Origin of the sequence: Pseudomonas sp. UBA4617 (genome assembly GCF_002386445.1) — a bacterium.
Classification (GTDB): domain Bacteria; phylum Pseudomonadota; class Gammaproteobacteria; order Pseudomonadales; family Pseudomonadaceae; genus Aquipseudomonas.
In genome coordinates this window covers 78,227-126,607 of the sequence record NZ_DGIR01000041.1, presented here as the reverse complement: position 1 = coordinate 126,607, position 48,381 = coordinate 78,227, and the positions used below count along the sequence as shown (strand labels likewise).

At 63.8% G+C, this 48,381-nt stretch carries 39 protein-coding genes (1 of these 39 running past the window's edge); 21 read left to right on the top strand and 18 right to left on the bottom strand.

The window, feature by feature from the left end; all coding sequences use genetic code 11:
* Positions 1-381 (bottom strand): biotin/lipoyl-containing protein (locus B4L76_RS19395; protein WP_296234750.1); only part of this gene is annotated, 381 nt, incomplete at its 3' end.
* A gap of 13 nt (positions 382-394) precedes the next feature.
* Positions 395-3,040: a pyruvate dehydrogenase (acetyl-transferring), homodimeric type gene (gene aceE, locus B4L76_RS19390; protein ID WP_296234749.1), complete on the bottom strand. Its 2,646-nt coding sequence runs from the start codon at positions 3,038-3,040 to the stop codon at positions 395-397.
* Positions 3,041-3,423: 383 nt separating this feature from the next.
* Between aceE and glnE the strand changes: the two genes are divergently transcribed.
* The 8 genes from glnE (at position 3,424) to B4L76_RS19350 (ending at position 13,541) form a co-directional block, all read left to right on the top strand.
* On the top strand, positions 3,424-6,357 hold the full coding sequence (glnE, locus tag B4L76_RS19385; RefSeq protein ID WP_296234748.1) for a bifunctional [glutamate--ammonia ligase]-adenylyl-L-tyrosine phosphorylase/[glutamate--ammonia-ligase] adenylyltransferase: 2,934 nt from the start codon (positions 3,424-3,426) through the stop codon (positions 6,355-6,357).
* A 223-nt stretch (positions 6,358-6,580) separates the two neighbouring features.
* A complete protein-coding gene (waaF, locus tag B4L76_RS19380) occupies positions 6,581-7,630 on the top strand; it encodes a lipopolysaccharide heptosyltransferase II (protein ID WP_296234747.1) in 1,050 nt (349 codons plus the stop codon).
* The gene (waaC, locus tag B4L76_RS19375) at positions 7,631-8,689 is read left to right on the top strand and encodes a lipopolysaccharide heptosyltransferase I (protein WP_296234746.1); all 1,059 of its coding nucleotides are present in this window, start codon (positions 7,631-7,633) and stop codon (positions 8,687-8,689) included.
* Entirely contained in the window at positions 8,689-9,813 is a 1,125-nt protein-coding gene (locus B4L76_RS19370) for a glycosyltransferase family 4 protein (RefSeq protein ID WP_296234744.1), read from the top strand. Before waaC ends, B4L76_RS19370 begins: the two co-directional genes overlap by 1 nt.
* Positions 9,810-10,616, top strand: coding sequence for a lipopolysaccharide core heptose(I) kinase RfaP (gene rfaP, locus B4L76_RS19365; RefSeq protein ID WP_296234743.1), 807 nt, complete (start codon positions 9,810-9,812; stop codon positions 10,614-10,616). The genes B4L76_RS19370 and rfaP overlap by 4 nt, the downstream gene beginning before the upstream one ends.
* A complete protein-coding gene (locus B4L76_RS19360; RefSeq protein WP_296234741.1) occupies positions 10,616-11,350 on the top strand; it encodes a lipopolysaccharide kinase InaA family protein in 735 nt (244 codons plus the stop codon). The genes rfaP and B4L76_RS19360 overlap by 1 nt, the downstream gene beginning before the upstream one ends.
* On the top strand, positions 11,347-12,099 hold the full coding sequence (locus B4L76_RS19355) for a lipopolysaccharide kinase InaA family protein (protein WP_296234740.1): 753 nt from the start codon (positions 11,347-11,349) through the stop codon (positions 12,097-12,099). The genes B4L76_RS19360 and B4L76_RS19355 overlap by 4 nt, the downstream gene beginning before the upstream one ends.
* Positions 12,099-13,541 (top strand): lipopolysaccharide kinase InaA family protein, encoded by a 1,443-nt coding sequence (locus tag B4L76_RS19350; protein WP_296234738.1) that lies wholly within the window; start codon positions 12,099-12,101, stop codon positions 13,539-13,541. Before B4L76_RS19355 ends, B4L76_RS19350 begins: the two co-directional genes overlap by 1 nt.
* Here B4L76_RS19350 and B4L76_RS19345 read toward each other — a convergent pair.
* The 8 genes from B4L76_RS19345 to B4L76_RS19310 all read right to left on the bottom strand — a co-directional run bounded on the left by B4L76_RS19345 (position 13,502) and on the right by B4L76_RS19310 (position 24,602).
* Complete coding sequence (locus B4L76_RS19345) at positions 13,502-16,303, bottom strand: dermonecrotic toxin domain-containing protein (protein ID WP_296234737.1); 2,802 nt, start codon at positions 16,301-16,303, stop codon at positions 13,502-13,504. The two genes, B4L76_RS19350 and B4L76_RS19345, sit on opposite strands and share 40 nt — an antisense overlap.
* A 70-nt stretch (positions 16,304-16,373) precedes the next feature.
* The gene (locus B4L76_RS19340; RefSeq protein WP_296234734.1) at positions 16,374-16,550 is read right to left on the bottom strand and encodes a hypothetical protein; all 177 of its coding nucleotides are present in this window, start codon (positions 16,548-16,550) and stop codon (positions 16,374-16,376) included.
* Positions 16,547-17,659 (bottom strand): PepSY-associated TM helix domain-containing protein, encoded by a 1,113-nt coding sequence (locus B4L76_RS19335; protein WP_296234732.1) that lies wholly within the window; start codon positions 17,657-17,659, stop codon positions 16,547-16,549. The genes B4L76_RS19340 and B4L76_RS19335 overlap by 4 nt, the downstream gene beginning before the upstream one ends.
* A gap of 57 nt (positions 17,660-17,716) precedes the next feature.
* Positions 17,717-20,149 (bottom strand): TonB-dependent siderophore receptor, encoded by a 2,433-nt coding sequence (locus B4L76_RS19330; RefSeq protein ID WP_296234729.1) that lies wholly within the window; start codon positions 20,147-20,149, stop codon positions 17,717-17,719.
* 211 nt (positions 20,150-20,360) lie between these two features.
* A complete protein-coding gene (locus tag B4L76_RS19325) occupies positions 20,361-21,317 on the bottom strand; it encodes a FecR domain-containing protein (RefSeq protein WP_296234728.1) in 957 nt (318 codons plus the stop codon).
* Positions 21,314-21,856, bottom strand: a complete 543-nt coding sequence (locus B4L76_RS19320; RefSeq protein WP_296234727.1) for an RNA polymerase sigma factor — start codon at positions 21,854-21,856, stop codon at positions 21,314-21,316. The genes B4L76_RS19325 and B4L76_RS19320 overlap by 4 nt, the downstream gene beginning before the upstream one ends.
* A gap of 101 nt (positions 21,857-21,957) precedes the next feature.
* Complete coding sequence (locus B4L76_RS19315) at positions 21,958-22,668, bottom strand: 3'-5' exonuclease (protein ID WP_296234726.1); 711 nt, start codon at positions 22,666-22,668, stop codon at positions 21,958-21,960.
* A complete protein-coding gene (locus tag B4L76_RS19310; protein WP_296234725.1) occupies positions 22,665-24,602 on the bottom strand; it encodes a putative nucleotidyltransferase substrate binding domain-containing protein in 1,938 nt (645 codons plus the stop codon). Before B4L76_RS19310 ends, B4L76_RS19315 begins: the two co-directional genes overlap by 4 nt.
* Positions 24,603-24,811: 209 nt before the next feature.
* Between B4L76_RS19310 and B4L76_RS19305 the strand changes: the two genes are divergently transcribed.
* Positions 24,812-25,255: a response regulator gene (locus B4L76_RS19305; RefSeq protein WP_296234723.1), complete on the top strand. Its 444-nt coding sequence runs from the start codon at positions 24,812-24,814 to the stop codon at positions 25,253-25,255.
* A 42-nt stretch (positions 25,256-25,297) separates the two neighbouring features.
* Here the strand turns inward: B4L76_RS19305 and B4L76_RS19300 are convergent, their stop codons facing one another.
* The gene (locus B4L76_RS19300) at positions 25,298-27,475 is read right to left on the bottom strand and encodes a malate synthase G (RefSeq protein ID WP_296234719.1); all 2,178 of its coding nucleotides are present in this window, start codon (positions 27,473-27,475) and stop codon (positions 25,298-25,300) included.
* Positions 27,476-27,927: 452 nt separating this feature from the next.
* Between B4L76_RS19300 and B4L76_RS19295 the strand changes: the two genes are divergently transcribed.
* On the top strand, positions 27,928-28,446 hold the full coding sequence (locus B4L76_RS19295; RefSeq protein WP_296234717.1) for a glycine cleavage system protein R: 519 nt from the start codon (positions 27,928-27,930) through the stop codon (positions 28,444-28,446).
* A 245-nt stretch (positions 28,447-28,691) separates the two neighbouring features.
* On the opposite strand, the gene rarD is transcribed toward B4L76_RS19295, so the two are convergent.
* The 4 genes from rarD to B4L76_RS19275 form a co-directional block, all read right to left on the bottom strand.
* On the bottom strand, positions 28,692-29,579 hold the full coding sequence (rarD, locus tag B4L76_RS19290) for an EamA family transporter RarD (protein ID WP_296234715.1): 888 nt from the start codon (positions 29,577-29,579) through the stop codon (positions 28,692-28,694).
* Positions 29,580-29,643: 64 nt separating this feature from the next.
* Positions 29,644-30,618: a serine/threonine protein kinase gene (locus B4L76_RS19285; protein WP_296234713.1), complete on the bottom strand. Its 975-nt coding sequence runs from the start codon at positions 30,616-30,618 to the stop codon at positions 29,644-29,646.
* 94 nt (positions 30,619-30,712) lie between these two features.
* Positions 30,713-31,477, bottom strand: coding sequence for a TOBE domain-containing protein (locus B4L76_RS19280; RefSeq protein ID WP_296234711.1), 765 nt, complete (start codon positions 31,475-31,477; stop codon positions 30,713-30,715).
* 68 nt (positions 31,478-31,545) lie between these two features.
* Positions 31,546-32,277: a ComF family protein gene (locus tag B4L76_RS19275; protein ID WP_296234757.1), complete on the bottom strand. Its 732-nt coding sequence runs from the start codon at positions 32,275-32,277 to the stop codon at positions 31,546-31,548.
* An 89-nt stretch (positions 32,278-32,366) separates the two neighbouring features.
* Between B4L76_RS19275 and bioB the strand changes: the two genes are divergently transcribed.
* From bioB to B4L76_RS19230, 9 genes are all read left to right on the top strand, one after another.
* Positions 32,367-33,425 (top strand): biotin synthase BioB, encoded by a 1,059-nt coding sequence (gene bioB / locus B4L76_RS19270; RefSeq protein WP_296234709.1) that lies wholly within the window; start codon positions 32,367-32,369, stop codon positions 33,423-33,425.
* Between the two features lies 1 nt (position 33,426).
* The gene (gene bioF / locus B4L76_RS19265) at positions 33,427-34,599 is read left to right on the top strand and encodes an 8-amino-7-oxononanoate synthase (RefSeq protein WP_296234708.1); all 1,173 of its coding nucleotides are present in this window, start codon (positions 33,427-33,429) and stop codon (positions 34,597-34,599) included.
* Positions 34,592-35,323: an alpha/beta fold hydrolase gene (locus tag B4L76_RS19260; RefSeq protein WP_296234706.1), complete on the top strand. Its 732-nt coding sequence runs from the start codon at positions 34,592-34,594 to the stop codon at positions 35,321-35,323. Before bioF ends, B4L76_RS19260 begins: the two co-directional genes overlap by 8 nt.
* On the top strand, positions 35,316-36,134 hold the full coding sequence (gene bioC / locus B4L76_RS19255) for a malonyl-ACP O-methyltransferase BioC (RefSeq protein WP_296234705.1): 819 nt from the start codon (positions 35,316-35,318) through the stop codon (positions 36,132-36,134). Before B4L76_RS19260 ends, bioC begins: the two co-directional genes overlap by 8 nt.
* A 10-nt stretch (positions 36,135-36,144) precedes the next feature.
* Entirely contained in the window at positions 36,145-36,825 is a 681-nt protein-coding gene (gene bioD / locus B4L76_RS19250; RefSeq protein WP_296234704.1) for a dethiobiotin synthase, read from the top strand.
* Between the two features lie 123 nt (positions 36,826-36,948).
* On the top strand, positions 36,949-37,245 hold the full coding sequence (locus B4L76_RS19245) for a pyrroloquinoline quinone biosynthesis protein PqqE (protein WP_296234703.1): 297 nt from the start codon (positions 36,949-36,951) through the stop codon (positions 37,243-37,245).
* Between the two features lie 287 nt (positions 37,246-37,532).
* Positions 37,533-39,338, top strand: a complete 1,806-nt coding sequence (locus B4L76_RS19240; protein ID WP_296234702.1) for a phenylacyl-CoA dehydrogenase — start codon at positions 37,533-37,535, stop codon at positions 39,336-39,338.
* A 176-nt stretch (positions 39,339-39,514) separates the two neighbouring features.
* Positions 39,515-40,798: a GGDEF domain-containing protein gene (locus tag B4L76_RS19235; RefSeq protein WP_296234700.1), complete on the top strand. Its 1,284-nt coding sequence runs from the start codon at positions 39,515-39,517 to the stop codon at positions 40,796-40,798.
* A gap of 123 nt (positions 40,799-40,921) precedes the next feature.
* Complete coding sequence (locus tag B4L76_RS19230; protein WP_296234699.1) at positions 40,922-42,700, top strand: acyl-CoA dehydrogenase C-terminal domain-containing protein; 1,779 nt, start codon at positions 40,922-40,924, stop codon at positions 42,698-42,700.
* A 278-nt stretch (positions 42,701-42,978) separates the two neighbouring features.
* On the opposite strand, the gene B4L76_RS19225 is transcribed toward B4L76_RS19230, so the two are convergent.
* Positions 42,979-43,902: a LysR family transcriptional regulator gene (locus tag B4L76_RS19225; RefSeq protein ID WP_296234697.1), complete on the bottom strand. Its 924-nt coding sequence runs from the start codon at positions 43,900-43,902 to the stop codon at positions 42,979-42,981.
* A gap of 210 nt (positions 43,903-44,112) precedes the next feature.
* Here B4L76_RS19225 and B4L76_RS19220 point away from each other — a divergent pair, with 210 nt between their 5' ends.
* Together B4L76_RS19220 and B4L76_RS19215 are read left to right on the top strand one after the other, a co-directional pair.
* Positions 44,113-45,393 (top strand): aspartate aminotransferase family protein, encoded by a 1,281-nt coding sequence (locus tag B4L76_RS19220; RefSeq protein ID WP_296234696.1) that lies wholly within the window; start codon positions 44,113-44,115, stop codon positions 45,391-45,393.
* A gap of 152 nt (positions 45,394-45,545) precedes the next feature.
* Positions 45,546-45,704, top strand: a complete 159-nt coding sequence (locus B4L76_RS19215; protein ID WP_009681539.1) for a YqaE/Pmp3 family membrane protein — start codon at positions 45,546-45,548, stop codon at positions 45,702-45,704.
* A 33-nt stretch (positions 45,705-45,737) separates the two neighbouring features.
* On the opposite strand, the gene B4L76_RS19210 is transcribed toward B4L76_RS19215, so the two are convergent.
* Together B4L76_RS19210 and pqqE are read right to left on the bottom strand one after the other, a co-directional pair.
* The gene (locus B4L76_RS19210) at positions 45,738-47,558 is read right to left on the bottom strand and encodes a S9 family peptidase (RefSeq protein WP_296234687.1); all 1,821 of its coding nucleotides are present in this window, start codon (positions 47,556-47,558) and stop codon (positions 45,738-45,740) included.
* On the bottom strand, positions 47,524-48,381 hold the 3' portion of the coding sequence (pqqE, locus tag B4L76_RS19205) for a pyrroloquinoline quinone biosynthesis protein PqqE (RefSeq protein ID WP_296234685.1). 303 nt of this gene lie beyond the right edge of the window; 858 of the gene's 1,161 nt are visible here — the last part of the coding sequence; its start codon lies off the right edge, out of view — the gene reads right to left on this strand; its stop codon occupies positions 47,524-47,526. The genes B4L76_RS19210 and pqqE overlap by 35 nt, the downstream gene beginning before the upstream one ends.

Genomic DNA, 48,381 nt, shown 5'->3' with positions numbered 1-48,381 from the left:
GCCGATGTCCGGCACGTGGATGTCCTGCACGCTGGCGGTAGCCGGGGCTGCGGCTGGAGCAGGCGCTGGGGCGGCTTCAGCGGCCGGAGCCGGCGCAGCAGCTTGCGCCGGAGCGGCGGCAGGCGCCTCGGGGGCCGCAGCAGCGGCACCCTCGGCTTCCAGGACCAGCAGCTCGTCGCCTTCTTTCAGGCGGTCGCCCAGTTTGACCTTCAGCTCCTTGATGACGCCGGCTTTCGGCGCCGGAATCTCCATGGAGGCCTTGTCGGACTCCAGGGTCAGCAGGCTCTGGTCAGCCTCGATACGGTCACCGACCTTGACGAACAGCTCGATGATTTCACCTTCACCGCTGCCGATGTCAGGTACGCGAATGAGTTCGCTCACTTAAAAATACTCCTCAGCAGTCCAGTGGGTTGCGCTTGTCCGGGTCGATGCCGAACTTGACGATGGCGTCAGCCACAACCTTGGGTTCGATCTCGCCACGGTCAGCCAGGGCTTCCAGCGCGGCCAGCACCACGAAGTGGCGGTCGACTTCGAAGAAGTGACGCAGCTTCTTGCGGCTGTCGCTGCGACCGTAACCGTCGGTACCCAGGACCTTGAACTCTTTGCTCGGTACCCACTGGCGGATCTGCTCGGCGAACAGCTTCATGTAGTCGGTAGAGGCGATGACCGGACCTTTGCGGCCGCTCAGGCACTGCTCGACGTAGGTCTGCTGTGGCTTCTGGCCAGGCTTCAGGCGGTTGGCGCGTTCCACTGCCAGGCCGTCGCGACGCAGTTCGTTGAAGCTGGTCACGCTCCACACGTCGGCACCGATGTTGAACTCGTCACGCAGGATCTTCGCCGCTTCGCGAACTTCGCGCAGGATGGTGCCGGAGCCCATCAGCTGTACGTGGTGCGCGGCTTCGCGGGTGTCTTCTTCGAGCAGGTACATGCCCTTGATGATGCCTTCCTCGACACCGGCCGGCATGGCTGGCTGCTGGTAGGACTCGTTCATCACGGTGATGTAGTAGAAGATGTCCTGTTGCTCTTCGGTCATCTTCTTCATGCCGTCCTGGATGATCACCGCCAGCTCGTAGCCGTAGGTCGGATCGTAGGTGCGGCAGTTCGGGATGGTGCCCGCCATCATGTGGCTGTGACCGTCTTCGTGCTGCAGGCCTTCACCGTTGAGGGTGGTACGGCCGGCGGTACCGCCGATCAGGAAGCCACGGGTACGGCTGTCGCCAGCGGCCCAGGCCAGGTCACCGATGCGCTGGAAGCCAAACATCGAGTAGAAGATGTAGAACGGCAGCATCGGCTGGTTGTGGCAGCTGTACGAGGTACCGGCAGCGATGAACGACGACATGGCGCCGGCTTCGTTGATGCCTTCCTCGAGGATCTGGCCCTTCTTGTCTTCGCGGTAGAACATCACCTGGTCTTTATCGACCGGCTCGTAGAGCTGGCCGACCGACGAGTAGATGCCCAGCTGGCGGAACATGCCTTCCATACCGAAGGTACGGGCTTCGTCCGGGATGATCGGGACGATGCGCTGGCCGATTTCCTTGTCCTTGACCAGCTGCGCCAGAATACGCACGAAGGCCATGGTGGTGGAGATTTCGCGGTCGCCCGAGCCGTCCAGGATCGCTTTCAGCGTTTCCAGTGGCGGGGTTGGCACGCTGAAGCTCTTGGCGCGGCGTTGTGGCACGAAACCGCCCAGGGCAGCACGGCGCTCGGCCAGGTACTTGGCTTCGGCAGAACCTTCTTCCGGCTTGAAGAACGGCAGGTTCTCCAGGTCGGCATCCTTGACCGGGATGTCGAAGCGGTCACGGAAGTGGCGCAGGCTGTCGACGTCGACCTTCTTGGTGTTGTGCGCGGTGTTCTTGGCTTCGCCGGCACCGGTACCGTAACCCTTGATGGTCTTGGCCAGGATGACAGTAGGCTGGTCCTTGTGGTTGACCGCCTGGTGGTACGCCGCGTAGACCTTGTACGGGTCGTGGCCGCCACGGTTGAGCTTCCAGATCTCGTCGTCGGACAGGTCTTCGACCATCGCCTTGAGCTCTGGGGTGTTGAAGAAGTGCTCGCGGACGTACGCACCGTCCTTGGCCTTGTAGTTCTGATACTCGCCGTCGATGACTTCGTCCATGCGGCGCTGCAGGGCACCGTTGGTGTCCTTGGCGAACAGTGGGTCCCAGAAGCGGCCCCAGACGACCTTGTTGACGTTCCAGCCACCACCACGGAACACGCCTTCGAGTTCCTGGATGATCTTGCCGTTGCCGCGAACCGGGCCGTCGAGGCGCTGCAGGTTGCAGTTGATGACGAAGATCAGGTTGTCCAGCTTCTCGCGGCCGGCCAGGGCGATCGCGCCCAGGGATTCCGGCTCGTCGCACTCGCCGTCGCCCATGAAGCACCAGACCTTCTGCTTGCCGGCCGGGATGAAGCCGCGCGCTTCCAGGTACTTCATGAAACGTGCCTGGTAGATGGCCTGGATCGGACCCAGACCCATCGATACGGTCGGGAACTGCCAGAAGTCAGGCATCAGCCAGGGGTGCGGGTACGAAGACAGGCCCTTGCCGTCCACTTCCTGACGGAAGTTGTTCATCTGCTCTTCGCTGATGCGGCCTTCCATGAAGGCACGGGCGTAGACGCCTGGCGAAGCATGGCCCTGGAAGAAGATCAGGTCGCCGCCGTGTTCTTCGGTCGGGGCCTGGAAGAAGTAGTTGAAGCCGATGTCGTACAGGGTGGCGCTGGAGGCGAAGCTGGAGATGTGTCCGCCCAGGTCCGAGTCTTTCAGGTTGGTACGCATGACCATGGCCAGGGCGTTCCAACGCACCATCGAGCGAATGCGGCGTTCCATGAACAGGTCGCCAGGCATGCGTGCTTCGTGGGTGACAGGGATGGTGTTGCGGTATGGCGTGGTGATCGCGTATGGCAGCTGGGAGCCACTACGGGTGGCCAGCTCGCCCATACGGGTCATCAGGTAATGAGCGCGGTCTTCGCCTTCTTTGTCGAGGACCGACTCCAGGGCATCCAGCCATTCCTGGGTTTCGATTGGATCGAGGTCTTGCATGGCTTGCTCCAGGGCGGAAAGGCAACCAGAATCGATTGCCTGAGTTTGCGACTGGCCTTATGGGCAGACGTCGTGAATTCTTGGATTACCGGGGTGTCCTCCGGCGCCGTGTAGTTTTACTACATTTGCTTTCGCATTTCATGCTTTTACACGACAGGGGTAGTAGTAAAACTACATTCGTGCGACGTTTCGTCGCATGCTGGCTTGTGAGGAAAAACGTTCATGTTGGTTGGCATTGTGGCGCTAGCGGGTAATTTTTGATGGTTGTTGCCAATTTTAAGGCTGTTTCAGCTATTTCCAACTTTTGTACGACAGTCCAACCGTGGTCCGGTTTCCCTTTGGCCGCTTTTTCCCCTCTATTTCACGCCGATCAAGGATAGACCATGCGCCTGCCTTTGCCGTCCGATCTGCCCGCCACCTTGCAACCGCTGGTCGCTCGCAACCAGCAATTCCTTCGCGATGCCGTGGCGTTTCACCCGGAACTCGACCTGCAGGCCTGGGGCCCGGCGCACCGGCAACAGTTCGACCAGGTAGCCGCTGCCAGCGACTTCGTGCTTGGCCTGGCCCGGCGCGAGCCGGCCATGTTGTTTGGCTTGCTGGCCAGTGGCGAGATGGACCGGCCGTACGCCATGGGTGAGCTGCGTGGGCACATCGCCACAGCCGCCCAGGCGGCGCAGAGCGAGGACGAGCTGGCGCGCAACCTGCGTCGCGAGCGCAACCGCCAGCAGTTGCGCATCATCTGGCGCGACATCACCCGCCAGGCCGCGCTGGGTGAAACCTGCCGCGACCTGTCCGACCTGGCCGATGCCGCCATTGATGCGGCCTATCAATGGCTGTACCCGCGGCATTGCCAGCAGTTTGGCACGCCGATCGGCAACCGCAGCGGCCAACCGCAGCACATGGTGGTGCTGGGCATGGGCAAGCTGGGTGCGGTGGAGCTGAACCTGTCGTCGGACATCGACCTGATCTTCGCCTTCCCCGAAGGCGGCGAAACCGAAGGGGTGAAGCGCTCGCTGGATAACCAGGAGTTCTTCACCCGCCTGGGCCAGCGCCTGATCAAGGCACTGGACCCGGTCACCGTGGACGGCTTCGTGTTCCGCGTCGACATGCGCCTGCGCCCCTACGGCTCGGCTGGCGCACTGGTGCTCAGCTTCAATGCGCTGGAGCAGTATTACCAGGACCAGGGCCGCGACTGGGAACGCTACGCGATGATCAAGGCGCGCGTGGTGGCTGGTGATCAGGCCGCCGGCGCACAGTTGCAGGAGATGCTGCGGCCATTCGTGTATCGCCGCTACCTGGACTTCTCTGCGATCGAAGCGCTGCGCACCATGAAGCAGTTGATCCAGCAGGAAGTGCGGCGCAAGGGCATGGCCGACAACATCAAGCTGGGCGCCGGCGGCATACGCGAGGTGGAATTCATCGCCCAGGCGTTCCAGCTGATCCACGGTGGGCGCGACCTCAGCCTGCAGCAACGGCCATTGCTGAAAGTGCTGGCCACCCTCGAAGGCCAGGGCTACCTGCCGCCCGCCGTGGTGTCCGAGCTGCGCGAGGGCTACGAGTTCCTGCGCTATACCGAACACGCCATCCAGGCCATCGCCGACCGCCAGACGCAAATGTTGCCGGACAGCGAGCTTGACCAGGCGCGGGTGGCCTACATGCTCGGCTTTGTCGACTGGCAGAGCTTCCAGGACCAGCTGGTGTACTGGCGAGGCCGTATCGACTGGCACTTCCGCCAGGTGATCGCCGACCCGGACGACGACGACGGCGAAGGCGAACTGGTGGTAGGTGGTGAATGGTCGCCACTGTGGGAGCAGGCGCAGGATGAAGAGGCTGCGGGCCGCCAACTGGAAGAGGCCGGTTTCAAGCAGCCCGCCGACGCCCTGCGGCGCCTGGCTGCGCTGCGTTCGAGCCCGCAGCTGCGTTCGATGCAGCGTATCGGCCGTGAGCGCCTGGATGCCTTTATTCCCCGGTTGCTGGCCCAGACAGTCGAACATGCCGACCCCGACCTGGTGCTGGAGCGTGTGCTGCCGCTGGTCGAAGCCGTGGCGCGGCGTTCTGCCTACCTGGTGCTGCTGACCGAAAACCCCGGCGCCCTGGGCCGCCTGTTGACTCTCTGCGCCGCCAGCCCCTGGATCGCCGAGCAAATTGCCCGCTACCCGCTGCTGCTCGATGAGCTGCTCAACGAAGGCCGCCTGTACAGCCCGCCGCTGGCGCCGGAACTTGCCAGCGAGCTGCGCGAGCGCCTGACGCGTATCCCCGAGGACGACCTGGAGCAGCAAATGGAAGCGCTGCGCCATTTCAAGCTGGCCCACAGCCTGCGCGTGGCTGCCTCGGAGATCAGCGGCAACCTGCCATTGATGAAGGTCAGCGACTACCTGACCTGGTTGGCCGAAGCCATCCTCGACCAGGTGCTGGCCCTGGCCTGGCGCCAGACCGTGGCCCGTCATGGCCAGCCCAAGCGCAGTGACGGCAGCCTGTGCGACCCGGGCTTCATCATCATTGGTTACGGCAAGGTCGGTGGCCTGGAACTCGGCCACGGCTCGGACCTGGACCTGGTGTTCATTCATGACGGCGACCCGCAGGCGGAAACCGACGGCGCCAAGCCGATCGACGGTGCGCAGTTCTTCACCCGGCTGGGCCAGCGCATCATCCACCTGCTGGCCACCCAGACCAACTCCGGCCAGCTGTATGACGTGGACATGCGCCTGCGCCCGTCCGGGGCCGCCGGGCTGCTGGTCAGCTCGCTGGGCGCGTTCGAGCGCTACCAGCAGAACGAAGCCTGGACCTGGGAGCACCAGGCCCTGGTGCGGGCCCGGGTACTGGTGGGCTGCCCGCAGGTGGGGGCAGCGTTCGAAGGCGTGCGCGCCAAGGTGCTGGGCCAGCCTCGCGATCTGCAGAAACTGCGCAGCGAAGTGAGCGAAATGCGCGCCAAGATGCGCGACAACCTTGGCACCAAGGCCACCGCTGCCGGCACCGCGGCCAATGCGTTCGAGCCCGGTGTGCCGTTCGATATCAAGCAGGATGCCGGCGGTATCGTCGATATCGAATTTATGGTGCAATACGCCGCCTTGGCCTGGTCGCATGACCATCCGGCCTTGCTTCGATGGACCGATAACATCCGCATTCTGGAAGAGCTGGAGCAGGCAGGTCTGATGCCGGCCAGTGACGCGGTGCTGTTGCGTGAAGTGTACAAGGCGTTTCGCTCTGCCTCGCACCGCCAGGCCCTGCAGAAGCAGGCCGGGGTGATCGACGCCGCGCAGTTTGCCGATGAACGCCGTGAGGTGCGGCGGATCTGGGGTGAACTGGGTTTGACTTGAAGGCCTGCGCCGGCCCTGTGGGAGCGGGTTTACCCGCGAAGAAGACGGCGCGGTGCATGGCACCGGCTTCGCCGGTGTTCGCGGGTGAACCGCTCCCACAGGGTCTGTGATCAGCGACGGATATGCCTGAGTGGTACACTGTCGGCCACATAGCCTGAATATAAAGAGGGGAGGCCAGGCTGTACTGCAGCCTGTCGCCTCCCCGAGTGTTTCTGGACCAAGCATGAGAATACTGATCATTGGCCCCAGCTGGGTCGGCGACATGGTGATGGCGCAGACCCTGTTCCAGTGCCTGAAACAGCAGCATCCCGACTGCGTGATCGATGTGCTCGCCCCCGAGTGGAGCCGGCCGATCCTCGAACGCATGCCCGAGGTCCGTCAGGCCTTGAGCTTCCCGCTCGGCCACGGCGCGCTGGAACTGGCCACGCGACGACGCATCGGCAAGTCCCTGGCCGGCCAGTATGACCAGGCCATCCTGCTGCCCAACTCGTTGAAGTCGGCGCTGGTGCCGTTCTTTGCCGGTATCCCGAAACGCACCGGCTGGCGCGGCGAGATGCGCTTCGGCCTGCTGAACGACGTGCGCAAGCTGGACAAGGCCCGCTATCCGCTGATGATCGAGCGTTTCATGGCCCTGGCCTACGCGCCCGGTGCCGAGTTGCCGCAACCGTATCCGCGCCCCAGCCTGCAGATCGAAGCACAGAGCCGCGATGCCGCCCTGGCCAAGTTCGGCCTGGAGCTGGACCGCCCGGTGCTGGCGCTGTGCCCCGGCGCCGAGTTCGGCGAGGCCAAGCGCTGGCCGGCCGAGCACTATGCCAGCGTGGCCGATGCAATGATCCGTCAAGGCTGGCAGGTATGGCTGTTCGGCTCGAAGAACGATCACCCGGTCGGTGAGCAGATCCGCGACCGGCTGATCCCGGGCCTGCGTGAAGAGTCGTCCAACCTGGCCGGGGAAACGTCGCTGGCCGAGGCCATCGACCTGATGTCCTGCGCCGACGCCGTGGTGTCCAACGACTCTGGCCTGATGCACGTGGCCGCAGCCCTGAACCGGCCGCTGGTGGCAGTGTACGGCTCGACATCGCCGGGCTTCACCCCGCCGCTGGCCGAGCACGTGGAGGTGGTGCGCACCGGCATCGAGTGCAGCCCGTGCTTCGACCGTACCTGCCGCTTCGGCCATTACAACTGCCTGCGCCTGCTGGAGCCGGGCAACGTCGTTACCGCCCTGCACCGCCTGAGCGGGCCGGAGCTGATCGATACCGTGGCCGAGGTCGACTAAGTGCGGGTACTGATCATCAAGACCTCGTCGCTGGGTGATGTGATCCACACCCTGCCGGCGCTTACCGATGCCGCCCACGCCATTCCCGGTATCCGCTTCGACTGGGTGGTGGAAGAAGGCTTCGCCGAAATCCCCAGCTGGCACCCGGCGGTCGACCAGGTCATCCCGGTGGCCATCCGTCGCTGGCGCAAGAACCTGTGGCAAACCATCAAGAGCGGCGAGTGGAAAGCGTTCAAGCAACGAATGCGCGAGCGCCAGTACGATCTGGTGATCGACGCCCAGGGCCTGGTCAAGTCGGCCTGGCTGACCCGCTACGTAAAAGCGCCGGTGGCTGGGCTGGATCGCTACTCGGCCCGCGAAGGCTGGGCCAGCCGCTTCTATGATCGGCGCCTGTCGGTTGCCGTCGGCCAGCATGCAGTAGAACGGGTACGCCAGCTGTTCGCCATGGCCCTGGCCTACGACCTGCCGGAAGGCATCGGCAACTACGGCCTTGACCTTGACCGCCTGCAGCTGCCGCCCGCCGCTCCTTACGTGGTGTTCCTGCATGGCACCACCTGGGCGACCAAGCACTGGCCCGAAGCCTACTGGCGCGATTTGGCCGAGCGCATGGGCCGGCGCAGGCTGGAAGTGCGCCTGCCGTGGGGCAACCCGGCCGAGAAGGCGCGGGCCGAGCGCATTGCCCAGGGCTTGAACAATTGCCAGGTGCTCCCCAGATTGAACCTGGCCGGTGTTGCCCGCGTACTCGCGGCGGCCAAGGCCTGCGTGGCCGTCGATACCGGCCTGGGCCACCTGGCGGCGGCCCTCGATGTGCCCACCATTTCGCTGTTTGGCCCGACCAACCCGGGGCTGACCGGCGCCTACGGACGGACCCAGATTCACCAGGCCAGTGACTGGCCATGCGCTCCCTGCCTGCAGAAGAAGTGCACTTACAAACCGAGCGCCGACGACCTGCGCCGGTACGATCTGAAACGCGAGTGGCCGCTGTGCTTCACTCGCCTGAATCCCGAGCATGTGGCGAGCCGCTTGAGCGCGCTGCTGCTGGCTGAGGATGTCCGTTGATGCAACTGGCTTTCGTGCTGTACAAATATTTCCCCTTCGGCGGGCTGCAGCGCGATTTCATGCGCATTGCCCTGGAGTGCCAGAAGCGGGGCCACCAGATCCGTGTCTACACCCTGATCTGGGAGGGTGACATTCCGCCAGGCTTCGAAGTGCTGGTGGCGCCGGTGAAGGCGATCTTCAACCACCGTCGCAACGAGAAGCTCAGCGCCTGGATGGCTGCCGACCTGGCCAAGCGCCCGGTCGATCGCCTGGTCGGCTTCAACAAGATGCCGGGGCTGGACGTGTACTACGCCGCCGACGGCTGCTTCGAGGACAAGGCGCAGACCCTGCGTGGCGGCCTGTACCGCCGCTGGGGTCGCTACCGGCATTTCGCCGAGTACGAACGTGCGGTGTTCGCCAAGGACGCGCATACCGAAGTGCTGATGATTTCCGAAGTGCAGCAACCGCTGTTCATCAAGCACTACGGCACCCCGGTGGAACGTTTCCATCTGCTGCCGCCAGGCATTTCCCAGGACCGCCGCGCGCCGGCCAACGCTGCCGAGATCCGCGCCGAGTTCCGCAAGGAGTTCAACCTCGGCGATGACGACCTGTTGCTGGTGCAGATCGGCTCTGGCTTCAAGACCAAGGGCGTGGACCGCAGCCTCAAGGCCTTGGCCGCACTGCCATCGGCCCTGCGCAAGCGGACCAGGCTGATGGTGATCGGCCAGGACGACCCGAAGGTGTTCCAGTTGCAAAGCGCTACCCTGGGCCTGGGCGAGCAGGTGCAGTTTCTCAAGGGGCGCAGCGACATCCCGCGTTTCCTGCTGGGCGCCGACCTGCTGATCCACCCGGCGTACAACGAGAACACCGGCACGGTACTGCTCGAAGCGCTGGTGGCCGGCCTGCCGGTGCTGGTTTCCAAGGTGTGCGGCTACGCCCACTACATCGCCGAGGCAGACTCTGGCCTGGTGCTGGACGAGCCGTTCGAACAAGAGCAGCTCAATACCTGTCTGCAGCGCATGCTCGAAGACCAGCAGGCTCGTGCCAGCTGGTCGCGCAACGGCCTGGTGTTTGCTGAAACCGCCGATCTGTACAGCATGCCGCAGCACGCTGCCGACGTGATCCTGGGGCAGGAGTCCGCATGAAGCTGATACTGGCCGAACCGTTCAAGCACCTGTGGGCCGGGCGGGATGCCTTCGATGCCGTGGAAGCGCTGCAAGGCGAGGTCTACCGCGAGCTGGAAGGGCGCCGTACGCTGCGCACCGAGGTCGCCGGAGAGGGTTTCTTCGTCAAGATTCACCGCGGCATCGGCTGGGGCGAGATCTTCAAGAACCTGTTTACTGCCAAGCTGCCGGTACTGGGTGCTGGCCAGGAATGGCAGGCCATCCAGCGCTTGCACGAGGTTGGCGTGCCGACCATGACGGCGGTTGCCTATGGCGAGCGTGGTAGCAACCCGGCCGCGCAACATTCGTTCATCATCACCGAAGAACTGGCGCCGACCATCAGCCTGGAAGACTTCAGCATCGACTGGGTCCGGCAACCCCCCGAGCCGCGCCTGAAGCGCGCGCTGATCGCCGAGGTGGCCAGGATGACCGGCGGCATGCACCGTGCCGGGGTCAACCACCGCGACTGCTACATCTGCCACTTCCTGCTGCATACCGACCGTCCGGTGACGGCGGATGACTTCAGACTGTCGGTTATCGACCTGCACCGCGCGCAGACCAGGGCGAAAATCAGCCGCCGCTGGCGCGACAAGGACCTGGCCGCGCTGTACTTCTCGGCGCTGGACATCGGCCTCACCCAGCGCGACAAGCTGCGCTTCCTGCGTGGGTATTTCCAGCGCCCGCTGCGGCAGGTGCTCAAGGACGAGGCAGCGCTGCTCGCGTGGCTGGAGCGCAAGGCGCAGAAACTCTATGACCGCAAGCAACGCTATGGGGATGCACTCTGATGTCGGGTTGGACACTGGCGCCGGGCTATGAACACCTGGCGGCGGACTTCGGCAGCCTCGAGGCGGTATTTGCTCTGCAAGGCGAACGCCTGACCCGTGATCCGCTTAGCGAAGTGGTGCGCATCACGCGTGACGGGGTCAATTACTACGTCAAGCGCTACACCGGGGCCGGCAAGCACATGCGCCGTTACCTGGGGCGGCCGCGGATCAAGGCTGAATGGCAAAACCTGAAGCTGTTCGCCAAGTGGGGCATTCCCACCGCCGAGGTGGTGGCCTGGGGCCTGGAGCGCAATGGCCTGGCCTTCGCGCGGGGGGCGATGATTACCCGTGAGCTGCCACGTACCGAAGACCTGTCGGCGCTGGCCGAGCGCAACGATGCACGCCTGGGCGACCGCGCCTGGGTCGGGCATGTCAGCACCCAGCTCGCGCGCCATACCCGGGTCATGCACAAGCACCATTTCGCTCATAACGACCTGAAATGGCGCAACCTGCTGGTCGATGACCAAGGCACGCTATTCTTCATTGACTGCCCCACCGGCGACTTCTGGCGCGGTTTCATGTGGCGGCACCGGATGATCAAGGACCTGGCATGCCTGGACAAAGTGGCCAAGTACCACCTGTCGGCGACCCAACGCCTGCGGTTCTACCTGCAATACCGTGGCCGCGACCGGTTGAATGTGCGCGACAAGAAGCGCATTCGCCAGGTGGTGGGCTTTTTCGAGGGAAGGGAATGACCGATTACCTGGCCAGCGCGGACCACGCGCTGCTCAAGCGCCACGGCCTGGACGACTTCGAGGCATTGTGGGCGCTACAACTGGATGCCGTGGATGAACCGAACACCGGTCGTGGCGGCTGGAGCAGCGTGTTTCGCCTGGAACTCGAAGGCAAGGGCTATTACCTCAAGCGCCAGTGCGACTACCTGACCCGGACCTTGCACCGGCCATTCGGCGAGCCAACCTTCGCCCGTGAATTCCGCAATATCAGCCGCTACCAGAAGCTGCACATTCCTGCCTTGCAGGCGGTGTTCTATGGCGAGCGCAAGCAAGGCGGCCAACACCGGGCCATCCTGATGACGCGCGCCCTGGACGAATGGGTCGACCTCGACAGCCTGCTGGCCCGCTGGGCACAACTGGAGCATGCCGAACGCAATGGCGTCCTGCAGGCCTGCGGCCAGCTGGCGCGCACCTTGCACAGTGCCGGGCAGGTGCATGGCTGCTTCTACCCCAAGCACATCTTCCTGCGCCAGCGCCGGGATGGCTGGGACGCACAACTGATCGACCTGGAAAAGACCCGTCCCCTGCTGTTCGGCATGCGTGACCGCCTCAAGGACCTGGAGCCGCTATTGCGCCGTGCCCGGTCCTGGAACGAGCACGATGTACGTACGTTGCTGGCCACTTACCTGGCGCAGCCAGCCGGTGGCACGCTGGTCGATACCTGGCTGCAACGCCTGACGCAACGCCGTCGTGAAAAAGAGGCCCGCTGATGCGTTTGTCTGAACTGAAAGAGGCCGGGCGCAACCCATCGCTGCCCCTGAGCATCACCCTGGCCGACGCGGCCGGCAGCGCTGAGCTGCAATTGCTCAGCCTGTTGCGCGTGCTGCCAGGCCAGCGCTACGTGGGCGCCGGGGTTTGGCGCGGCACGCCGGTGTTGGCCAAGCTCATGGTCGGTGGCAGCGCCGCCCGGCATTTCCAGCGAGAACTGCAGGGCGTGAAGCTGCTGGCCGAGCAGGGCCTGACCACGCCGAAACTGCTGGCCGATGGGCTCAAGGAAGGCGAGGGCGGTTGGCTGCTGTTCGAGTTTCTCGACGCTGCCGAGAGCCTGGCCGATGCCTGGGCGGCAGTGGAAGACTTGCCGGTACTGGCCGATGAGCAGCACCTGGTGCTGGGCGAGGCGCTCACCGCTGTGGCACACATGCATGCCAAGGGCCTGTGGCAGGAGGACCTGCACCTGGACAACCTGTTACGCCACGGCGGCAAGCTGTACCTGATCGACGGCGCCGGCATCAAGGCCGAAACGCCAGGCCAGCAGCTGTCGCGCCCGCGGGTCCTGGAAAACCTCGGCGTGTTCTTCGCCCAGTTGCCCAAGCGCCTGGAGCCGTTCATCGAGGAGCTGCTGGTGCATTACTTGCTGGCCAACGCCGAACATGCGCTGCCGCTGGAAGCCTTGCAGAAGCAAGTGGACAAGGTGCGCAACTGGCGCCAGAAGGACTACCTGGCAAAGGCCGGTCGCGAATGCAGCCTGTTCAGCGTCCAGCGCAGCCTGTCAGGCCTGCGCGCGATCCGGCGCGCCGAAGTCGAAGCCATGCTGCCGGTGCTGGCGCAGGCTGACCAGTGGATCGACCGGGGCCACCTGTACAAGACTGGAGGTGCGGCAAGTGTCGCGCGCATCGAGGTAGGCGACCGTACGCTGGTGCTCAAACGCTACAACATCAAGAACACCGCACACTGGATCAAGCGGTTCTGGCGCCCGAGCCGGGCCTGGCATTCGTGGATCGAAGGACATCGCCTTGAGTTTCTCGATATAGCCACCCCACGTCCGCTGGCGGTGCTGGAGCAACGCGTGATGGGCTTGCGCAGCCGTGCCTATCTGGTCACCGAGTATGTCGATGGCCCGGACCTGACCGAGTGCTTCGCGCCCTATGTGGAGGATGGCAATGCCCCCGAAGAGCAGGTGGATGCGCTGGTGCATGTGATGCAGCAACTGATTCGCGAGCGTATCAGCCACGGCGACTTCAAGGGCCACAACCTGTTCTGGGACAAAGGCCGCTGGTCGCTGATCGACCTCGATGCGATGTGCCAACATGCCACTCAGCTCAGCTTCGCCCCGGCTTACGCCCGTGACCGGGCGCGGCTCCTGCGCAACTGGCCGAGCGGAAGTGGCCTGTATCAGCGGCTCGACCGGCTGCTGCCAAGGCTTGCCGAGTAGGCATCCGGCAACGGCAGCCACTCACTGCTGCGCCCTGCCTGGCGCACGCGGATTCGCCACTGGCCGTGCAGCCAGCGCAAGGTCGCCCAGGGCACGACCTTGGCCTGGGCGGCCTCGGGTATCTGTAAATGGTAGCGGTCGGGCAACAGGTGCCGACGTAATGGCAGTTGCCCGCTGCGGGTCTGCAGGTACAGCTGATCGTGTGCCTGGAACAGACCTTCAGGTTCGCCTGCCAACGTGCCGTGCAGGTGCACCTTCAGGCGGCAATCATCAAACAGACGTTCCAGGTTCGGTAGGCCGTCGTACCACAGCAATGGCGAGTCGATCACCCAGTCACCGTTGGCCAGGCGCTTGATGGGCTGCGTGAGGTAGGCGTCGGGCACGTCCGGGTCGATCGCCCGCCAGCGGCTGCCATCGAAGGAAACCTTGTAGTAGCGACCGTGGCGGTCCTGAATGAAGTACTCGGACAATCCTTCAAAGGCTGATGCCTTCTCATACACTTGCTCGCCATGCACGCCGTCGATTCGATAACGCAGGGAGCTGGTTTCCGGGTTGATGCTGAAACGCAGTGGTAGCGGCAATGGTGGTTGCTTGGGCATGCCGCGCATCAGGCGGCGCATCAGCCCGGTACTGGCCAGGCTGGTGCCGGCATCGTTGATATGGCTTAGGGCATTGTAGGCATGAGTCAGTACTCCGTTGAGGTCCTCGCGGCGATACGCTTCGACGCCGTTCCAGATTTCCAGGGCCATGCGCCCAAGTGAAAGCGGGATCATGAGTTTCACCGGTAGAACGATGCTGATCAGGTCCAGCAGGGTCCAGCTTAACGACAGCGCTTGCTCGGCATCGACCTCGGCTGTACTGCGGCTGTCACTGTCAGCCGCTGCCAGCAGGCTGCGAACTTCAGCCATGTAGCAACTGTAGAACAGGTCGTCGTTGATGGCGGGGGTTTGCAACTGCTTGCCCAGCCCACCGTTGCGCAGAAGATCCTCGACCCAGGAGGGTGGCAGAAGCATGAGACGTTGTGCGATATAGGTGCGCAGTGGTGGTTTGTCGCGAAGCAGCTTCAGCAACGCACGTGGCCCTGAAAATGACCGCCAGGCACGCCTGTCGGGTGCGTCGGGCGTATAGAGCACGAACGAGCTGACGCTGGGCGAGTTACTGGCAAGCAGCAGCACTCCCTGCACCGTATGTTGATGGACCAGGAGCTGGCGGACCACCACGGTGTGCCCATCCACGGGTGGGCGCAGGGCATTGTGCGGCTGTGCCAGTACTTGCTCTATCCAACGGTAGTCCCGTTCCGACCAGGCCTGCGACAAGTGCCCTGCATAGCGCGCCTTGGCTGCTTCGGCGCGCATGCGGGCCCGATTGACCTTGGCGTGGGCGTGCAGTCGCCACCTTCCCGCAGATGAGTCGATCAGTTGGGTACGCAGGTAGCTCGCATAGCCATCCCCCACATTCAGACTTCTGACCAGCGCCTTGATGTATGCAGGGCTCAGTGCTGCTGGAAGGCTTGTACCGTCACGGGCCGTCACCCGCGCGGTCAGCCAGAAGTCATAGTCGAACCATGCCAGGTTGCGTACGGCCAGTTCATCCAGCGGATAACTCATGCGTACGGCTTCCACCAGCTCGCCATTGACCCTCTGGAAACCTCGCCAGGTGACGTAGATCGAGGGATTCAGCGGGTTGATCCAAGGCCCGGTCTGACGCGTGTGAACGACGTTGACGATGATATTTGAAGGTGCAATCGTCAGCCCCAGATCGTTGCGTAGCCTGGATCGCACGCGTTCCCTGGCCCAGGCTTGCAACGTATTGGCCTGTTTGAACTGCCTGAGGGTAAGAATGCCGGGGGCCGCAACGCTTTGGCCGGCGGCAACAAGCTCCTGCATGCTTTGCATGATGTGAGTGAGCGCCTGCGGACTTGCCGAGCGTAGCCAGTCGGGAAGGTTTTTCTCAAGGAGCATGGCGTAGCGGGTATCGAGCAGGGCCTTGCTACCGGATTCCTCCGCAAGCGTCATGGCTTTGCGCAAATCGTCGACGGCCACAGTTGCATTTGGCGGCAGCCTCGACCAGACGAGGTTGAGCCGCAGGCGCTGCGCATCGAGCAGGCTATCGACCTGATCCAGCAGGGGGTCATCGGCGTACCACTTGTAACTCAGGCGGTCGGCTTGCCCGGCGGTTTCGATGCGTCCTTCGTCTACCAGCAACTGCAGCAGCGGGGAGCGCTGCAGCGGGTCGTCGAGGCGTTCGCACAGTTCGTGGTGCAAGTCACCCAGTGATGAATAGGTTTCAATGCCTTGGGACAGTCCGCAGAGTATTACCGGGCCTGTCGCCTGGCCGGGCTCAAGGTCGTTACCTTCTTCCTGACCGGTAACGATCACGAACATGCCGGGGAGGCTCGCTCGCCATGCCGGGCTGCTGCGCGAGAGGGTGGGGCGGTAGGCCTGGGCGCGCTGTGCCCGTGGCTGGGCGCTGCGCTGCCAGGCGCAGGGCAGGTCGAGAAAAGTGGTGATGACGGTAGCCAGGTCTGTGCTCAGCGTCTGGTCGGCCAGGCGCAGGGCAATTTCGGCATGCATCATTGCACGACGAATGTCGGCAAGCCGAACGCGTCGCGAACGGCCCTGGCGATCGACAGCGGCCCAGAACTCGGCAATTTCGCCATGCAGCTGCTGGCGTGATGGCTGTGGCAGGCCAGGGGCCGGCATCTTTGCAAGCAGCTCCAGCACTTGCAGGTTCAGGAAGTCGATACGTTGCAGGGGTAGCATGCTGAGCTCCTGGCGAATGGGAGCAGGCATTTTGCGGGCCGATGCGGTGGCCGGGCGGTAGCTGGCTACCTCACCGCCACAGCAGGCTGCGCAGGCCTAGCCATGCCGGGATGCCAAGGCCGAACCAGGCAAGCATGTCCCAGGCGCCGTCACCGAGCAGGGCCGCGAACAAACCCAGTGCACCGAGCAGGGCAATGGCTGCCGGCCAGGCAAAGACCTTGGCAGAAGATTGCGAACGATGGCTCATGCCTTTACCGCCCTGGCACGCCGTTGCTTGCCCCACCATAGATAGACGCCACTGCCGAGCACCACGATCGTCAGCACGTCGAGCACGGCCCAGAGGATCTGCATGGGCCTGCCGCCGTAATCACCAAAGTGCAGCGGCTGCGACAACCCCATTGCATCCATGTACCAGGGACGAGCGCCAACGGCGGTCACTTGCAGGGTGCGCGCATCGATCAGCACCGGTGTCAGCAGGTGCGAGGTCAGGTGCGTGGTGCCCTTCATGAACACCGCATAGTGATGCTCGCTGGAGAAACGGGTACCGGGGAAGGCAATAAAGTCGGGACGCATGCCAAGGGTGGATTGCCTGGCGATGCTTGGCAGCTGGCTGATCGAGGCGCGCTCGGTGAGGGGTGGGGCGTCACGATAAGGGGCAACCATGGCCGCCAGGCTGTCGTTGCGCCAGGCCGCAATGACCAGGTCGGACAGCGCGCTGATGACTCCGGTGACCCCTACCGTCAGTGCCCAGGCCAAGGTCACGATGCCGATCAGGTTATGCAGGTCGAGCCAACGCAAGTGGCGGGACCTGTCATGGCGTACCGTACCGAACTGGAGGCGACGCATGAATGGCGCGTAGAGCACGATGCCGGAAATGATCGCGACCATGAACAGTACGCCCATCGAGGCCAGCAGCAGCTTGCCGGGCAACCCGGCGAACATGTCGACGTGCAGGCGCAGCATCACCATCATGAAGCCGCCATTGGCGGCGGGCATGGGCACCGGCTCGCCGGTGCGGGCGTCGAGCATGAAGGTATGCGAGGCGTTGGGTTCGGTGCCGGCGGTGGCAGCCGTGATGGCTATCACGCCGTTGGGTTCGTCTTCGTCGTAGCCGAAGTACTGCACCACCTCGCCTGGGCGATGCTGTTCGGCGCTGGCCAGCAGTTGCTGAAGGTCCAGATGCGGGGTGTCGGCCGGCATTTCGCGCAGTTCGGGCGCGTCGCCGAGCAACTGTTCGAGTTCGTGGTGGAAGATCAGTGGCAGGCCGGTGAGCGCCAGCAACAGCAGGAACAGTGTGCAGATCAGGCTGCTCCAGGTGTGGATCACCGACCAGCGGCGGATGGTTGGGCTTTTCATCACGGTACCGATTGCTTGCCTGTTGGTGCCTGGGGCCGCAAGGCGGCCCCAGTGCACTCAGAACTTATAAGTGGCACTGGCCACGACGCTACGCTCGTCACCGTAGTAGCAGTAGTACGAGTCACAGGTGGAGAGGTAGTCTTTGTCCAGCAGGTTGGTGGCATTGACCGCCACTGAAGCGCCCTTCAGGCTGTTGTTCAGGCGGCCCAGGTCGTAATGCACGGAAGCATCGAAAACCGTGTAGGCGTTGGCCTTGCCCAGGTAGGTATTGGCCTGGTCGCCATAGGAATTGCCGGTATACCGCGCACCCAGGCCAATGCCGAAGCCATCGAGTACGCCCGCATGCCAGGTGTAGTCGCCCCACACCGACGCCTGCTGGTTGGGCATCAGTTGCAGGCGGTTGCCTTTGAAATCGCCGTCCTGCACTTCCGACTTGGCCAGGGTGTAGGCGGCAATCAGCTTCAGGTTCTCGGTCACATCGGAAACTGCTTCGAGTTCCAGGCCACGCACTTTCACTTCGCCGGTCTGGCTGGTGATGGTCACGCCACCGACGCTGTCGGTCACCGAGACGTTTTTCTGGGTCAGGTCATACACGGCCGCCGACAGCAGGGTGTTGGAGCCCGGAGGCTGGTATTTCACGCCCAGTTCCCACTGCTTGCCTTCGGTGGGCTTGAACGAGTCGGTTGCCGACACACTGGCATTGCTGGACGGCTGGAACGACTCGGCATACGACAGGTAGGGTACGAAGCCTGAATCGAACACGTAGCTGATGGCTGCGTTGCCGCTGAACTTCTTGTCGCGCTGGGTATTGGTGGCATCGCTCTGGTTGAAGAATCTGGTGCCGGTATGCACCCAGTCTTCACGCCCACCGAGGGTCAGGCGCCAATTGTCGAGGGCCATCTGGTCCTGGACATACACGCCGGTCTGGCGGGTTTTCTGGTTGTAGTCGTAGAACGCGGTGGAGCGGTCCGGACGGGTGATCGGCAGCCCGTAAACCGGTTTGTTGACGTTGCTGTCCGGCACGTTGAAGCCGAATATCGACAGGTAGTTGGTATTGATGCGCTGGTGGTCCAGGCCGATCAGCAAGGTGTGGGTAATGTCACCGGTGGCAAAGTCGGCCTGGAAGTTGTTATCCACCGCGAACTGGCTGATGTCCTCGTCGGTGTTGGTGGACATGCGGCTGACCGTGCCGTCGTCTTTCACCGGAGGATTGTCCTTGTTGTAACTACCGGGCGTGATCGTCTGGAAGGCCAGATCCGACTTGGTGTAGCGCAGATTCTGACGGAACTGCCACACGTCGTTGATGCGGTGCTCGAAGGCGTAGCCCAGCGCGTAGTAGGTGCGGTCGTAGAATTCGTAGTCAGGGTCACCGAGGTTCTTGTGGTGGGAGATCTTGCCGAACGGCATGTCGATCTTGGTGCCCTGGATTGGCCGGAACTGGCTGGTGGCGCCGGTATCGTCGCGGGTGAACTGGGTGAGCAAGGTGAGCGAGGTGTCTTCGTCGATGTTCCAGGTCAGGCTCGGGGCGATGTTGTAGCGCTTGTCGTCGATATGGTCGATCTGCGTACCACCGTCGCGGATGACCCCGCTGACGCCATACAGAAAGCGGCCTTCGTCGTCGATCTTGCCGGTGCTGGCGAAGTTGATCTGGCGATGGTTGTCGCTGCCGTATTGCAGCTCGACTTCATGCGCGCTTTCCGCTTGCGGGCGGCGGCTGACCATGTCCAGTAGGCCACCGGGCGGAGTCTGGCCATAGATCGACGAAGCCGGCCCGCGCAGCAGGGCGAGGCGGTCGAGGTTCCAGGTCTCGGCTTTTGGGTTGGCGTATACCCCACGTGGCAACGGCAGGCCATCGAGAAACTGGGTCGGCTCGAAGCCCCGCACGCGCATCCAGTCATACCGCGTGTCACTGCCAAAGCTGGCCGACACGATACCCGGCATGTAGCGCACGGCATCGTCGAGGCTGTGTACGCCGCGGTCTTTCATTTGCTCGCGGGTGGCGACGGAGACCGAACGCGGCACCTCGACCAGGGCGGTATCGGTCTTGGTACCGACGGCTGTGCGCTTGGCCACGTAGCCTTCGACCGGACCCCACGCGCTTTCGCTGATGCTGGCCCCCTCCACGGTGGTTGCCGGCAAGGCCAGGCTGCCTTGCGGGACTGGCACCAGACTGTAGCTGCCAACGCTGCTCTGTTGCAGCTGTAGCCCGGTGCCGAGCAAGGCGGCCTGGAGCGCGCCCAGGCCGTCGTACTGGCCGCTTACCGGGGCCGAACTGCGGCCGCTGACCAGAGCCGGGTCGATGGCCAGGGCGATGCCGGTCTGGCTGGCGATCTGGTTGAGGGTGGAAGCCAGCGGGGCGCTGGGCAGGTCGTAGGCGCGCGCGGCGGTTGGCTCGGCGGCGTACAGGGCAGGGCTGACCACTGGCGCGGCTACCGCGATGGCCAGGGCGATCAGGCTTGGGCGCAGGATACGTTCAACAGCACGGGACATGCAGCGGCTCCTCGACGGGTAAGTGCTTACTGCTTCCTTGCCGAGCGAGATTGGAAAAGTGACAGGGCGAATCTGAAAAATATCGAGAATTATTTCAACTTGGCGCTTGCCGACCCTGTGGGGGCGGGTTTACCTGCGAACTATCCAACCCGGTGCATGGACCGGCTTCGTCGTCGTTCGCGGATGAACCGCTCCAACACGGGCCTGCTCGCTACTTGGGCACCACGGTCACCCACCACTGGGTAAGCCGTTGGATCTTCACCGGCAATACCGGCACCAACGACGCCAAGGCCAGGTCGGTGTCGGTCAGCGGGAAGCTGCCGGTCACCCGCAGGTCGGCGACTTTGGCATCCACGCCGAGGTAACCGCTGCGGTACTGCCCCAATGCGGCCAGCAGGTCAGCCAGACGCACGTTGTCCACCACCAGCATGCCGCGAGTCCAGGCGTCGGCACCGGCGTCTACCGCGCTGACCCGGCCAAGGCCGTTGGCGTTCATCAGCACTTGCTGGCCTTCGCGCAGCACCTGTTCATCACCGCTGTTCAGCGGCATGGCGGCGACCGAGGCTTGCAGCACTTCCAGGCGTGTACCCTTGGCTTCACGGCGCACCAGGAAGCGCGTGCCCAATGGACGCAGGCGCCCATCGTCGGTGCTGACCAGCAACGGGCGCGGGTCCTGATGGCCGGTCTGTACCGAGATTTCCCCCTGGTGCAGGACGATGCTCCGCTGTTCCCCTGCGTAGTCGATATCCACGGCGGTATGGCTGTTCAGGCTCAGCAAGGTGCCGTCTTCCAGGCGCAGGGTACGCAGCTCTCCGGTGGCGGTGCGTTGGTCGGCCAGCCAGTAGCTCGGCGCGAGCGACGGTGCGCCGACCCAAGCCAGCAGCGAGCCGAGCAGGAACATGCCGGCCAGCCCACTGCCAACCTTGCCGATACGCCGGCGCAGGCCGACGCGCGACTGCACCAGGGCCTGGCGTGCCGGGCCGGCTGCCGCGCCGACGCGCTGGTCCATCGCGCCCAGTTGGCGCCAGGCGCGGGCATGCTCCTCGCTGGCAGCATGCCAGCGCATGAATTCGCTGCGGTCATCGGGCGTGCCACTGCCACTGTCGAGGCTGAGTTTCCAGGCAATCGCGGCTTCCAGCACGCGGGATGAAACCGGGGCATTGCTCACGTTGGCTCCCCGTACAGGGCCGTGTAGCACTGGCGCAGGCCCTGGGCGATGTACTGGCGCACCCGTGACACCGAAACGCCCAGGCGCTCGGCAATTTCGCCATGGCCCATGCCGTCCAGACGGTTGTACAGGAACGCCGCGCGCGCCTTGCTCGACAGCTTGCCCAGCAGGCGGTCGATGGCCTTGAGGTCCTCGAGAACCAGGTGCTGCACTTCCGGAGAAGGTTGCTCGGCTTCCGGCATCAGGGCCAGCTCGGCCAGGTAGGCCTGTTCCAGCGCGGCGCGGCGGAAGTGGTCGAACAACAGGCCCTTGGCCACTGCAGCGAGGAATGCCCGGGGTTCGCGGGGGGTGTCCAGTTGCGCGCGGCCGAGCAGGCGTACGAAGGTGTCCTGGCTGAGGTCTTCGGCACGTTGGCGGCAGGCCATGCTGCGTTGCAGCCAGGCGAGCAGCCAGCTGCGATGGTCGCGGTACAGCGCACCGACCAGATCGACATTTGGACTCTGTGCAGAAGACAAGCAGCGCCCCCGGAACGAATGCATTAACTAACGATAATTATTCGCGATTGTTACAGAGGCAGGGGCAGGGCGCAATGGGCGCTTATCGGATGGCCATCATGGAAAGGCCAGAACTGCAAAAGCGATTACAGGCCGTGACTCTGGACTTTGCGCCGCCGCCACCCGCGCAGTCGCTGCTCCAGTTGCAACGGGCTGTCCAGCTGCTGGCGCCGGGCCTGGCTGAACAGGATCAGCGCCAACTCGGCGGTCACCAGGGCGTCGGCACTGGCATGGTGGCGTTCTTCCACCTGCAGGCCGAACCGCGCCACCCAGTCATCGAGACCAGCCTCGCGCAGTACCGTGTCGGGGTTGAGCATCGGGGCCAGTTCGGCAATGTCGAGGAACGGCGACAGCAGGCGATAGCCCAGGCTTTCCTTCAACGCGCGGGCCAGCATGCGCTGGTCGAAGGGGGCATGGAACGCCAGCACAGGGCTGTTACCAATGAACTCGAGCAAGTCGAGCAAGGCTTCGGCCGGGTCGCAACCGGCCGCCAGGGCACTTGGGCCCAGGCCGTGGAGCAGCACGCTGGCGTTGGTCTTGTGCGTTGGCCGGTGCAGGGTGCGTTCGAACTGCTGGGCAAAGTCGATGGCGCCGTCTTCGATGGCCACGGCGCCGATCGATAGCACCTGGTCACGGTTGAGGTTCAGGCCGCTGGTCTCCAGGTCCAGCACTACCCAACGCTGTTCGCGCAGGGTACACACACCCAGGGGAGCGGGCTTGGCCAGCCGGGCCAGGCGCTGGCGCGTGGCAACGTCCAGCTCGGGCGCGCTGGGGCGCAACCAGGTGAACAGGCTCATAACTGGTACCGCAGGGCGAGGCTGCTTTGCAGGCGTTGAGCCTGGCGCAGGGATTCGCGCAGGATGCGCCGGTCAAGGTGGTTGAGGCTGTCCGGATCGAGCCGGTTGGAGTACGGCAGGTTGTCGCGCGTCTGGCGCTGGTGCTGCTGCATGCGGGTTTGCTGGATGAAGTGGTAGGCCTCCTCATACGCCGCGCCGTCCTGCGCCTCGATTACGCCCTTGGCCACCAGCTGGCGCAGGCGTTCCAGGGTATTGCAGGCGCCGATGCCATTGGCCAGGGCCAGCAGCCGGGCGCCATCGACGAAGGGCGTCAGGCCCTGGACCTTGAGGTCGAGGGTGGCAGCCTTGTCGTTGCCCTGGCGGGTCAGCACGAACTCGCGCAGGCGGCCAACCGGCGGGCGCTGGCGCAGGGCGTTGTCAGCCATCAAGCGCTGGAACAGACGGTTGTCGGCCACTTGTTCGAGCACGCCCTGGCGCAGTTGCTCGCAACCCTGGTCATCGCCCCACACCACACGCAGGTCGAAGTAGATGCTCGAGCCCAGCAGGTTTTCCGGGCTGGCTTCGCGGACAAAGCCGGCAAAGCGCCGCGCCCATTCACTGCGCGACAGGCACAATTCCGGGTTGCCGGCCATGACGTTGCCCTTGCACAAGGTAAAGCCGCATTGGGCCAGGCACTGATTGATGTATTGCGCCAGTGGCAGCAGGCGGCTGCGGATGGCGTTGGCATCGGCGCTGTCGGCTGCCTCGAAGAGGATGCCGTTGTCCTGGTCGGTGTGCAGGGTTTGCTCGCGGCGCCCTTCACTGCCAAAGCACAGCCAGCTGAACGGCACGCCGGGGTCGCCGCGCTCGGCCAGTGCCAGCTCGATCACGCGGCACACGGTGTGGTCATTGAGCAGGGTGATGATCTGTGTTATCTGCGTGGACGATGCGCCATGGGCCAGCATGCGCTCGACCAGCTGGCTGATTTCGCCGCGCAGCGAGACCAGGGTCTCCAGCCTTGGGGCATGGCGGATGGTGCGCGCCAGGTGCACCAGGTCGACCCGTTGCAGGGAGAACAGATCGCGTTCTGAAACCACCCCGCACAGGCGGCGGTTTTCCACCAGGCATACGTGGGCAATGTGCCGCTCGGTCATGGCCATGGCCGCGTCGAAGGCGCTGGCCTGGGGGCTGAGGTAGAACGGCCGGGCGGTCATGTGTCGCTCGATCGGCGCGCCCAGCTCGGCATCGGCTGCGGCCACCACCTGGCGCAGGTCGCGCAGGGTGAAAATCCCGGTGGGGTAGCGGTGGGCATCCACCACCACGATGCTGCCTACCTGCTGCTCGTGCATCATCCGCACGGCCTCGCGCAGCGGGGTATCGGCGCTGCACACCACCGGGTGGCGCATGGCCAGCTCACCCAAGGGGGTGTTGAGGGAATACTGGGTGCCGAGGGTTTCCACGGCGCGCTGACGAACCTGCTGGTTCACCTGGTCGAGCAGGCTGCTTACGCCGCGCAGGGCAAAATCGCGAAACACCTCGGACATCGAGAACACACGGATGAACGCTGCCTTGTTCAACTGCAGGCAGAAGGTGTCTTCACCGGCCAGGTGCTCGGTACGGGTCGCCCGCTCGCCGAGCAGGGCAGCCAGCGGGAAGCATTCGCCGCTGGTGATCTCGAACGTGGTCTCGACACCGGGTTTGACCAGGTGCTGGCGCTCGCCGACCACGCGGCCCTGCTTGACGATGTAGAAGTGCTCCACCGGCCCGTCGGCAGGTTTGACAATGCTTTCGCCGCAGGCATAGAAGCGCAGCTGGCACTGCTCGACCAGGTAGGCCAGGTGGCTGTGCTCCATCTGGTTGAACGGCGGAAAGCGCTGCAGGAACTGCAGGGTACCCTGGATGTTCTGCAGCACTGCTGTCCTGCCCGCCTGGCTATAGGCGTCCTTTTTGCTCATGAAACTGACCGTATCGCTATGCCGATCTATATATATCTATATAGGTACCGACCATGTTGTTCTCTGCCTCCATGGTCGGCTTGCAGCGGGGTGGTGCCCATTGGACGTAAGTCTATGAGCGGCCCGTCAAAGACCCGACGAAAGGCGGGACGAGTTACGCAAGTTCTGTGGTCCTAAAGCTGAAGCGGAGTTTTTTTGACGAGATGACCATGCCTGAGCCACACGACATCCTGAGCGACGCCGAGCGCGAGGCGTTGGCCCTGGCCAATGCGCCGGCGGCGGCCAAGCCACTGGTGCTGGTGGTGGATGACAACGCGGCCAACCGCGATGCGCTGATCTATTACCTGAAAAGCCGGGGTATCGACTGCGTGGGGGCGGACGGCGCCGAGGAAGCCAGGCTCTATCTGTATTATCAGCCGCGCATAGGCCTGATGATCACCGATTTGCGCATGCAACCCGAGGATGGCCTGGAGCTGATCCGGCAGATTCGCGAGTCGGAGCGGGCAGCGTTGTCGATTATCGTGGTGTCCGGCGACACCGATGTCAAAGAGGCGGTGGACGTGATGCACCTGGGGGTGGTGGATTTCCTGTTGAAGCCGGTGGACCTGGAGAGGTTGCTGGAGCTGGTGAGGAAAGAGCTGCAGATCAGCTGAAGCGGTTTGGGGCCGCAAAGCGGCCCCGTGTACAGATGCTACTTACAGCCCGTTACGTGCCTTGAACTCGCGGCGACGGCGGTGCAGTACCGGCTCGGTGTAACCGTTCGGCTGCTTGCCACCTTCCAGCACCAACTCCACAGCTGCCTGGAATGCGATGTTGTCGTCGAAGTTCGGGGCCATCGGCCGGTACAAGGCGTCGCCTGCGTTCTGCCGGTCGACCACCACGGCCATGCGCTTGAGGCTCTCCACCACCTGCTCCTGGCTGACCACCCCGTGGCGCAGCCAGTTGGCCAGCAGCTGGGCCGAGATGCGCAGAGTGGCGCGGTCTTCCATCAGGCCGACGTTGTTGATGTCCGGTACCTTCGAGCAGCCGACGCCCTGGTCGATCCAGCGCACCACGTAGCCGAGGATGCCCTGGGCATTGTTGTCCAGTTCGTTGCGGATCTCTTCGGCCGACCAGTTGGTGTCGGGCGCCAGCGGGATGGCCAGGATATCGTCCACCGAGGCGGGGGTACGCGTGGCCAGTTCGCGCTGGCGTGCCTGCACATCGACCTTGTGATAGTGCAGCGCATGTAAGGTGGCGGCGGTCGGCGAAGGCACCCAGGCGGTGTTGGCGCCGGCCAGCGGGTGGGCGATCTTCTGCTCGAGCATGGCCGCCATCAGGTCAGGCATGGCCCACATGCCTTTGCCAATCTGCGCTCGGCCTTGCAGGCCGGTGGCCAGGCCAACGTCGACGTTGTTGTTCTCGTAGGCGCCGATCCACTTCTCGTTCTTCATGGCGCCCTTGCGCACCACGGCGCCGGCTTCCATCGAGGTGTGGATCTCATCGCCGGTGCGGTCGAGGAAGCCGGTGTTGATGAACACCACGCGCTCGGCGGCTGCCTTGATGCAGGCCTTGAGGTTGACCGTGGTGCGGCGCTCCTCGTCCATGATGCCAACCTTGACGGTGTTGTGCTTCATGCCCAGCAGGTCTTCGACGCGGCTGAAGATCTCGGCGGCGAAGGCAACTTCTTCCGGCCCGTGCATCTTCGGCTTGACGATGTACACGCTGCCGGTGCGGGTGTTCTTGCGGCTGGTGTTGCCATTGAGGTTGTGCAGGGCGATCAGGTTGGTGAACAGGCCATCCTGGATGCCCTCGGGGATTTCGTTGCCCTGGGCGTCGAGGATCGCCGGGTTGGTCATCAGGTGGCCAACGTTGCGCACGAACAGCAGCGAACGGCCGTGCAGGGTCACGCTGCCGCCGTTGGGCGCGGCGTATTCGCGATCCGGGTTCATGGTGCGGGTGAAGGTCTTGCCAGCCTTGCTCACGTTTTCCGCCAGGTCGCCTTTCATCAGGCCCAGCCAGTTGCGGTAGACGACCACCTTGTCGTCGGCATCGACAGCGGCGACCGAGTCTTCGCAGTCCATGATGGTGGTGAGTGCCGATTCCATCAGGATGTCCTTCACGCCGGCGGCGTCGGTGCTACCGACCGGGGTGCTGGCATCGATCTGGATTTCGAAGTGCAGACCGTTGTGCTTGAGCAGCACGGCAGTCGGTGCGCTGGCATCGCCGTGAAAGCCGATCAGCTGGGCGTCGTCGCGCAGGCCGCTATTGCTGCCGCCTTTGAGGGCGACGATCAGCTTGCCAGCTTCGATGCGGTAGGCGGTGGAGTCGACATGCGAGCCGGCTGCCAGTGGTGCGGCTTCATCAAGGAAGGCGCGGGCGAAGGCGATGACCTTGTCGCCCCGTACCTTGTTGTAGCCCTGGCCTTTCTCGGCACCCCCCTCATCGCTGATGGCATCAGTACCATACAGCGCGTCATACAGCGAGCCCCAGCGGGCATTGGCAGCGTTCAGGGCGAAGCGGGCGTTCATCACCGGGACGACCAGCTGCGGGCCGGCCATGTGGGCAATTTCTTCGTCCACGTTCTGCGTGGTGGCCTGGAAATCGTCTGCTTGTGGCAGCAGATAGCCGATTTCCTGGAGGAATGCTTTGTAGGCTGCGGCGTCGTGGGCCTGGCCTTTGCGTGCCTGGTGCCAGGCGTCGATCTTGGCTTGCAGCTCGTCGCGCTTGGCGAGCAGGGCTTTGTTCTTTGGAGCGAGGTCATTGATGATCTTTTCTGCACCGGCCCAGAACTGCTCGGCGACGATGCCGGTCCCGGGGATGGCTTCGTTGTTCACGAAGTCGTACAGGACCTTGGCGACCTGAAGGCCACCGACTTGAACGTATCCAGTCATTGCTTGCCTCACTCTGCTCAGCTATTTCGCTCTTCTGTATTAAGCCTGTAGCGCTTCTCTAAACACGGCACCAGTGCATGCGCCCGGGTAACGTCCGAGCGCGGCTGGGTGCGGCCTGCCAGACCGGCTGGCAGACAGTGTGCGTATTTTCACAGGCGCCTTGGCAGACATCCAAACGACGTTTTGTAGTCCGCGCCACGGGATACTACATGAAGCAGTAGGCGGGGCAAAATCAGACTAAAAGCGCCGTTATGCGACCCGTTGGTCGCGTATGGTCACGCTGGGAGTGGCTATGTTCGCAAAAAACAGGTGGATTGTTCCAGATAAATCTTGAAACAGTACACGATTAGTCATGCAAATTGCCCTGCGGCAGGTTGCCGCGCCTTGCCTATACTGAGTCGATCGCCTGATTTCCCGCCGCCCGGCGCGGTCCGACACACGAGGAAGGGCTTGTGGATCATCTTGTACTGACTGTGATTGCCCCGGACAAGGCCGGCCAGGTCGAGCGTATCGCCCAGTGCATTGCCGACCACAGTGGCAACTGGCTGGAAAGCCGCATGTCGCGCATGGCCGGGCAGTTTGCCGGCATCCTGCGGGTGGCTGTGCCGGCAGAAAACTACGACGAGCTGGTGGCCTCGCTGCAAGGGCTGGTGCGGTATGACATTCGTGTGCTGATCGCCGAGAGCGGGATCGAGCCGTCATGCACCTGGAAACCGATTGCCATGGAACTGGTGGGCAATGACCGGCCGGGTATCGTGCGTGACATTACCCGATTGCTGGCAGACCTGGGGGTTAACCTCGAACGCTTTACCACTGAAGTGCGCCCGGCACCGATGAGCAGCGAGCCGCTGTTTCATGCCGATGCGTTGCTGGCCATGCCGTTGACGCTGCCGTTGGATCAGTTGCAGCAGAAACTGGAGAGCCTGGCAGATGATTTGATGGTGGAATTGAAGCTGCGCCCGCACGAATAGTCAGAGAGCGGCAGGCCGCTTTGCAGCCTCCGTGTTATCCCGATAATACGGGGAAGGCCTTGTGGATAACCTGGGGGTGTACCTCTCCAGCCCACAGGACCCGTGCCTTGTACGGCTTTGCTCAAAAAACACTCACAAATCAGCAGCTTGTGCACAAAGCGCGGGGACGAGGGTGTGGATAACCTTTGGAGATGTCGCTGCAGGCCACGAACCGTGCGGCCTGCAGGGTAATGGTCATTTTTTGTTCAGCTACGCTTGCGCAAACTCAACCACACATCGACGCTATACACCGCCAGCCCCGCCCAGATGAACATGAACGCCACCAGTGTGCTGGAGGACAGATGTTCGTCGAACAGCAGCACCGCCTGCAGCAGCACCAGGGTCGGCGCCAGGTACTGCAGGAAGCCCAGTGTGGTATACGGCAGGTGCCGTGCGGCAGCGTTGAAGCACACCAGCGGTATCAGCGTTACCGGCCCTGCGGCCATCAGCCACAACGCTTCGCTGCTGGTATAGAACGCGCTCTGCGCACTCATTGCCGCCGGGTGCAGCAGCAACCAGCCAAGGGCCAGAGGTACCAGCATCCAGGTTTCCACCACCAGGCCCGGCAGTGCCGCTACCGGTGCCTGTTTGCGGATCAACCCGTAAAAGCCGAAGCTCAGTGCCAGCGCCAGCGACACCCATGGCAGGCTGCCCACCTGCCATACCTGCTGGGCCACGCCCACGGCGGCCATGGCCACGGCCAGCCATTGCAGGCGGCGCAGGCGCTCGCCAAGAATAAGCATGCCCAGCAGCACATTGATCAGCGGGTTGATGTAGTAACCCAGGCTGGCCTCAAGCATGCGGCCGTTGTTTACCGACCATACATAGGTCAGCCAGTTGCCGGCAATCAGTGCTCCGCTGAGGGCCAGGATGCCCAATCGGCGCGGGTTGTCGCGCAGTTCGCGCCACCAGCCGGGGTGTTTCCACACCAGTAGCAGAAGCGAGCCGAACAGCGCCGACCACAGCACCCGATGAACGATGATTTCCACCGCCGGGACGCTCTGGATCGCCTTGAAGTACAGGGGAAACAGCCCCCAGATGATGTAGGCGCTCAGGCCCAGTAGGTACCCGCGACGCGGGTTTGCGGCGTGCATGCAGAATCCTTGCTTAGGTAGCTAAATGAAGCGACGCCTATTGTAGACAGAGGCGGGCGTGCTTCTAGAACAATTTCAATGCCGGTTCACCCAGAGCCGCCAATTGTTCGCGTAATGCCAGGATCTGGTCGCCCCAGTAGCGTGGCTGGCCGAACCAGGGGAAGCTGGGCGGGAAGGCCGGGTCGTCCCAGCGCCGCGCCAGCCAGGCGCTGTAGTGCAATTGGCGCAGCGCGCGTAGTGCTTCGATCAGGGCCAGTTCGCGCGGATCGAAGTCGTGGAACTCGTTGTAGCCATCGATCAGTTCAGCCAGTTGCCCCAAGCGCTCCTCACGGCTGCCGGCCAGCATCATCCACAGGTCTTGAACGGCCGGCCCCATGCGGCAGTCGTCAAGGTCGACCACGTGGTACACCTCGTCGCGATGCATCAGGTTACCGGGGTGCAGGTCGCCGTGCAGGCGGATAAGGTGGTGCGGCGTACGGGCATAAATGTCTTCCACACGCTTGAGCAGGTCGCGGGCCACCGACTCGAAGGCCGGCAGCAGGTCACGGGGCACAAAGCCACCTTCCAGCAAGGTTTTCAGCGAGGCGTGGCCGAAGTTTTCGACCGCCAGCGCTTCGCGGTGCTCGAACGGTTTGCTGGCGCCTACGGCATGCAGGCGGCCAAGCAACTGGCCAAGGCGGTAGAGTTGGTCGAGATTGCCCGGCTCCGGGGCGTGGCCGCCACGGCGGGGGAACAGGGCGAAGCGGAAACCCTGGTGTTCGAACAACGTGCGGCCGTCATGCTGCATCGGGGCAACCACCGGGACCTCACAGTCGGCCAGCTCAGCGGTGAAGCTGTGCTCTTCGAGGATGGCCGCATCGCTCCAGCGGCCTGGGCGGTAGAACTTGGCCACCAGCGGTTGCGCACCTTCGATACCTACCTGGTAGACGCGGTTCTCGTAGCTGTTGAGTGCCAGCACCCGGGCGTCACTGAGAAAGCCCAGACTCTCCACGGCGTCGAGGACCAGGTCGGGGGTGAGGGTGTCGAAGGGGTGGGACATGAGAACTCCGGGGATAAGCGGCACAAGGCCCATGGTACCGCGTTATCCCTGTGCCGGCCTCTTCGCCGGCATGCCCGCGAACCGCGCTACCCGCCTACGCGGGAATCCCGATCAATACATAAGAGGGATGAAACTGCACGCGTAGCCTGCTGCCGTTCGCTACCCGGTGCTCAGCCAGCCAGGCCGCTTCGGCAAAGGCACACAACATCTGCCCGTTGCCCAGCGCCAGCCTGACCTCGCTCGGCCCGTCAGCCTCCGCCAGCACACCCTGCACCGTCGCTTTCAGGCAGTTGTTACCCGTTTCGGCCTCTTCCCCTGCCGCCAACAACCGCACCCACCCTGCCTTGAGCAGTGCCACAACCATCGTCCCCAGCGTCAGCTCCAACCGCGCAGTGCTGTCGCGGGTGATCAGCGCCTCGATCTCCAGCCCGTCGCCCAGCGTCAGGCTGACGCGATCAAGCCGTCCTTCACGGCGCAGGCCACTGACCTGGCCCTGCAACTGGTTACGCGCACTGGTGCGCAGCATCAGGCGACCGAGCAGGTCGAGGTCACTGGATTGTTCTGCCGCTTCGAGCATTTGTGCCTGCAAGGCCTGCAGACGCTGATACAGGCGCAGTACTCGTTCGCCCTCCGGCGACAACCGTGCTCCACCGCCGCCTCGCCCGCCGGCGCTACGTTCGACCAGCGGGTGGCCGGCCAGGTTGTTGAGCTCGTCGATGGCATCCCAGGCGGCTTTGTAACTGATGCCCGCAGCCTTGGCGGCGCGAGTGATCGAACCTTGATCGGCAACGTGCTGCAGCAGCGCGATACGCTGGGGGCGGCGGGCGATGTGCTGGGTAAGGAGGCTGGGCAAGGGCATGGTATCCAGTCGTCATAAGGCTCAGGTGAAGCGGCCCCGGGGTTTGCGCCGTGGCAGATATCGTTGGGTCATGCATACCCCGGTTTGGGCGTGCGTGCCAGGCAATAGACATCCACGCGCCGCGCCCCGGCCGTGCATAGCAGCTCGGCAATTGTATGCGCGGTTGCCCCCGTGGTCAGCACGTCATCGACAATGGCGACATGCTGACCCTTCAACTCACCCGTGAGCGCAAACGCCTGGCGCAAATTGCGCTGCCTTGCCCTGGCGTCCAGCTGCTGCTGCGCGGGTGTTTCGCGTGTACGCGTCAGCAACCGTTCGTCGCACCGTACCCCGAGCTGCACCGATAACCAGCGCGCCAACATTCCTGCCTGGTTGAAACCACGCTCGCGCTGTCGACGCCTGGCCAGGGGCACCGGTAACAGCAGGTCGGGCCGGGCCACCCCCTCTGCAAAGCGATGCAGCAATCCATGGCCCAGCAGCTCCGCCATCAGACGCCCCAGCGGCCACTGGCGCTTGTGCTTGAAGCGGCTGACCAGCGTGTCTACCGGAAAGCCGAAATGCCACAGCGCAATCACTTGCTCGAAAGCCGGCGCGCGGCGGCTGCATTGCGCGCAGGTCAGGCCAGACATCGGCATGGGCAAGGCGCAGCGCAGGCATTGATCATCCAGCCAGGGCAGCGCCTGTTCACAGGCGACGCACAGCGGGTAGGCCTGCCCGGCACGCTCGTCGCATAGTAAACATGTTTGATTAATAATTGAGCACTTGTAAACCAGCCTTTTCCAGTGTGGTTGACAGTTCATAGGCCTTCCATGACTATGCGAGCTAACCGTGATGCGCTGGCGGGCTTTCCTGTCCCGGCGCCAGCTACAGCCTAAACAAGGAAACACCGATGAGCGCCAGCACAACTGCAACAACACGTCACGACTGGTCCCTGGCAGAGGTCAAGGCGCTGTTCCAGCAACCGTTCAATGACTTGCTGTTCCAGGCACAGACCGTGCACCGCGCGCACTTCGACCCTAACCGCGTGCAGGTTTCGACATTGCTGTCGATCAAGACCGGCGCCTGCCCGGAAGATTGCAAATATTGCCCACAATCCGGCCACTACAACACCGGGCTGGAAAAACAGAAGCTCATGGAAGTGCAGAAGGTGCTGGAAGAAGCGGCACGCGCCAAAGCCATCGGCTCCACCCGCTTCTGCATGGGCGCGGCCTGGAAGCACCCGTCGGCCAAGGACATGCCTTACGTGCTGGAAATGGTCAAAGGCGTGAAGGCCATGGGCCTGGAAACCTGCATGACCCTCGGCAAGCTCGACCAGGAGCAGACCAAGGCCCTGGCCCAGGCCGGCCTGGATTACTACAACCATAACCTCGATACCTCGCCGGAGTTCTACGGCAGCATCATTACTACCCGCACCTACAGCGAGCGCCTGCAAACCCTGGCCTACGTGCGTGAGGCCGGTATGAAGATCTGCTCCGGCGGTATCCTCGGCATGGGCGAGTCGCTGGACGACCGCGCCGGCCTGCTGATCCAGCTGGCCAACCTGCCGGAGCACCCGGAGTCGGTACCGATCAACATGCTGGTCAAGGTCGCCGGTACGCCGCTGGCCGAGGAAGAGGACGTCGACCCGTTCGATTTCATCCGCATGCTGGCCGTGGCGCGTATCCTCATGCCCAAGTCACACGTGCGCCTGTCCGCCGGCCGGGAGCAGATGAACGAACAGATGCAGGCCCTGGCCTTCATGGCAGGCGCCAACTCGATCTTCTACGGTGAAAAACTGCTGACCACCGCCAACCCGCAGGCCGACAAGGACATGCAACTGTTCGCCCGCCTGGGTATCAAGCCCGAAGCCCGCGAGGAACACGCCGACGAAGTGCACCAGGCCGCCATCGAGCAGGCGCTGGTCGAGCAGCGCAGCAGCGAGATGTTCTACAACGCCGCGTCGGCCTGAGATGGCCTTCGACCTGGCCGCGCGCCTGGCCGAACGGCGCGCCGCAGACCTGTATCGGCAGCGGCCGCTGCTGCAGAGCCCGCAGGGGCCGGAAGTGGTGGTCGACGGCCAGCCCTTGCTGGCCTTTTGCAGCAACGATTATCTCGGCCTCGCCAACCACCCGGAGGTGGTTGCCGCCTGGCAGGCCGGCGCCGAGCGCTGGGGGGTCGGAGGGGGCGCCTCGCACCTGGTGATCGGCCACAGCACCCCGCACCATCAGGTGGAAGAGGCTTTGGCCGAGCTCACCGGGCGGCCGCGTGCGCTGCTGTTCTCCACCGGCTACATGGCCAACCTGGGCGCTATCACCGCGTTGGTGGGGCAGGGTGACAGCGTGCTGCAGGACCGTTTGAACCACGCTTCGTTGCTGGATGGCGGGCTGCTCAGCGGTGCCCGTTTCAGCCGTTATCTGCACAATGACGCGGCCAGCCTGGTCAGCCGCCTGGACAAGGCGGTTGGCAATACCCTGGTGGTGACCGACGGCGTGTTCAGCATGGACGGCGACCTGGCTGACCTGCCGACGCTGGCCGCTGTCGCCAAGGCGCGGGGTGCCTGGCTGATGGTCGACGATGCCCATGGCCTGGGCACCCTTGGCAAGCATGGCGGCGGTGTCGTCGAGCACTTCGGCCTGGGCGTGGATGAGGTTCCGGTCCTGATCGGTACGCTGGGCAAGGCGTGCGGTACCGCCGGTGCCTTCGTCGCTGGCAGCGAAGAACTGATCGAGGCGCTGGTGCAATTCGCCCGCCCCTACATCTACACCACCAGCCAGCCACCGGCGCTGGCCTGCGCCACGCTGAAAAGCCTGGAACTGCTGCGCTGCGAAACCTGGCGCCGCGAGCACCTGGCAGCGTTGATTCGCCAGTTCCGCGAAGGCGCACGGCAGATCGGGCTGCAATTGATGGACAGCCCGACCCCGATCCAGCCGATCGTCATCGGCGACAGCGCGCAGGCCCTGCGCCTGTCGCGCATGCTGCGCGAGCGCGGCCTGCTGGTGACGGCCATCCGCCCACCCACCGTACCGGCGGGCAGTGCGCGCCTGCGGGTGACCTTGAGCGCCGCCCACAGTGAGGCGCAGGTGCAGCTATTGTTGAATGCATTGGCCGAGTGTTATCCACAGTTGGAGAACGCCGATGCGTAATCGCCTTGTTCTATTGCCCGGCTGGGGCCTGGGCACTGCGTCCCTGGAGCCGCTGGCCGCCAGCCTGCGGCTCCAGGACACCCGCCTGCAGGTAGAGCTGATGCCCCTGCCGGAGCTGCCGCACAGCGATGTCCAGGCCTGGATCGAGCACCTCGATCGCAAGCTGCCGAGCGATGTCTGGTTGGGCGGCTGGTCGTTCGGCGGGATGCTGGCCAGTGCCCTGGCGCACAAGCGCGGCGACCACTGCTGTGGCCTGCTGACCTTGGCCAGCAACCCCAGTTTCGTGGTGCGCCCGGGCTGGCCGCATAGCATGGCCGAAGATACCTTCGGTACCTTCCTCGACGGCTGCCGCAGCCATACCCAGGTCACCCTCAAGCGTTTCCGTACGCTGTGCAGCGACGGTGCCCAGCAACCGCGTACCCTGCTGCGCCAGCTGGGTATCGGCGTGCCGGACACCGACCCGTTGTACCTGGCCACCGGCCTGGAAGTGCTGGCGAAGCTGGATGTTCGCGAAGCCTTGCAGGCCTACGCCGGCCCGCAGCTGCACCTGTTCGCCGGCAGCGATGCCCTGGTGCCGGCAGAAGCGGCAAAAGCCCTGAGCGAGCTGTTGCCCGATGTGGAAGTGGGCCTGGTCGAAGACAGTTCCCACGCGTTCCTGCTGGAGTACCCGCAGGAGCTGGCGGCGGGCATCAAGAGTTTCCTGCATGAGAGTGGCGATGACTGATCTATCCCGTCCGACCCCGCCGGGGGCACTGCCCGACAAGCGTCAGGTGGCGGCCTCGTTCTCCCGCGCTGCGGCCAGCTATGACAGCGTGGCGGCGCTGCAGCGTGCCGTGGGCCAGGACCTGCTGAGGTTGTTGCCGGAAGGCCTGCAGCCGTCGCGCTGGCTGGACCTGGGCAGCGGCACCGGTCACTTCAGCCGGGCGCTGGCCGAGCGTTTCGCCGCCGCCAGCGGCGTGGCGGTGGATATCGCCGAAGGCATGCTGCGCCATGCGCGCAACGAGCAAGCTGGGGCGCACTATCACGTCGCTGGCGATGCCGAGCGTTTGCCGTTGCGTAATGCCAGCGTCGACCTGGTGTTCTCCAGCCTGGCGGTGCAGTGGTGCGACCAGTTCGCCAGCGTGCTGGCAGAGGCGCAACGGGTACTGCGCCCAGGTGGCGTTATGGCTTTCAGCAGCCTGTGCGTGGGCACCCTGGCTGAATTGCGCGCCAGCTGGCAGGCGGTGGATGGCCTGGTGCATGTGAACCGCTTCCGACGTTTCGAAGACTACCAACGCCTGTGTGCGGCCAGCGGTTTCGAGCAACTCGAATTGCAGTGTTGCCCACATGTGCTGCATTACCCGGCTGTGCGCAGCCTGACCCACGAACTGAAGGCGCTGGGTGCGCACAATCTCAACCCAGGCCGGCCTTCTGGCCTGACCGGGCGGGCTCGCATGCAGGGCTTGCTGCAGGCCTACGAGGCGTTTCGCCAGCCTCAAGGGCTGCCAGCCACTTACCAAGTGGTCTATGGTGTGTTGCGCAAGCAACAGGCGTAAGGGGAGCGAGATGAGCCAGGCCTATTTCATTGCCGGTACCGATACCGACGTTGGCAAGACCACCATCGCTGCCGGGCTGTTGCATGCGGCACGCTTGCAGGGCCTGAGCACCTTGGGAGCCAAACCGGTGGCTTCGGGTTGCACGATGACCGCGAAAGGGCTGCGCAACAGCGATGCCCAGGCATTGATCGACGAGAGTTCGATCAAGCTGCCCTACGAGCAGGTCAACCCGTTCGCCTTCGAACCGGCTATCGCACCGCATGTGGCGGCGCGGGAAGCGGGGGTTACCCTTGCGGTACCTGAGCTGCTCGCGGCGATGCGCAGTGTGCTGCAACAGCATGCCGATTTCACCCTGATCGAAGGGGCTGGCGGCTGGCGCGTGCCGTTATCGGGGCAGGACAACCTGTCGGACCTCGCTATTGCCCTCCAGCTTCCCGTAATCCTGGTGGTGGGAGTGCGGCTGGGGTGTATCAGCCATGCCTTGCTCAGCGCCGAGGCGATTGCCCGCGACGGGCTGCAGCTGGCGGGGTGGGTGGCGAACATCATCGAACCTAGTACCTCGCGGCTGGAAGAGAACCTGGCCAGCCTGGCCGAACGGTTGCCGGCGCCTTGCCTGGGGCGGGTGCCCAAGCTCAAGCAGGCCAGTGCCGACATGGTGGCTGAGCATCTGCAACTGGATCTTCTGGATTAGTGCTGCAGGAATACTCAAGGGCTATCAAATGGCATCGGGCCATTAGCGATTTAAACGGGCCTTTTTGCGCCCAGCCTGCTTTAATTGGGCCTGTCCGTTATCCAGCGTCAATGGAGTCCTGACATGGAAATCACCGGTAGCTCCGCCTATTACGCGGGCCTGAGCGCAATCCAGACCGGCCAGAACCGCGTCGATCAGGCCGCCAGCCAGATTGCCAACACCACCGCCGAACGTACTGCCACCAGCCAGTCCAGCGACTTTCAGGCCGAACGCTTGCGCGCGGTCGACCGCAGCCAGCAGATGGACCTAGCCACCAGCACGGTGCAACTGGCCGTAGGCAAGCATGAGGTCGAGCTTGGCGTGAAGCTCGCCAAGGCATCCGACGAAATGCTCGGCCGGTTCATCGATACCTACGCCTGATCGCTGGCATCTACCTCCGTATTAACGCCTGCGCCCCTGAGGGAGCGGGTTCCCCCGCGCGTGCGTCAGCCCTGACAGCTGTTTTCCGGGCCGACTTTTTTCGCGGGTGAACCCGCTTCTGTAGTAGTCATGACAAGTGTTGGCGTATTTGCCATTTTTCGTGGCGCAAATGACACAATAGTCCATTCTTGACATCCGGCGGAGCTAAACGTAAGTTTCAAACAACTGTTTGATCGATGCCGCACGGCGCGCGTCACCCCACAGAACTCACCTAGAGGTTCATCGCAATGCCTGACTACAAAGCCCCCTTGCGTGATATCCGCTTCGTTCGCGACGAACTGCTCGGCTATGAGGCGCACTATCAGAGCCTGCCGGGTTGCCAGGACGCCACGCCCGACATGGTCGACGCGATCCTTGAAGAAGGCGCGAAGTTCTGCGAGCAGGTGCTTTCGCCGCTGAACCGTGTGGGTGACCAGGAAGGCTGCACCTGGAGCGAAGCGGGCGTGAAAACCCCGACTGGCTTCAAAGAGGCCTATCAGCAGTTCGTCGAAGGCGGCTGGCCGAGCCTGGCGCATGATGTCGAGCACGGCGGCCAGGGCCTGCCGGAGTCGCTGGGCCTGGCCCTGAGCGAAATGGTCGGCGGGGCGAACTGGTCGTGGGGCATGTACCCTGGCCTGTCCCACGGTGCGATGAACACCATTTCTGCGCACGGTACCCCTGAGCAGCAGCACACCTACCTGACCAAGCTGGTATCCGGCGAATGGACCGGCACCATGTGCCTGACCGAGCCACACTGCGGTACCGACCTGGGCATGCTGCGCACCAAGGCCGAGCCTCAGGCTGACGGCAGCTACAAGGTGTCGGGAACCAAGATTTTCATTTCGGCCGGTGAGCACGACATGGCCGACAACATCGTCCATATCGTCCTGGCCCGCCTGCCGGATGCACCGGCCGGTACCAAGGGCATTTCGCTGTTCATCGTGCCGAAGTTCCTGCCCAACGCCGAAGGTGGTGTGGGCGAGCGCAACGGCGTCAGCTGCGGGTCGATCGAACACAAGATGGGCATCCACGGCAACGCCACCTGCGTGATGAACTTCGACGCTGCCACCGGCTTCCTGATCGGCCCGGCCAACAAAGGCCTGAACTGCATGTTCACCTTCATGAACACCGCCCGGCTGGGAACCGCGCTGCAAGGCCTGGCTCACGCCGAGGTGGCCTTCCAGGGTGGCCTGAAATACGCCCGCGAACGTCTGCAGATGCGTTCGCTGACCGGCCCGAAAGCACCGGACAAGGCCGCTGACCCGATCATCGTGCATCCCGACGTGCGCCGTATGCTGCTGACCATGAAGGCCTTCGCCGAAGGCAACCGCGCGATGGTGTACTTCACCGCCAAGCAAGTGGACATCGTCAAGTACAGCCAGGATGAAGAAGAGCGCAAGAAGGCCGACGCCCTGCTGGCGTTCCTGACGCCGATCGCCAAGGCATTCATGACCGAAGTCGGCTTCGAGGCGGCCAACCATGGCGTGCAGATCTACGGTGGCCACGGCTTCATCGCCGAGTGGGGCATGGAGCAGAACGTGCGCGACAGCCGGATCTCCATGCTGTACGAGGGCACCACCGGCATCCAGGCCCTCGACCTGCTCGGCCGCAAGGTACTGATGACCCAGGGCGAAGCGCTGAAGGGCTTCACCAAGATCGTGCACAAGTTCTGCCAGGCGCAGGAAGGCAACACTGCGGTGACGGAATTCGTCGAACCGCTGGCGGCACTGAACAAGGAGTGGGGTGAGTTGACCATGAAGGTCGGCATGGCCGCCATGAAGGACCGTGAAGAAGTGGGCGCGGCCTCGGTCGATTACCTGATGTATTCCGGTTATGCCTGCCTGGCCTACTTCTGGGCCGACATCGCCCGCCTGGCCGCCGAGAAGCTGGCTGCCGGCACCAGCGAAGAGGCGTTCTACACCGCCAAGCTGCAGACCGCGCGCTTCTACTTCCAGCGTATCCTGCCGCGTACCCGCACCCATGTGGCAGCGATGCTGTCCGGAGCCGACAACCTGATGGCGATGGACGAAGAAAGCTTCGGCCTGTCCTACTGATTCACCGGTTGTGACCGAAACCCGCCTGCCCTCACCGGCAGGCGGGTTTTTTTGTTTCAAGCCCGGCGCGTGGCTTTGCAGAAGCGGTGCATGATTTGAAATTCAACTGTTCATGTGCGCTGCCGATGAAGTATGGGCACAATGCCACTATTGATCTGCCGGGTTGGAGATTACCCTTGCTTCGTCTTAACGCTGTTCGCGCGAGCCACTTCCTGCCTTCGCTGATCCTGTTGCTGGCAGGCCTCGCCGCGGCTTACGTGAGAGACCTCAGTGTCTTTTTCACATCATTGTTCAATGTCCTGCCCACCTTGGTCCTGCTGCTGGGTGGCGCCTACTGCGCGGTGTACCGCCGTCAGCGCGAGCTGTTCCTGATGCTCACGGTGTATATCGCCTACTTCCTGCTCGATACCCAGACCGACTTCTACCGTGACCATGGCCGCGTGCGCGAAGATGCCGCGGTAACCTTCCATTTGGTATGCCTGCTGTTGCCCACCCTGTTCGGGTTGTACGGTGCCTGGCAGGAGCGCACCCACCTGCTGCAGGACCTGGTTGCCCGCGGCGCCGTGCTGTTCGCCGTGGGCAGCGTGGCGGTGGCTCTCGAACAGAGCTACCCCGAGGCGCTGCTGACGTGGCTGGCGGAAATTCGCTGGCCGTCGTTGCATGGCCGGTGGATGAGCCTCATCCAGATGGTCTACCCGTTGTTCCTCGGCGTGTTCATCCTGCTGGTGGTGCAATACCTGCGTGCCCCGCGGCCGCTGCACGCCGCGTTGATCTCGGGCCTGCTGGGGATTTTCTGGATGTTGCCGCAAACCTTCATCCTGCCGTTCACCCTCAACATCATGTGCAGCCAGGTAATGCTGATGATCGCGGCATCGGTAGCTCATGAGGCCTACCAGATGGCCTTTCGCGACGAGCTGACCGGCTTGCCGGGGCGGCGTGCGCTGAACGAGCGCATGCAGCGCCTGGGGCGCAACTACGTGATTGCCATGACCGACGTGGACCACTTCAAGAAGTTCAACGATACCCATGGCCACGACGTCGGCGACCAGGTGCTGCGCCTGGTCGCCAGCCGCCTGGCCAAGGTGACCGGCGGTGGCCGCGCGTACCGTTATGGCGGCGAGGAATTCGCCCTGGTATTCGCTGGCAAGACAGCCGAAGAATGCGTGCCGCACGTGGAAGCGGTGCGTGAAGTGATCGCCAATTACGTGATGCACCTGCGCGACCAGCATAACCGCCCGCAGGACGATAGCGCCGGGCGCCAGCGACGCGCGGGCAGCACGGGCGGGACGGTGTCGGTCACCATCAGCATCGGCGTAGCCGAGCGCCAGGCCGACCACCGCAACCCCGAGGCAGTACTGAAATCCGCCGACCAGGCGCTGTACAACGCGAAGAGTGCGGGGCGCAATTGTGTCATGGTGCACGGGCAGCAATCACAGCGTGGCGCAGTGCGCATGGCGTGACCGAAACTGACTATGCAGTCTAGTGATGACCCTATGTCTCGTAAAAGTTGTTCGGTTACACTGCTCGTTACCCAGTGTCGCGGTTCCCCGAGACCGCCCCGACCCGACTAGCGAGAGGTTGTCATGGCTGAATATAAAGCGCCCTTGCGCGACATGCGCTTCGTACTGAATGAAGTCTTCAACGTGGCCGAGCAGTGGGCGCAGTTGCCCGGGTTGGCCGAGGTTGTCGACCCCGACACAGCCATGGCGGTGCTGGAAGAGGCCGGCAAGGTCACTGCCAGGTCCATCGCGCCGCTCAGCCGTGCCGCCGATGAAGAGGGCTGCCACTGGGACCAAGGTGCGGTGCGCACTCCAGCTGGTTTCATCGAGGCCTACAACACTTACGCCGAAGGCGGCTGGGTGGGCGTGGGCGGCGACCCGCTGTTCGGCGGCATGGGCATGCCCAAGGCCATTTCGGCCCAGGTCGAGGAAATGGTCAACGCCTCCAGCCTGGCGTTCGGCCTCTACCCGATGCTGACCGCCGGTGCCTGCCTGTCGATCAACGCCCACGCCAGTGAGGCACTGAAGCAAAAATACCTGCCGAACATGTATGCCGGTGTGTGGGCGGGCTCCATGTGCCTGACCGAGCCGCACGCCGGCACCGACCTGGGCATCATTCGCACCAAGGCCGAGCCCCAGGCAGACGGCAGCTACAAGGTCAGCGGCACCAAGATCTTCATCACCGGTGGCGAGCACGACCTGACCGAGAACATCATCCACCTGGTGCTGGCCAAGCTGCCGGATGCACCGGCGGGGCCGAAAGGCATTTCACTGTTCCTGGTGCCGAAGTTCCTGGTCAATGAGGACGGCAGCCTTGGCGCACGCAACTCGGCCACCTGTGGTTCGATCGAACACAAGATGGGTATCCAGGCCTCGGCCACCTGCGTGATGAACTTCGACGAAGCCGTTGGCTATATCGTCGGCGAGCCTAACAAGGGCCTGGCGGCGATGTTCACCATGATGAACTACGAGCGCCTGGGTGTTGGTATCCAGGGCCTGGCCTCGGCCGAGCGCTCCTACCAGAACGCCGTGGAATACGCTCGTGATCGCCTGCAAAGCCGCGCCCCGACCGGGCCGCAAGCCAAGGACAAGGCCGCCGACCCGATCATCGTCCACCCGGATGTGCGCCGCATGTTGCTGACCATGAAGGCGCTGATCGAAGGCGGCCGGGCGTTCTCCACCTACGTGGCCATGCAACTGGACAGTGCCAAGTACAGCGAGGACGCCAGCGTGCGCAAGCGCAGCGAAGAGCTGGTGGCATTGCTCACGCCGGTAGCCAAGGCGTTCCTCACCGACCTCGGCCTGGAATGCGCGGTGCATGGCCAGCAGGTGTTCGGCGGGCATGGCTACATTCGCGAGTGGGGGCAGGAGCAACTGGTGCGCGATGTGCGTATCACGCAGATCTACGAAGGCACCAATGGCATCCAGGCCCTGGACCTGATGGGGCGCAAGGTGGTCGCCAGTGGTGGGGCTTACTATCGCCTGTTCTCCGACGAGATTCGCCAGTTCATTGCCAGTGCCGACAGCCAGCTGGAGGAATTTGCCAAGCCGCTGGCGGTCAGCCTCGACCAGCTGGACGGGCTGACCGAGTGGGTGCTGGAACAGGCCAAGGGCAACCCGAATGAAATCGGCGCGGCTTCGGTCGAGTACCTGCACGCCTTTGGCTATGTAGCTTACGCCTACATGTGGGCGTTGATGGCGCGTGCGGCGCAGGCAGGTGAGGGGGATGCGGCGTTCTACGCCGGTAAGCTGGGTACAGCGCGGTTCTACTTTGCGCGGTTGCTGCCACGGGTGAATTCGCTGGTGGCAGCGGTTAAGGCGGGGAGTGAATCGCTGTACCTGCTGGATGCTGAGCAGTTCTGACAGGGTTTGGGGGCGCGTAGCGGCCCGATTCCAGGCTGCATGCGACCAACTCTGCCGTTGTAAGCTTTTTCCTACATGACGTGGTGACTTTTCACCACTGTTATCGCATTGGATCCAGGGTTAATCTTTCCCACATGGACGTTGTGCAGGAAGCGCAAAGTACAGATCAAGGAAGACGACGAAGGACCACCTGCCAGGATGGCGGGGCGATACGGATGTCACAGGGAAACAGTCTGGAAAACCCCGCTTAGGCGGGGTTTTCTTTGTGCGCGCGTTTTTCAGGCGAGCACATCCAGTGGCGATGCCCCCGCCAAACGTGCGTCGCTCTCCTCTTCCAGCAGCGTACGCAGCAGCTCCACAGAGGCCTGCTGGCGCTGGGCATCGCGAAATACCAAGCCAACCTTGAGCGGCACGCGCGGCTCGCTCAACGGCTTCCACAGCAGCGCCTGGTCTTCCTCGGCGGCGTCCTTGGCCCGGCCTGGCAGGATGGTCGCCAGCGCCGTATGGGCCAGGCTGTCGAGTATCCCTGCCATGTTGTTCATCTCGGCCTGCACTTGCGGCCGACGCCCCTGGCTGGCCAGTTGCGCCTGCCAGATCTGGCGGATCTGGAACTCTTCGCCCAACATCAGCATGGGCAGCTCGGCGGCCTGGCGGATGGATACTTTCTTGAAGTCCTTCAGCGGGTGTGTAGCCGGGATGACCAACTGCAGCTCATCTTCATACAGCAACAGGCCATGTAGCCCCGGCTGGCGTGGCGGCAGGTAGCTGATGCCGATGTCCAGGCTGCCATTGAGCAGGCGCCGTTCGATTTCCAGCCCCGACAATTCGTAGATCTGCACGACAAGGTGCGGCTGTGCCTTGCGCAGGCGTTCGAGCAGTTGCGGCACCAGGCTGGGGCGCACCGTCTGCAGCACGCCGATGGCCAGGGTTCGCAGCGACTGGCCCTTGAAGTTGCGCATGGCCTGGTGGGCGCGTTGCAGGCCGTCGAGCAGCGGCAGGGCGTGGTTGTACAAGGTATGCGCAGCCAGGGTCGGCAGCAGGCGCTTGTTGCTGCGCTCGAACAGGCTCAGGTCGAGGCTGTGTTCCAGCTGGCGGATCTGTTGGGAAAGCGCCGGTTGGGACAATGACAGGCGCTCGGCGGCACGGCCCACATGGCCCTCTTCATACACCGCGACGAAATAACGCAGTTGGCGGAAATCCATAAGTGATACTTATCGAAAATGCTGAAAAAACGAAATGGCCGAAAACCCCGGCGAGGCCTAGTCTATCGCTGTATTCCAAAGGGTTACAGCGATGAATGGCTCGATTGTTACCCTGGATGAAAAACACTTTTGATAGGAAAGGCAGAATATCGAGTGACGGCATCCGGACCGCACCGACAACGCCTTCTACCGTGACTGGTTGGAGCCCTGATGAACCTGTTCAAGCTGCGCCGCCCGGCCCTCGCTGCCGTCGCCGAGCCCAAGCGTGCGCCGGTGACCGTGCCGCAAGCGTCGCAGCTGTCGCGTGAGCGACTGATGCCTGGCTGCGAACGTGCAGCGCAGGTATTCGTACGTGGCCAGGGTTCCTGGTTGTGGGACAACGAAGGGCATGCCTACCTGGACTTCACCCAAGGTGGCGCGGTCAACAGCCTGGGGCACAGCCCGAGCGTGCTGGTCAAGGCATTGGGCAACCAGGCCCAGGCGCTGATCAACCCGGGGGCGGGGTTGCACAGCCGTGGGCTGCTGGAATTGGCCGACCGCCTGTGCCAGAGCACCGGCAGCGATCAGGCCTACCTGCTCAACAGCGGTGCCGAAGCGTGCGAGGGCGCAATCAAGCTGGCGCGCAAGTGGGGCCAGCTGCACCGCAACGGCGCCTATCACATCATCACCGCCAGCCAGGCCTGCCACGGCCGTAGCCTGGGGGCGCTGTCGGCATCCGACCCACTGCCGTGCAATCGCTGCGAGCCCGGCCTGCCCGGTTTCAGCAAGGTGCCGTTCAACGACCTGGCGGCGCTGCACGCTGAGGTGGACTCACGCACCGTGGCGATCATGCTGGAGCCGATCCAGGGCGAGGCGGGTGTCATCCCGGCGACGCAGGACTACCTCAAAGGGGTGGAAACCCTCTGCCGTGAACTGGGCATCCTGTTGATTCTCGATGAAGTGCAGACCGGTATCGGTCGCTGCGGTGCGCTGCTGGCCGAAGAAACCTATGGCGTGCGCGCCGATATCGTCACCTTGGGCAAAGGCCTGGGCGGTGGCGTGCCACTGGCAGCGTTGCTGGCCCGGGGCACGGCGTGCTGCGCCGAACCTGGCGAACTGCAAGGCAGCCACCACGGTAACGCGCTGATGTGTGCTGCGGGCCTGGCGGTTCTGGACGCCGTGCTCGAGCCTGGCTTGCTTGCCCAGGTGCGCGACAACGGGCGCCACCTGCGTGAAGGCCTTAGCCGCCTGGCCGGGCGTTATGGCCAGGGCGAAGTGCGTGGGCAGGGCCTGCTATGGGCGCTGCAACTGAAAGAAAACCTGGCCTGCGAGCTGGTGGCCGCAGCCCTGCATGAAGGCCTGCTGCTCAATGCCCCGCAGGCGGATGTGGTGCGCTTTTCGCCAGCCCTGACCGTGAGCAAGGGCAACATCGACGAAATGCTGCTGCGCCTGGCCCGCGCCTTTGCCCGCCTGCACACCCGGCAGCAGGCCCGCCGGGAAATGCCGGCATAGCGTACTGGCGAAACCGAGAATTCTACGAACCGTCTGGCGTTCCTGCGCATCGCCCCTGGCCTGTTTCATTCGGCCCGGGGCGTTTTTTTTGCCGGTGGAACCTCTGCGGCGGGAGGCTAGTCTGTGAGGTAACCCCTACAGGAGAGACTCGCATGGACTTCATACGCATCATCATCGCCATCATCCTGCCACCGCTGGGTGTGTTCCTGCAGGTGGGGTTCGGCGGGGCGTTCTGGCTGAATATCCTGCTGACCTTGCTGGGGTATATACCGGGCATCGTGCACGCGGTGTACATCATCGCCAAGCGCTGAGACCTTTTGGGGCCGCAACGCGGCCCCAAAACCTCAGGCCCTCAGCACCCGACAATAGAACTTCCACTCTTCTTCCAGCGCATGCGCCAGGTTCCCGGCCTTGCGGAAGCCATGCCGCTCCCCGGCATAGAAGTGCCCTTCGGCATCGACCCCGCTAGCCTGCAACGCTGCCAGCATCGACCGAGTCTGCTCCGGCACCACCACCGCATCCAGTTCGCCCTGGAAGAAAATAACCGGCACCCTGATCTGCCCGGCATGCAGCAGCGGTGTGCGCTGGCGATAACGCTCGGCGTCCTGCTGCGGGTCACCGATCAACCAGTCCAGGTAGTCGCCCTCGAACTTGTGCGTCGCCCGGCCCAGTGCCAGCGGGTCGCTGACCCCGTACAGGCTCGCACCGGCGCGGAATACATCATGAAACGCCAGGGCGCACAAAGTGGTATAGCCGCCTGCGCTGCCGCCGCGGATGAACGCCTTGTTGCGGTCGATCAGGCCACGGGCGGCGAGGTATTCGACTGCTGCACAGGCATCGGCCACATCGCTTTCTCCCCAGCGCAGGTGCAAGGCCTGGCGGTAGTCCCGACCGTAGCCGCTGCTGCCCCGGTAATTGAGGTCGGCTACGGCGAAGCCGCGCTGGGTCCAGTACTGCACGCGCGGGTCGAGCACCGGATAACAGGCCGAGGTCGGGCCGCCATGGATGAACACCACCAGCGGTGTGGCCCCTTGTGATCGGGCTGCCGGGTAGAAGAAACCGTGGGCCTGGTGGCCGTCACTGCCATAGTGGATCGGCTGCGGCAGGCTGATATCCGTGGCCGCAAGCACTTCGGCGCCACCGGCCAGTACGCTGACCTGGTGGTTGCTGCGGCTGATGCTGATGACTGCCGGCGGGCTGATCGGCGATGCGGCGATGGCATACAGGTGCTGGTCATCCATGGCCAGGCTGCGAAAGCGCGTATAGGCACTGGCGAATCGCTCCAGGCCAGCGGCGCTGCGTAGGCCCAGTTGCCCGAAGCCGTCTTCGAACCAGCTGGCCAGGTAGTCTTGCTGCCCCAGCGCCAACCAGGTGCTCGCGCCCAGTTGCCAGGGGGCGGCGGCATGGTCTGCCGGCTCGGCAGGCAGCGCCTGCCAGCGGCCAGCAACCTCACCCCAGGGTTGCCAGAAGCCGTTACGGTCGGACAGACAGTAAAGCCGGCCTTGTGCATCGAAGCGTGGCTGCTGCAGCGACTCATCGGCACCGGCCACGGATTGCGCGGGTCCCCATTGGCCGCTGTTGTCACGCCTGCGACACATCAGCCGGGTGACCGTCCAGGGCTGTGCCGGGCGGTCCCACTCGATCCACGCCAGGCGCTGGCCATCGGCACTCATGGTAGGCGAGGCGTAGAAGTCGGCACCTTCGGCAAGCACCTGCCGGCTTCGTTCAGCCAGTGCCACCAGCCGATGCTCGACCCGTTCGCCATGCTGCTCCTCGACCGCCAGCACCAGGCCAGCGTGCCACTGCAGGTCGCCGTAGCGGCAGTTCGCGTGGTTCGTCAGGGCGCGCGGTGGCGTTGCTGCCAGGCCCTGGGTGTATACCTGCTGGTCCTTCTCGTTGACGAACAGAATGCCGTCGCCACCCAGGCAGAAACTGCCACCGCCGTATTCATAGACCCGGCTGCGCACGCTGAAACCATCGGGCGTCAGGCAGCGGGCCTGCTGGTGCTGCCAATGCCAGATGCGACAAGCACCATCGGCGGGGCGGAACTCGTTCCAGAACAGCCCGGCAGCGCTGACCTTGAGGTCGGCGAAGTCGGTGCCGGCCGCGACTGCCTGGGCCGCAGTGAATTCAACCGCGGGCGATGACACGGGAGTTTCGCTCATTGCGGAAGGTCATCTGTTCAATCGCGAGCTGGGCGCTTTCTGCCTCCTCGCGGGCCTTGAGGATGATGCCGTGGTCGGCCGACTTGGCGCACACCGGGTCGGCGTTGCTGGCATCGCCGGTGAGCATGAAGGCCTGGCAGCGGCAGCCGCCGAAGTCCTTTTCCTTTTCGTCGCAGGAACGGCAGGGTTCGGGCATCCATTCATAGCCACGGAAGCGGTTGAAGCCGAACGAGTCGTACCAGATATGTCGCAGGTCATGGTCGCGCACGTTGGGGAACTGCACCGGCAACTGGCGCGCGCCGTGGCACGGCAGCGCGGTGCCGTCCGGGGTGATGGTGAGGAACAGGCTGCCCCAGCCGTTCATGCACGCCTTGGGTCGTTCTTCGTAGTAGTCCGGGGTGACGAAGATCAGCTTGCACGGGTTGCCTTCGGCCTTGAGCTTGTCGCGGTACTGGTTGGTGATGCGCTCGGCCCGTTCGAGCTGCGCGCGGGTTGGCAGCAACCCCAGGCGGTTGAGGTGGGCCCAGCCGTAGAACTGGCAGGTGGCAAGCTCGACGAAGTCCGCTTCCAGGGCGATGCACAGCTCGATGATGCGATCGATCCTGTCGATGTTGTGCCGGTGGGTGACGAAGTTGAGCACCATCGGGTAGCCGTGGGCTTTCACCGCGCGGGCCATTTGCAGTTTTTGCGCAAAGGCCTTCTTCGAGCCGGCCAACAGGTTGTTCACCTGCTCGTCGCTGGCCTGGAAGCTGATCTGGATATGGTCCAGGCCAGCCTTCTTGAAGTCGGCGATGCGCGCCTCGGTCAAGCCGATGCCGGAGGT

What these genes read in the sequence shown, in the direction of transcription:
- B4L76_RS19245 (WP_296234703.1), top strand. Translation starts at nt 36,949, where the DNA reads ATGGAAATCACCGGTAGCTCCGCCTATTACGCGGGCCTGAGCGCAATC.
- B4L76_RS19340 (WP_296234734.1), bottom strand. Translation starts at nt 16,550, where the DNA reads ATGAGCCATCGTTCGCAATCTTCTGCCAAGGTCTTTGCCTGGCCGGCA.
- B4L76_RS19370 (WP_296234744.1), top strand. Translation starts at nt 8,689, where the DNA reads ATGCAACTGGCTTTCGTGCTGTACAAATATTTCCCCTTCGGCGGGCTG.
- glnE (WP_296234748.1), top strand. Translation starts at nt 3,424, where the DNA reads ATGCGCCTGCCTTTGCCGTCCGATCTGCCCGCCACCTTGCAACCGCTG.
- rfaP (WP_296234743.1), top strand. Translation starts at nt 9,810, where the DNA reads ATGAAGCTGATACTGGCCGAACCGTTCAAGCACCTGTGGGCCGGGCGG.
- B4L76_RS19315 (WP_296234726.1), bottom strand. Translation starts at nt 22,668, where the DNA reads ATGAGCCTGTTCACCTGGTTGCGCCCCAGCGCGCCCGAGCTGGACGTT.
- B4L76_RS19285 (WP_296234713.1), bottom strand. Translation starts at nt 30,618, where the DNA reads ATGTCCCACCCCTTCGACACCCTCACCCCCGACCTGGTCCTCGACGCC.
- B4L76_RS19210 (WP_296234687.1), bottom strand. Translation starts at nt 47,558, where the DNA reads ATGAGCGAAACTCCCGTGTCATCGCCCGCGGTTGAATTCACTGCGGCC.
- B4L76_RS19225 (WP_296234697.1), bottom strand. Translation starts at nt 43,902, where the DNA reads ATGGATTTCCGCCAACTGCGTTATTTCGTCGCGGTGTATGAAGAGGGC.
- rarD (WP_296234715.1), bottom strand. Translation starts at nt 29,579, where the DNA reads ATGCACGCCGCAAACCCGCGTCGCGGGTACCTACTGGGCCTGAGCGCC.
- bioF (WP_296234708.1), top strand. Translation starts at nt 33,427, where the DNA reads ATGGCCTTCGACCTGGCCGCGCGCCTGGCCGAACGGCGCGCCGCAGAC.
- B4L76_RS19305 (WP_296234723.1), top strand. Translation starts at nt 24,812, where the DNA reads ATGCCTGAGCCACACGACATCCTGAGCGACGCCGAGCGCGAGGCGTTG.
- waaF (WP_296234747.1), top strand. Translation starts at nt 6,581, where the DNA reads ATGAGAATACTGATCATTGGCCCCAGCTGGGTCGGCGACATGGTGATG.
- B4L76_RS19330 (WP_296234729.1), bottom strand. Translation starts at nt 20,149, where the DNA reads ATGTCCCGTGCTGTTGAACGTATCCTGCGCCCAAGCCTGATCGCCCTG.
- B4L76_RS19335 (WP_296234732.1), bottom strand. Translation starts at nt 17,659, where the DNA reads ATGAAAAGCCCAACCATCCGCCGCTGGTCGGTGATCCACACCTGGAGC.
- B4L76_RS19260 (WP_296234706.1), top strand. Translation starts at nt 34,592, where the DNA reads ATGCGTAATCGCCTTGTTCTATTGCCCGGCTGGGGCCTGGGCACTGCG.
- B4L76_RS19230 (WP_296234699.1), top strand. Translation starts at nt 40,922, where the DNA reads ATGGCTGAATATAAAGCGCCCTTGCGCGACATGCGCTTCGTACTGAAT.
- bioB (WP_296234709.1), top strand. Translation starts at nt 32,367, where the DNA reads ATGAGCGCCAGCACAACTGCAACAACACGTCACGACTGGTCCCTGGCA.
- B4L76_RS19350 (WP_296234738.1), top strand. Translation starts at nt 12,099, where the DNA reads ATGCGTTTGTCTGAACTGAAAGAGGCCGGGCGCAACCCATCGCTGCCC.
- B4L76_RS19240 (WP_296234702.1), top strand. Translation starts at nt 37,533, where the DNA reads ATGCCTGACTACAAAGCCCCCTTGCGTGATATCCGCTTCGTTCGCGAC.
- B4L76_RS19280 (WP_296234711.1), bottom strand. Translation starts at nt 31,477, where the DNA reads ATGCCCTTGCCCAGCCTCCTTACCCAGCACATCGCCCGCCGCCCCCAG.
- bioD (WP_296234704.1), top strand. Translation starts at nt 36,145, where the DNA reads ATGAGCCAGGCCTATTTCATTGCCGGTACCGATACCGACGTTGGCAAG.
- B4L76_RS19310 (WP_296234725.1), bottom strand. Translation starts at nt 24,602, where the DNA reads ATGAGCAAAAAGGACGCCTATAGCCAGGCGGGCAGGACAGCAGTGCTG.
- aceE (WP_296234749.1), bottom strand. Translation starts at nt 3,040, where the DNA reads ATGCAAGACCTCGATCCAATCGAAACCCAGGAATGGCTGGATGCCCTG.
- B4L76_RS19320 (WP_296234727.1), bottom strand. Translation starts at nt 21,856, where the DNA reads ATGCATTCGTTCCGGGGGCGCTGCTTGTCTTCTGCACAGAGTCCAAAT.
- B4L76_RS19275 (WP_296234757.1), bottom strand. Translation starts at nt 32,277, where the DNA reads ATGAACTGTCAACCACACTGGAAAAGGCTGGTTTACAAGTGCTCAATT.
- B4L76_RS19220 (WP_296234696.1), top strand. Translation starts at nt 44,113, where the DNA reads ATGAACCTGTTCAAGCTGCGCCGCCCGGCCCTCGCTGCCGTCGCCGAG.
- bioC (WP_296234705.1), top strand. Translation starts at nt 35,316, where the DNA reads ATGACTGATCTATCCCGTCCGACCCCGCCGGGGGCACTGCCCGACAAG.
- B4L76_RS19300 (WP_296234719.1), bottom strand. Translation starts at nt 27,475, where the DNA reads ATGACTGGATACGTTCAAGTCGGTGGCCTTCAGGTCGCCAAGGTCCTG.
- B4L76_RS19355 (WP_296234740.1), top strand. Translation starts at nt 11,347, where the DNA reads ATGACCGATTACCTGGCCAGCGCGGACCACGCGCTGCTCAAGCGCCAC.
- B4L76_RS19360 (WP_296234741.1), top strand. Translation starts at nt 10,616, where the DNA reads ATGTCGGGTTGGACACTGGCGCCGGGCTATGAACACCTGGCGGCGGAC.
- B4L76_RS19345 (WP_296234737.1), bottom strand. Translation starts at nt 16,303, where the DNA reads ATGCTACCCCTGCAACGTATCGACTTCCTGAACCTGCAAGTGCTGGAG.
- B4L76_RS19215 (WP_009681539.1), top strand. Translation starts at nt 45,546, where the DNA reads ATGGACTTCATACGCATCATCATCGCCATCATCCTGCCACCGCTGGGT.